The following is a 57,671-nucleotide window of genomic DNA, read 5'->3' on the forward strand; positions in this document are numbered from 1 at the left end:
GAATGTGAAACAATTTATCCTGCCAGAAAAGAGAAAACGGCCCAAAAAAAGGACCGTTCGAATCTCAAAAACCCAGTATCCCGTTCACTCAAAACATCTTAAGTGAACGGTGTTACGCTTGTCGCGGGTTTTATAAAGAGTGAAGCTGACCGATAAGTCAGGAAAAATCAACCATACGTCAGGCATCTGTGGCGTTTGTGTTGTCTTGTATCACAGACTGTATCCCACTTTGTATCACAACGATAGTCCTGAAATTTACTCGCTATCAGCCGTGTCGAAGCTTTTGCTGTACGGGCAATGTTTCGACTTCGTGATATAGGTAAACGTGTAAATGCTATTGCTATAAACACAGAGAGTCCGACCATTTTCCATCGTCGATTGATCTGGGTTACTCATCGTTATTCGACCCGCGCTGGCGTTAAACGGCAACAACAAACTGCAAAACATCAATACAGAATCTTTCATCCTTAACCTCTCAATGTTCGTTTTTCACCAATCACCACTACTTAGCAATCTTCAATCTCCTTAGACGATTATAGTAACCATATTAATCAATTTTACAGATCGATTTTATAACATCGATCGATTAAAGTAATTTAAGAACATCTATGTGTTTGCCTATGGTGCACAAAATTTACTCAACTAATGAGGCTATTATGAAAAAGATTGTTGCGGTATTTCTAGGAGTTAGCATGTCCAATTGCGTACTGGCGGGTGATGGATCGCCTGAACTGAAATCAGAAAGCCAGGCTGTTATTCGTAATGCCGGTTATCAATGTGACAAAGTGAATGGTGTCTTCCCTGCTGCTTTTGGTGGCTCAGTCACTGTGTTCTGCGATGATGTCTACCAGTATGTAATTAAGGACAAAGGCGGGCGGTATACCGTCGAAGTTAATGATTAAGGACTTGTATCATGACAATGAGGTCTTGCAGAGAGTGTGGTCAGAAGGTTTCTTCAGAAGCGAAAGTGTGTCCAGGATGCGGTGTTAAAAAACCATATCAGTCTCCCGTGAGAGGATTCATTTTTTTAGGTATCATCGCGATCGCGATTTATAAAGGATGTAGTGGCGGAGGTAGCGAGAATACGGGGAACTCCTATTACTCGAATGATGTAGCTAGCAACGATGCCCCAACAAGTCAGCCATTTGTTGCGCCTGAAGCTGTAAAGGTAAAGAAAGCTGCGTCGGTGAACCTTATGCCAGCATCAACTACACCATTCACTCAATCTCAAGTCTGTAAGGCAGCAATTGCAGGTATGTTTGGTAAGAATGTGGGTAAAACTCAAGTAGCCAAAACGAAAACGGCTGGGGTGTTTAATGTTTCATACATCCGCCCTTCGGATAACCAGCGTTTTTCATTCGACTGTAAATTATCTGATGACAACGTGATTTGGAAAGAGTCAGGTCAAAGTTCTAACCGTTGGCGGGGCACTGGTAATGTTGAATTTAATGTGGTGTTTATGGTTCGAGATGACGAACTCACAGTGAAAGAGTTACACGCGGACTCTGACGATGTAACGTACAAATTTTCAAAGAAAGATTTCCGGTGACGCATCTCAGGGGCTGCATCTAGCGGCCTCCTTTCGTAACGTCATGTTGAAAACAAAACAAGGTGCAAGATCAGCTAAACGAATCCATATTTATTGAATTAGTTATTCAGTCTCTTGACCAAATATCCTTTTAAAAACACTGATAACCAACTGATAATATGAAAGTTTAATCAGCGTAATCTGAAGAGGTTATTCTGCTAACCCAGTCAAACATGATCTGCATATGGTTGCCATTAGGTCTAATCATTCCAACCTGACAAGCATTAACGCCAGTTGTTTCCCCTATCAGAATGCGCCCATCTAGCATATGTACTTTTATACCCACCCCTTGTTTGAAACACTTATTGCAGATAGAGAAAAAGTCTTTCCTTGTTGGATCACATGGCTGAACATTAAAAACATCAGCAGCAATAAGTCTTGCGGTTAAATTTTCACCAACCGGCAATTCTTCGAGTGATGCGAGAAACTCAAGTTTTACCTCAATCCTATTGCTTCCCTTAGCTTCATCAGATGCCAAGATCATATTTTCTTTCTGATTAAACTTTGAAATATAACCAATTATGGATTGCCCATTGCCGCTTACCAACTTTACAGGATAATCATTGAAGCGTAGAAATTGTATCCTGCGAGCAAGCATAGAATATTCTCGGGGCCATTTTTCCGCTTCTCGACCATATGAGATGTCATTCATAACTGTTGTACCTAAGAACCAGTTTTAGCATATTAAATAAAAAAGCCCCGCAACCACGGGGCTTAGTACTAAAAACTATATTAACGCAGCAGAGACAGTACGTTCTGGGTCGTCTGGTTTGCTTGTGCCAGAACAGAAGTACCCGCCTGTTGCAGGATCTGTGCACGAGACATGTTAGACACTTCGGTTGCGTAGTCGGAATCTTCGATGCGGCTACGTGCAGAAGACAGGTTGTTGACGGTGTTGCCCAAGTTGGTAACAGCTGATTCGAAACGGTTCTGAATCGCCCCTAAAGAGCTGCGGAACTCATCAACTTTTGACAGTGCAGAGTCAATTTTGTCTAAAGCACCAGAAGTAGCACCTGTGGTCAGAGATTTCAAACTCAGACTCTTAGTATCAATGGTAAACGCTGCGGTATCAGTAGTAGTCTTAGCGCTCTGAGGATCTAAAGCGATATAAAATGCTTTACTATCACCGTCTGCAATATCAAAACCATTCGCTTTCAGATTGTTAGACTCGGCCGCATCGCCAGCCGTAATGGTCACTTTAGCAAACATATTACCTTTATCATCGGTATATACTTTAGTGCCATCAAAGGCAACGTTGGCTGTATCCACACCTAGACGTGTTGCTAAGTCATTAGGCGCTTTTTCTGCCACTGTAGCTTTTGTTACTTGTGTCGTTGCGCCATAAGCAGATTTGAAGGCTTCAGCACTAACAGAACCCGCCGTACCAGTACCAGCCTCTACTGGTGTACCTTTAGGACCGTTAACATTGAAGGTATCAAGTCCTAAAGTTTTTGAAGTAATTTCCTGGAGTTTAATATCAATGGTTTCACCATCATTAGCACCTACCTGGATTGACAATGTCTGGTTTTTGCTAAGAATTTTGGTGCCGTTGAACTGTGTTTGACCAGAAACACGGTCAATCTCATCCATACGCTGCTTAATTTCATCTTGGATTGAAGAAAGGTCGCTGTCAGAGTTAGAACCATTCGCCGCCTGGACAGACAGTTCGCGAATACGCTGCAAGTTGTTGTTAATTTCAGACAGAGAACCTTCTGTGGTCTGTGCAACAGAGATACCGTCGTTAGCGTTACGGGACGCCTGAGTTAGACCTTTGATGTTAGCAGTGAAACGGTTCGCGATCGCCTGACCAGCAGCATCGTCTTTTGCACTATTGATACGCAGACCAGAAGACAGACGTTCGATAGCAGAGCCCAGTGCAGACTGAGATTTGTTCAGGTTGTTTTGGGTCAACAGCGAAAGGCTGTTGGTATTGATAACTTGTGCCATAAAATTTTCCTTTTGGGTGTATAAGCCAGGCTTGCCTGTGTCATTCAAGTTATCGACCACTCTGACTTAAACTTTACCTTTTTTTTATTAACACTAATACATTGTTTTTATTAATTTTTATAACAAAAGATATAGCTATCTCTTACATCACCACAATGATGTGGATTTTTCATCTGGTCTTGCTCTATGTTACCTCTCCGCAAAAAATTGCTAAGCGATTGCAAGATCAGTCAAGCAGGTTCCACCAGCTTCCAAAGAGAACTCTCGATCTTTTACAAATATCATGCGGCTCAATGGCATTGACCTAGTTAGTATCAACAATCGAACGTTTTATGACACCAGTAAACTCTACCCTAAATTGGTGTCATTAAATTAGCGCATTGACATTATGATACCATTAGTTAATTATGATACCGTTTTTGATACCACCCAGGAGAGCGATTATGAGCCGTACATTTGCATATTGCCGTGTGTCCACCAGCGAACAGTCAACAGAAAACCAGATTATGGCGATTCGTCAGGCTGGGTATGCGGTGAAAGATAGCAGGGTAGTATCAGAAACCGTGTCAGGGGGAGTACAGGCAATGCAGCGCAAAGCCTTTGCCGAAATGGTGACTCATAAACTGGAGGCCGGAGATCAGCTTGTGGTATTGAAACTGGACCGCCTGGGAAGGGACAACATCGACGTTCAGCAAACCATTACGATGCTGGTGGATAAAGGGATTGATGTTGTTTCACTGGATCTGCCTGTGCGTAACCTTTCCAGCGCGGAAGGGAAGTTGATGCTGCAAATGTTTTCTGCGTTTGCGGAGTTCGAAAAATCCCGCATCATTGAACGCACAAAAGAGGGTTTAGTAAGAGCCAGGAAGGAAGGGAAGAAGTTAGGCCGTCCGGTTGCGGCAGATACCCTTCAGCGTGTACAGGAAGCCAGAGCTAAGGGGCTGAGTCAGTCCAAAGCGGCGTTAGCATTGAATTTAAGTCTCCCGACTATCAAACGAAATTGGAACATCAAAGAGGCGTAATATTTAACCTGCCTTCACTCAGATTCAGATGCTGCCCTGCCAACGTGTGAGGCTTAATTATGGCTATTTTCGGGTCAATTAATTCGAAATATTCCGGCGACAGTAAATCCAGCGGAGCCGCACACCAGCTTAAATCCACCTGGAAAAGATAGTGATGGAGTGCTATATTTAATAGTTGAGCCGTAGTATATGAGAGAAGGCATTGTTAAACGCAACGAGCGCTATCGTGAGCGTTTTTTGTAGTATGGGTAATGCGAAGGTACTGCCACGCTCTTTAAATGGCTCAGGAAGCGTTACACGAAGGATTTAGCGATTTCATTTTTTCACTCCTCAATTTTGATGTTGAGTGGACCCGATCCCCATCTCCGGTCTGATACTTTCCACGCTCTTTCGCCAGATACGATACCCACAGAAAAGGCCCTTCGAGCGTTTCCGGCTTATTTCTTTCGATAATGTAATGATTCGGATATCTTTCTGTTTTTTTTGGCAACTCCACCAGCGTTGCTTTACCGCCCGTCAGACCCATCCAGATTTCAACAATACTTCCGGCAATGCCACTTGTGGGTGTCCCAAGGCGTCTGACCTGTCGATGCGGAAGGGCAATCCAGCAATGGTAATGCACCTGTTTTGCTTTCTCTTTCTCCCGTACCCAGCCATAAGCAAAGTTGAGGATCGGTTCTGCCAATCCCTCTGGTCTGTTTAATTTAGACTTCAGACGTTCACGTAGTTTTTTAAACAGATCACTTACCCACCTGTTGCCTGTATCTATTGGGGTGTTCCCTGGTAAGCGTAAATCGAAGCGAGAGAAGTAAACCCGGCTGTAGATGGATAGTATTGCATCAAGCTGTTCTGCTATAGGGGTAAGGATATCAAGTCGAACACCAGACTGGTCGGTGGCGTTAATTGGGTAGGAGTAACCATGACGAATGAAAACATCACCTGTGATGATCCTGTAACGCCCGTGTTTATGAACAGTAGTTGTGTAAGGCGTAGCCTGTGTGAGTACTGAATGAGCAGATCCTTCTTCTGACACAACACCTCCATAAATTATTTATATAAACACCCTCGCCTACACGCATAAGTTATTACCATCTGACCACCGTAAAACGGAACGGTTACGGATAGCACAAACCCCATCAGGCAAAGCCTGACGGCAAAAAAAGATGAATAAAATTTTTCGAAGAAAGTTTACATGACGTATAAAAACCCAAAATAACAATAGCGCACAATTCTTGGCGGTGCAAATATTATTTTAATATGCGGTATTTTTCAGGTTGGCTCCTGCGCCTTTCTGCTTTTGCTTCAACTTGATTCAATGCTTCACAAGCGAAAAACCTTTTGCAACGAACCACCTAAAACACTGAATTATATATTGATATCACTAAAACCAATCAACACTATCAACAACTGGAAGTAAATCAGAAACTTTCATCTTGCCCGTGTAAACTTTGGTTTGCCCTTGGTTTGAATGTTCGTGACCGATCGTCTGCTGAACAAGCGTGAGGGTGTGGTTTTTCTGAATTTCAGTTACGAAGGTGTGACGTAAGCTGTGAACAATACGTCTTTTCTTATAGTCATCAATATAGTCAATATTCAATTGCTCGCGTATCGAATGGAACAACCGGGTTACCTGACTTCGATTAGTAATTTCGGGGAACAAGTTTTCATCTTGCTTTTTTCCATCCAAATACAGCAAAAAACCCATGTCAAGCAGACGCTTTGCTATAGGAACCTGCCGGATCCCTGCCTCAGTTTTACTATCCTCGATCATTATGTAATGTCTCTGACTGTCCTCGTCCAACCGCACATCAGAAACTTTCAGATTTGCGATTTCAGAACGACGAGCGCCAGTATACGCCAGTAGCAAAAAACCCCATTTATTCCAACCATCCAAAGTCGCGAAGTGGCATACCAATTTTCGCATTTCTGCTTGAGTGTAATAACCATAGCTGTGGCTTTTAGCTTGGTACGTGACGTTAAGAGTCGGTGATGATTCAAGAATATCCTCTTCTTTAGTCAGATAGGTTGAAAACAACCCCTGACACAGTTTCAGATAATCTTTGACCGTTTTGGATGAAACCAGATCTTCTTCTGGGACTTCATCCAAGTCCAAACATTGCTGGATAGTCATCCGGTTATAAGGCTTCTTATTCTGACGGGGTAAACCTTCAACTACCTCAAGCAGGTTTTTGATATCACGTCGAGTAATATCAGTAACTTGAGTATCTGCCCCCAAAACCGCTTCTATCACTTCATAGTATTTTTCATTGCCTTGCCTAATCTTCGGTGCCCAATCAGATTTAAAGCTGAGAAACCCCTGCCATGCCTCAGATAAAGTCAATTTAGAGGCCAATGGTTCTTCAGATTTATCGGCTACGGTGTGAGTGTAATCGTTGTCTGGACGCATAGAGTTAACAATCTGCCGATAATCAGAATGTCGCTGATCTATAAAGGCTATATGCGCATCACAGTAGTGCCTCCAGAGGAGATCATATTCTGAAGCTAGATAATCGATCTCATCCTCCATTCCTGTAAGATCAAATTGGCTACTAAGCTTTTCTATAACTGAATCTATCGACAATGGGTCAGAGTCTTGTTTGAAAGTAAAATCAAGCAGTTGCCCGAAATCAGACGCATTACGTTTTTCATCAACCAACGAACCTGACGCTCGCAAGGTGCTACGCACTTTTGAGGGGATTTTTTTTGCTGCTGCATAAAAAGCAGCCTGAATGCTGAGTAAATAGTTATCAATGTCTTTTTGTTCTAATTTCTTCATTTTCTGCACTATATCCAATAGTTGGGCTGGCTCCATCTTGGACGATTTTACAAGAGAAATGAACATAGAGAGGCGGGAAGATATAAACCTTGCTCTGCTGGCTGAATCGCAACCTAAAGATACACGAAAGAAACCACCCAAAGGTAGTCTGAAATGAAGGCAGTAGCGATTGCCACGCTTCAGGATATTCGGGATGGAACAGCCGTTGGTGTGCCTCGTTTGTATCACAGTCTGTGTCACATTTTTACCTATTAAGGCCCTGAGACACACCAACGTATTGTTTTAGAAGAAGTTGAAGCTGACCGATAAGCCGGGTTCTGTCGTGGACAGTCATTCATCTAGGCCAGCAATCGCTCACTGGCTCAAGCAGCCTACCCGGGTTCAGTACGGGCCGTACCTTGTGAACCCCTATTTGGCCTTGCTCCGGGTGGAGTTTACCGTGCCACGGACTGTTACCAGCCGCGCGGTGCGCTCTTACCGCACCCTTTCACCCTTACCTGATCCCACTTGCGTGGGCCATCGGCGGTTTGCTCTCTGTTGCACTGGTCGTGGGTTTCCCCCCCAGGCGTTACCTGGCACCCTGCCCTATGGAGCCCGGACTTTCCTCCCCTCCGCCCGTCTCCCCCGAAGAGGACGACGACGAAGCGGCGACTGTCTGGTCAGCTTCGGCGCGCAGTATAGAGGGTTTGCGGACCAATGTCACCCCGCACTGCGCATTCCTATCGCCAGCGTGGCGGCAATGTTCCTTGAAGCACGATAAATATTATCAAATGCCCCACGGAACGCCTCTTCCAGTGTGCTGATACTGGTCAATACGCTAAACACCGCATCGATACCATATTGATGCACCACCGCAACATCATGCGTCAGGCTGCCGCCAATACCAATCACTGGCTTGTGGTACTTCTTCGCGACATTCGCCACACCTACCGGCACTTTGCCGTGAATACTCTGGCTATCGATCCGCCCCTCGCCAGTCACCACCAGCGTGCAGTCATGAATATGTTCTTCCAGATTAAGCGCCTGGGTTACAATCTCGATACCACTGCGCAGGTCGGCGCCTAAAAAAGCCATTAACGCTGCGCCCATTCCACCAGCCGCACCGGCGCCGGGAACGTCCTTCACGTCGACCCGCAGCGATTTTTTAATAATCTCGGCATAGTGAGACAGATTACGGTCCAGTTCGAGAATGCGTTCTTCCGTTGCCCCTTTCTGCGGGCCAAAGATACGTGAAGCGCCAGAATCACCTGTAAGCGGATTGGTCACGTCACAAGCCACGCGAATTGAACAGGTTTTTAAACGTGGATCCAGGCCCGAGATATCAATGGTATTTAGACTCACCAGGCTCCCGCCGCCGTAGCCAATGTCAGTTCCATTGGCGTCACAGAGTTTCGCTCCCAGCGCCTGCGCCATACCCGCGCCGCCGTCGTTGGTCGCGCTACCGCCAATACCAATAATGATGCTCTGTGCGCCGCTGTTCAGCGCCTGCAAAATCAACTCTCCGGTACCACGCGACGTAGTGACTAACGGATTACGCTGTTCAGGAGGAACCAGCGCCAGACCACTGGCTGCCGCCATTTCGATAAACGCGGTTTTACCATCCCCGGACATGCCCCAGCAGGCATTCACTTTTTCGCCCAGCGGCCCCGTCACCCACGCGGAATGTTCACGCCCTTGCGTGGCAGCAATCATGGCTTCGACCGTTCCTTCGCCGCCATCGGCAACCGGAACAGATACATATTGCGCATCGGGGAAAATTTCCCGAAATCCTTTTTCTATTGCCTGAGCTACCTCGGTGGCAGAAAGGCTTTCTTTATAAGAGTCTGGGGCAATTACGATTTTCATAGTTATGTAGCCTGACAGTGCCGCGCAAGGCAAGAAATACAGGGCGCGCATCCGCGCCCTTCTTGTTAGCGAGTGACTTCCACTTTCGCCAGTTTTTCGTAGTAGCATGCGAGTGCGCTGTGATCGGCGGAGCCCAACCCATCTGCGCGAAGCGCCTGCATCATCTCCATGACTGCAGCCGTCAGCGGTAACTGAGCGCCAACACCATGCGAGGTATCCAGCGCATTGGCCAGATCTTTAATGTGCAGATCGATACGGAAGCCCGGCTTGAAGTTGCGGTCCATCACCATCGGCGCTTTCGCATCCAGTACGGTGCTGCCCGCCAGCCCGCCACGGATCGCCTGATACACCAGATCCGGGTTCACACCAGCTTTGGTTGCCAGCGTCAGCGCTTCAGACATCGCGGCAATGTTCAGCGCCACAATCACCTGATTCGCCAGCTTGGTGACGTTACCCGCGCCAATTTCACCTGTATGCACCACGGAACCCGCCATCGCTTTCAGCAGATCATAGTACTTGTCGAAAATCGCTTTATCACCGCCGACCATCACCGACAACGTGCCATCAATCGCTTTTGGTTCACCGCCGCTTACCGGCGCGTCCAGCATATCCACACCTTTCGCTTTCAGCGCCTCGCTGATTTCACGGCTGGCTAACGGGGCGATAGAGCTCATGTCGATCAACACAGTGCCCGGTTTCGCCCCTTCAATGATGCCGCCTTCACCCAGCGCCACCTCTTTCACATGCGGAGAGTTCGGCAGCATGGTGATGATCACATCACACTGCTCGGCAATGTCTTTCGCCGTGACGGCGGTTTCTGCGCCTGCGGCAATCACGTCCGCAATGGATTCCGGGTTACGGTCGGCAACCACCAGCGAGTAACCTGCCTTGAGGAGGTTTTTACTCATTGGTTTACCCATGATACCGAGGCCAATAAAACCAACTTTCATTGTCATGTCTTTATCTCTCTACTGTCGATGGTGGTTATTTCTTAAAAGAATCAGCCAGTTTCTGCGTGGCTGAACGGAACACGCCAAGGTCGCTGCCGACGGCAACAAACGTCGCGCCCCACTCCAGATAACGCCGCGCATCCGCCTCTACCGGGGCCAGAATGCCGCTTGGTTTGCCATGTGCTTTCGCACGGGCAAAAATGTGCTGGATAGCTTTCTGCACATCAGGATGGGACGCATTGCCGAGGTGGTCTAACGCCGCGGCCAGATCGCTGGGGCCGACGAAGATACCGTCAACGCCTTCAGTCGCCGCGATTGCATCAACGTTATCAACGCCCTGCTGGCTTTCGATCTGCACAATAATGGTGATGTTCTTATTCGACTGCGCAAAATAGTCCGGCACGGTGCCAAACATATTGGCGCGGTGGGATACGGACACGCCGCGAATCCCTTCCGGTGGATAGCGGGTTGACGCCACCGCGTTCACCGCCTCTTCTTCGGTCTCAACAAACGGGATCAGGAAGTTGTAAAACCCGATATCCAGCAGACGCTTAATGATCACCGGCTCGTTGGTCGGCACACGTACCACCGGCGCGCTGGTGCTGCCTTTCAGCGCCATCAATTGCGGGATAAACGTCGAGATATCGTTCGGCGCATGTTCGCCGTCCAGCACCAGCCAGTCGAAACCCGCCAGACCTAAAACTTCAGTGCTGATTGGACTGGCTAATGCAGACCAGCAGCCAATCTGAATCTGCTGCGCCGCGAGGGCCGCTTTAAACTTATTCGGGAAAATCGTGTTATTCATCGCCTATACCTTTGTTTATTTCTGCAATTCCATACGTTTAATGTCACCGACAATAAACAGGTAGCAAACCATAGCCATCAGCGCCGAGCATCCTACAAACATCAGCGCGGCATTAAATGAGTGCAACTCGCTCACCAGATACCCAATCACCAACGGAGTAACAATGGAGGCCACGTTGCCAAATACGTTAAAGACGCCACCACACAGACCGACAATCTCTTTCGGCGCAGTATCGGAAATCACCGGCCAACCCAACGCCCCGAAACCTTTGCCGAAGAATGCCAGCGCCATCAGCGCTACCACCAGAGCGGTGTTATCGGTGTAGTTACACAGAATAATGGTCGATGCGAGCAGCATGCCGAGCACAATCGGCAGCTTACGCGCCAGGGTGATGCTGGAGCCACGTTTAATCAGATAATCAGAGAACACCCCACCCAGTACGCCGCCAATGAATCCACATAGCGCCGGAATAGACGCCACCAGACCAACTTTGAGGATCGACATACCTTTTTCCTGTACCAGGTAAATCGGGAACCAGGTAAGGAAAAACCAGGTAATTGTGTTAATAAAATACTGTCCGAAGAACACGCCAAGCATCATACGGTTGGTCAGCAACTGCTTGATATAATGCAGTTTAGGACCACCTGACTTCACATCGCCCGGCTTTTTGTGGTCCATATCCACGACCGCGCCGTTTTCCGAGATAAACTTCAGCTCTTCTTGCGACATACGCGGATGATCGGTTGGGTTATGAATAAACTTCACCCACAGCCCGGTGAGCACAAAACCAATCACGCCCATTACGGTAAACACGTGCTCCCAGCCCCAGGCGAAGGTCAGCCAGCCCAGCAGCGGAGAAAACAGCGCCAGGGAAAAATACTGTGCGGAGTTAAAAATCGCGGATGCCGTACCGCGCTCTTTGGTCGGGAACCAGGCCGCCACGATACGGGCGTTGGCCGGGAAGGAAGGCGCTTCCGAGAAGCCCAGCATAAAGCGCATGATGAACATTGAAATACCCGCCCAGGCCAGCGGGAACATGTCCACAAAGCCCTGCAGGAAGGTAAATAGTGACCAGAAGAACAGGCTCCAGGTATAGACTTTCTTCGAGCCGAACTTATCGAGCAGCCAGCCGCCGGGGATTTGCATCAACAGATAAGCCCATCCGAAAGCGGAAAAAATATAACCCATTGAGATGGCGCTGAGGTGCAACTCTTTCGCCACTTCCGTGCCGGCAATTGACAGCGTCGCACGGTCCGCATAGTTAACGGCAGTAACAATAAAAATTATCAGTAATATTAAATAGCGGGTATGTGTAACTTTCTTTTTCTCGACAATTGCATCCAGAATCATTCTATTTACCTCGGGCACATAAAAATTTTTATTATTATTTGTTAGCTATCCCTGGTGATAAATTACCGATAATAAAAACACATAATAATTTATCAGACGTTATGAAACCGTGATTTAGTATAATCAGCAGAGCAACGTTAATCATTGTGCAGAAGCTCACTAATCACGCCTTATTAAAACAATATTTTGGGCATATGCACACACCCATGGGCGCTAATGCACACATTTACTGATTAGTCCCCTTGGTGGTACGGTCCTGCTGAGTTTAAGTGATCATGATCACATTCTTAATTTTAAACTCCTGACATTCTTATTTCACGATACCGAATATTTATTACTGATAATTAGATTCAAAATATAAATATCCACACTATTATCACCACCTTGCTGGAGAATACTGGACAATGGCCGACATCGAAATCAGACAACAATCGCCAACGGCGTTTTATATTAAAGTTCACGCAACAGATAATGTGGCGATTATTGTCAATGACAATGGTCTGAAAGCCGGAACGCGTTTTCCAGACGGACTCGAACTCATTGAACATATTCCCCAGGGTCATAAAGTGGCGCTATGCGATATTCCTGTTCACGGCGAAATAGTGCGTTATGGCGAAGTGATAGGCTATGCCGTTCGCGATATCCCGCGCGGTAGCTGGATTGATGAATCCATGGTTGAGCTGCCCAAGGCCCCGCCGCTGGAGACGCTGCCGCTGGCAACCAAAGTGCCAGAGCCACTGCCGCCTCTTGAAGGTTATACCTTCGAAGGCTATCGCAATACAGACGGCAGCGTCGGCACCAAGAATCTGCTCGGCATCTCCACCAGCGTACACTGCGTTGCGGGCGTGGTGGATTATGTGGTGAAAATCATTGAGCGCGATCTGCTCCCCAAATACCCGAACGTCGATGGCGTGGTAGGGCTTAATCACCTGTACGGCTGCGGGGTGGCGATTAACGCTCCGGCCGCCATTGTGCCGATTCGCACCATCCATAATATTGCGCTGAACCCCAACTTTGGCGGTGAAGTGATGGTTATTGGCCTCGGCTGCGAAAAACTGCAACCAGAGCGACTGCTGGAAGGAACTCATGATGTCCAAAGTATCCCGGTCGACAGCGCCAGCATCGTCAGCCTGCAGGATGAAAAGCACGTCGGCTTTCAATCGATGGTTGCCGATATTTTGCAGGTGGCTGAGCGCCATCTGGCAAAGCTCAACCAACGCCAACGTGAAACCTGCCCGGCATCAGAACTGGTGGTCGGAATGCAGTGCGGCGGCAGCGATGCCTTTTCCGGCGTGACGGCCAACCCAGCGGTGGGTTATGCCTCCGACCTGTTAGTACGCTGTGGCGCAACCGTGATGTTCTCGGAAGTGACCGAAGTGCGCGATGCCATCCACCTTCTGACCCCGCGCGCGATTAACGAAGAAGTAGGTAAACGCCTGCTCGAAGAGATGGCCTGGTACGATAACTACCTGGATATGGGCAAGACTGACCGCAGCGCCAACCCTTCACCGGGCAACAAGAAAGGCGGTCTGGCAAATGTGGTGGAAAAAGCGCTGGGCTCAATCGCCAAATCTGGCAAGAGCGCCATCGTCGAAGTATTGTCGCCGGGCCAGCGTCCAACCAAACGAGGACTGATTTACGCCGCGACCCCCGCCAGCGATTTTGTCTGCGGTACACAGCAGGTTGCTTCCGGGATCACCGTGCAGGTATTCACCACCGGTCGCGGTACGCCGTACGGCCTGATGGCGGTGCCGGTGATAAAAATGGCGACGCGTACTGAGCTGGCCAATCGTTGGTTTGACCTGATGGACATCAACGCAGGTACCATCGCTACCGGAGAAGAAACCATTGAAGACGTGGGTCTGAAATTGTTCGAGTTTATTCTCGAGGTCGCCAGCGGGCGTAAGAAAACCTTCTCGGATCAGTGGGGACTGCATAACCAACTGGCGGTGTTTAACCCGGCGCCAGTGACCTGATTGTCGCAATATTTTCTGCAAGGGCATGTCATCTGACATGCCTTTTTTTTCGCTATAACTTTCGCAACCCTCCCTTTTCTTTCGAAGCTTTCATTTTTCAGATCGAAATCACAAAAAAACATTACGAAACCCTATACTTTATTTCGAAGAAAGAAATCGAAAGACTTCGGAGGAAGTATGTTTATCATCTCAAGCAAAACAATGCTGAAGAAGGCGCAGCAAGAAGGTTATGCCGTACCAGCATTTAACATTCACAACCTGGAGACCTTACAGGTTGTTGTGGAAACAGCTGCCGAACTACGCTCTCCGTTGATCGTCGCCGGCACGCCTGGCACTTTTAGCTATGCCGGAGTTGGTAACATCGTTGCTATCGCTAGTGAACTGGCAAGAAGCTGGAATCACCCACTCGCCATCCATCTCGATCACCATGAAAGCGTCACTGATATTGAAGCGAAAGTCGCTACAGGTATTCGCTCCGTCATGATTGATGGTTCCCATCTGCCGTTTGCCTACAACATTGCGTTAGTTAAACAGGTGACGGATTACTGCCACCGCTATGACGTCAGCGTGGAAGCTGAACTGGGACGCCTGGGTGGGCAGGAAGATGACCTGATCGTAGACGGAAAAGACGCGCTTTATACCCACCCAGAACAGGCTCGCGAGTTCGTAAAAAAAACAGGTATCGACTCATTGGCGGTCGCAATTGGCACTGCTCATGGCCTATATAGCGCAGAACCAAAACTGGATTTTGAACGGCTTACAGAGATTCGTCAGTGCGTTGATATTCCGCTGGTTTTACATGGCGCATCTGGCCTACCTGCACATGATATTAAACGCGCTATCTCCTTAGGAATCTGTAAAGTCAACGTTGCTACCGAACTCAAAATCGCCTTTGCTGGCGCACTCAAAACCTACCTGAGTGCGCACGTTGATGCAAATGACCCACGCCATTACATGATGCCCGCAAAAGCCGCCATGAAAGAAGTTGTACGTAAAGTCATCGCTGACTGCGGCTGCGAAGGAAAGCTGTAATCGATTTGAATTGGACGGATTCTGACAAAGGACTGTTTTTAAAGCTGGATCACGAAAGATGCTTTTACCCTTTGCCTTAAATCCAAAAATATTATGAAGATAAACAAAAGATATCGGAGATAGAAGTGAAAGAAATAATCTCTCGTCATAAAGCAGGTGAACATTTAGGTATTTGTTCAGTTTGTTCAGCACATCCGCTGGTTATTGAATCCGCATTACGTTTTGATCTCGACACGGATAGTAAAGTTCTGATCGAAGCGACCTCCAATCAGGTTAATCAGTTTGGCGGCTATACAGGGATGAAACCCGCCGATTTCCGTGATTTTGTCTATAGCATCGCACAGGCGGTTGGTTTTCCTCGCGAAAGACTTATTCTGGGAGGCGATCACCTCGGCCCTAACTGCTGGCAAAATGAACCGGCGGCAGACGCGATGGAGAAATCCGTAGCCTTGATTAAAGCCTACGTTGCCGCAGGATTCAGCAAAATCCACCTCGATGCTTCAATGTCCTGTGCTGACGATCCCACGCCGCTGGACCCAATGGTTGTTGCTCAGCGAGCAGCGGTACTTTGCAAGGCCGCAGAGGCAACGGCAACCGAAGAACAGAAATGCCAACTGACTTATGTGATTGGTACAGAGGTTCCAGTTCCCGGTGGCGAAGCCAGTACCATCGGCACCGTTCATGTCACCCGCGAAGAAGATGCCGCCCGGACGCTGGAAACCCATCAAATTGCCTTTAGAGCATTAGGACTTGAAGAAGCGCTGACTCGCGTGATCGCTATTGTGGTCCAGCCCGGCGTCGAATTCGATCACACTCAGATCATTCATTATCAGCCGCAGGCTGCAGAAGCGCTTTCAGCATGGATTAAAGCCACACCAATGGTTTATGAAGCACATTCTACCGATTATCAAACCCGCCAGGCCTACCGCGCCCTGGTACGCGATCACTATGCAATTTTAAAAGTGGGTCCAGCGCTGACCTTCGCACTGCGTGAAGCCATTTTTGCTCTGGCGCAAATGGAAAATGAACTGGTTTCTCCGGAGCAGCGGAGCCGGGTAATGGAAGTCATTGACGAAGTTATGCTAAATGAACCGGACTACTGGAAAAAATACTATCGTCCAACCTGGAGCCAGGCAATGGTCGATATTCACTTCAGCCTCTCCGACCGTATTCGTTACTACTGGCCGCATCCCCGCATTCGTCAAAGTGTAGAGAAATTAATAACCAACCTTAATGACGTCGCTTTACCGCTGGGACTCATTAGCCAGTTTATGCCCGTGCAATTTGAGCGCCTGACTGAAGGGACGTTAACCGCCACACCACATAATCTGATTATCGACAAAATCCAGGACGTTCTGCGCGCCTATCGCTTTGGTTGTGCACCAGTAATCGCCTGAAATCTGGAGAATATATGAGCCAACTCTTTGTCCGAACAGGAATTAACTTTAACTCGTGTCAGCATGCGCTGACACATATTGGGGAGGAGATGCTGGCCAAAGGGGTCGTGCATGAAAGCTACCCGCAGGCTCTGATTGAGCGTGAAGCAACCTTTCCTACCGGAATAGCGCTGGAACGTCATGCCGTCGCGATTCCGCATTGTGAAGCTGTTCATGCTAAATCGCCTGCAATCTATCTGATTCGCCCGGATACACCGGTCAACTTTCAACAAGCGGATGATGACGAAGAGATAGCCGTCTCTTTAATTATCGCCCTGATTGTTGAGAACCCGACGGCGCAACTGAAGCTCCTGCGTCGTCTGTTTAGTGAGCTACAAAACCCGAACACCATTGAAGCATTGTTGAATGCGCCCGATGCAGAACTAGCAATGCTATTTCGGGAAACAATCCTTGAGTCTGAGCCTTGCGCACAGGCTTGATAACAGACTGATAATAAAAGGAATACCCTATGAAACGTAAAGTAATTGTGGCTTGTGGCGGTGCTGTAGCAACTTCAACAATGGCAGCAGAAGAAATTAAAGAACTCTGTGAAGCCAACAATATCCAACTCGACCTGGTACAGTGCCGGGTAACAGAAATCGAAACCTATATGGATGGCGCGGATCTTATTTGTACCACTGCCCGCGTTGACCGTACGTTTGGCGATATCCCGGTCGTTCACGGCATGCCTTTTGTCTCAGGTGTGGGTATCGAAGCGTTGCAGCAAAAAATACTGACTATCCTCGTGGGGTAACGCCATGTTTAGCGAAATAATGCGTTATATCCTCGACTTAGGTCCAACGGTTATGCTGCCGTTAGTGATCATCATCTTCTCCAAATTATTGGGAATGAAGCTCGGGGATTGTTTTAAATCCGGCCTACATATTGGTATTGGCTTTGTCGGTATCGGACTGGTCATTGGCCTGATGCTTGACTCTATCGGCCCTGCCGCAAAAGCGATGGCGGAACAGTTTCAAATCAACCTGCATGTGATCGACGTTGGCTGGCCGGGTTCATCACCAATGACCTGGGCTTCACAAATTGCATTAATTGCGATTCCTGTCGCCATTGGGGTGAATATCCTGATGCTGGTCACCCGCATGACCCGCGTAGTAAACGTCGATATCTGGAACATTTGGCATATGACGTTTACCGGCGCGATGTTACATCTGGCGACCGGTTCATACTGGTTGGGCATTCTGGGCGTGGTTGTTCATGCCGCCTTCGTCTACAAACTGGGCGACTGGTTTGCAAAGGACACGCGTGACTTTTTTGGCCTTGAAGGTATTGCCATTCCACACGGTTCATCAGCGTACCTCGGTCCAATTGCCGTCCTGGTTGATACTATTATTGAAAAAATCCCCGGCCTGAATCGTATTCATTTCAGCGCGGATGATGTGCAGAAACGCTTTGGCCCTTTCGGCGAACCCGTGACCGTCGGTTTCGTGATGGGTTTAGTGATCGGCATGCTGGCAGGATATGACGTCAAAGCCGTTCTACAACTGGCGGTGAAAACGGCTGCCGTTATGCTGCTGATGCCACGCGTTATTAAACCTATTATGGATGGCTTAACCCCCATTGCGAAACACGCCCGTAAACGCCTGCAGGCGAAATTTGGCGGACAGGAATTCTTAATTGGTCTGGATCCTGCGCTGCTGCTCGGCCATACATCGGTGGTTTCCGCCAGCCTGATCTTTATTCCGCTGACTATTCTGATTGCCGTCCTCGTACCAGGTAATCAGGTACTGCCATTCGGCGATCTCGCAACCATTGGTTTCTTTGTTGCCATGGCGGTAGCCGTTCATCAGGGGAACTTGTTCCGTACGTTGATCTCCGGCGTCATCATCATGGGTATCACCTTGTGGATAGCCACGCAAACTATTGGTCTACATACCCAGCTTGCTGCCAATGCAGGCGCACTGAAAGCCGGTGGCATGGTTGCATCGATGGATCAGGGCGGTTCCCCAATCACCTGGCTGTTGATTCAACTCTTCACCTGGCAGAACGTTGTGGGCTTCATCATCATCGCTGCGATTTACCTATTGGGTGTACTACTGACATGGCGTCGGGCACGTAATTTCGTGGCGGCTGAAAAAGCAGCAGCCATAACGGAAAGCCAGACCGCATCTTAATTTCTGGGGAGCATTTGCTCCCCTTCACATTTCTGGAGACATTTATGAAATCAGTGGTGATTCACGCTGAGGGCGACGTACGCATTGAAGAACGTCCTATTCCGCAACTGCAGGCTGATGAAGATGTACTGGTCAAGGTGGTTAGCTCAGGGCTTTGCGGCTCAGACATTCCCCGTATCTTTAATCATGGTGCTCACTATTATCCGATAACGCTGGGGCATGAGTTCAGCGGCTATGTTGAGTCCTACGGTGCAGCCGTTACCGACTTACAACCCGGCGATGCCGTTGCCTGCGTACCACTACTTCCCTGCTTCCATTGCCCTCAGTGCGAGCGTGGATATTTCTCATTGTGTAAGCAATATCAGTTTGTTGGTTCACGCAGCGAAGGTGGTAACGCAGAATATGTAGTGGTAAAACGCGCTAACTTATTCCGCCTGCCTTCAGATATGCCGATTGATGATGGCGCATTCATCGAACCCATTACCGTCGGCCTGCATGCATTTCACCTGGCGCAGGGATGCGAAGGCAAAAACGTCATTATCGTTGGGGCGGGTACGATCGGTTTACTGGCAATGCAATGCGCCCGTGAACTCGGCGCAAATAGTATTACAGCGATTGATATCAACCCGCAAAAGCTGGCATTAGCAAAAGAACTGGGGGCAACCCATGTGTTTAATAGTCGGGAGATGAGTGCAGCTGAGATCCACTCAGGTCTGAAGGATATTCAATTTGACCAACTCATACTGGAAACCGCGGGAACCCCACAAACCGTGGCTCTGTCGATTGAGATTGCAGGGCCTCGTGCTCAACTGGCGTTAGTCGGTACGTTGCATCACGATCTTGCGCTTTCTGCAGGTGTATTTGGACAAATATTGCGTAAAGAGTTAACCATTCTTGGCAGTTGGATGAATTATTCCAGCCCATGGCCTGGAGAAGAGTGGGAAACCGCTGCGCGCTTGCTAACGGAAAAACGCTTGCAGTTGGGGCCATTAATTGCCCACAGTGGCGATGCCGAAAGCTTTGCCAGCGCCGTCAAGTCACTCCATGGCGCACCGATGCAGGGAAAAATTCTACTTAAACTCTCCTGAATCCACAAGCCAGCAACCTGCGCTGGCTCACATTTACTTTCGAAATTTAGCGTTCACCTTTCGCAATCCTTCGATTAAACTAGTGATAGTCAAATTATCAGGCAAATCAATATGAACTCATTTGAGAGAAGGAATAAAATTGTCGACCTGATTAATACGCAAGGCAGCGTATTGGTAATGGATCTTTCGAATACCTTTGGTATATCTGAAGTCACCATTCGCGCCGACCTGCGGTTATTAGAAGAGAAAGGTCTGGTCACCCGTTTTCACGGCGGTGCGGCTAAACCAGGAAGCCATCTGGCTGAAGGCGACAATCAGGAAGTGGTATTAGAAGATCGGTATCAGCTTGCCAGCGATCCTAAAAAACGGATCGCCCAGGCTGCAACGGCAATGGTCGAGGAAGGAATGACCGTGATTCTGGATAGCGGAAGCACTACCTTACTGATCGCTGAGGCGCTAAACCGAAAAAGTAATATCACCGTTATTACCAACAGCCTGCCCGCTGCGTTTACATTATCGGAAAACAAAGACATTACGCTGGTCGTCTGTGGCGGTACAGTGCGCCACAAAACGCATTCGATGCATGGCACTATCGCTGAACGCTCTCTGCAAGGGATTAGCGCTGATCTGATGTTTGTGGGTGCTGACGGAATTGATGCTACGAATGGTATTACGACATTCAACGAGGGCTATTCGATTAGCAGCGTAATGGCAGCTGCGGCACACAAGGTCATTGCCGTATTGGATGCGACAAAGTTCAACCGACGAGGTTTTAATCAGGTACTGCCGATGGAGAAGATTAACTGCGTAATAACCGACGACAGCATCAGCAAACAAGATAAATCTGCGCTGACCAAAACAGGCGTCGAACTGCTGGTTGTTTAAACTACCCTCCACATCCCCCCTTTTGTCGCGCCAACGCGTTGCAGTTTGCCTTTTAGCTGCAACGCTTTCAGATAGCGCTCTACGGTGCGGGCTGAAATTTCACACTCATCAGCGATACTTTTGGCAGATCTGCCCGGCTGATTCGACAAGATTTGTAGAATACGTTTTTCTATATCCAGTAAATCAGACGACATTTCTTCCGACATTTCTTCCGACATTTCTTCCGACAGGGGTGATGGTTTCCCCAATCCCTCCTGCAAAGCAGAGATGATGTTTTCCAGGATAAACTCTATAAATGGCGTGCAGCTACTTTGCCGATCGCACTGCCCTAACACCTGGTAATAGCGGTCCTGTTGGTAGTGGATCAGTGTCTCTACGGGTAACCACGCCAATTCCGATCGCCACTCACGCAGGATTAATGTCTGCCACAGCCGCCCCATCCGTCCATTACCGTCGGCAAAAGGATGAATAAATTCAAATTCATAATGAAAAACAGCGCCAGCAATCAGCGGGTGAAGCTCTGTCGTTTTTAACCAGCCCAGTAAATCATTCATCAAACGTAAAACTTGTGAGGCTGGCGGAGCCATGTGAATAAGCTGCTTTTCCCTGTAAACACCAACATTTCCGGCACGTAACTGGCCCGGATTATCGACCAGACCGAGCATAAGGACTCGATGTGCTTGTAAAAGGTCGGATAATTGTTCGCTTTTCCATTCCGACATCTTTTCATAGGCCAGAATCGCATTTCTCACTTCCTGTATGTCTTTAGCAGGAGCCAGAATGCGTTTTCCTTCCATCAGTGCGGTGACTTGTTCCGTAGTCAATGAATTATGTTCAATCGCTAAAGAGGCCTGAATAGTGCGAATACGATTCTCTTTGCGCAAAAGAGGAGATGCCCTACCAGCCATCGCTGCCCAATGCCCCATCAACTCACCAATTTCAATGACTTGATTGAGTATCAATGGAGTGACGACGAAAGGTGGTTGGTAGGTGCTCACTCTTACTCCCCCTGCTGGTCCAGCGCGTACTTATACAGCGCATTCTTTTTCACGCCGTGAATTTCCGCCGCCAGCGCCGCCGCTTTCTTCAGCGGCAGCTCTTTTTGTAACAACGCCAACGTACGTAGCGCATCAGCCGGGAGGTCATCTTCCTGCGCTTTATGCCCTTCGACAATCAGCACCATTTCGCCCTTACGACGGTTTTCATCTTCCTTGACCCACGCCAGCAGTTCGCCGACCGGCGCGCCGTGAATGGTTTCCCAGGTTTTGGTCAGTTCGCGTGCCAGCACCACATAACGGGATTCTCCCCAGACGGCGACCATATCTTCCAGGCTATCCAGTAAACGGTGGGTGGATTCATAAAAAATAAGCGTACGCGGTTCTGCTTCAATGGCTTTCATCGCATCGCGGCGGCCTTTTGATTTCGCAGGCAGGAAGCCTTCGTAACAAAAACGGTCAGATGGCAGACCAGCAGCACTCAGCGCGGCAATCGCCGCGCACGGGCCAGGCAGCGGTACCACGCGGATGCCTGCTTCGCGACAGGTGCGCACCAGATGGTAGCCCGGGTCGTTAATCAGCGGCGTTCCGGCATCGGAAACCAACGCGATGTTTTGCCCCTCTTTAAGCTTTGCCACCAGCGTCTCGGCTTTTTGTTGCTCATTGTGATCGTGTAAGGCAAACAAACGGGCGTTAATCGCGAAGTGTTGTAACAATAATCCGGTATGACGGGTGTCTTCAGCGGCAATTAAATCAACGGCTTGTAAAACTTCGAGCGCTCGTTGGGTAATATCAGCCAAATTTCCGATAGGAGTAGGTACAATAAAGAGTTGGCCTTGAGAATTATCCGCCGATTCGTGTTGTTTCATTGTGTCGTCCGTATTGCCGATTTAATATTGAGCATTGCGTAAAAAAATATCACTGGATACAGTATGGTACCCTCAACATTTTCTCGTTTGAAAGCCGCGCGCGCGCTACCAGTTATTCTGGCAGCATTGATTTTCGCAGGCTGTGGCACCCAGGCGCCAGACCAGAGTGCAGCCCATATGCAGGGCACTGCGCAGGCTGATTCCGGCTTTTATCTGCAACAGATGCAGCAAAGCTCAGATGATAGCAAGACCAACTGGCAATTACTCGCCATTCGTGCACTGCTGAAAGAAGGCAAGAGCCAGCAGGCTATCGAATTGTTCAACCAGTTACCGCAGAAGCTAAACGATGCCCAGCGTCGTGAGCAGTCACTGCTGGCCGTCGAGATCAAACTCGCGCAGAAAGATGTCGCGGGAGCACATGCCCTGCTGGATAAACTCACGCCCGCCGATTTCGACCAAAACCAGCAGGCGCGTTACTGGCAGGCGCAAATCGACGTCAACCAGGGTCGCCCGTCACTGACTCTGCTGCGCGCTCTGATCGCACAGGAACCACTGCTGGCCGCGAACGCTAAGCAGAAAAACATAGATGCAACCTGGCAGGCGCTGTCGTCCATGACCCAGGAACAAGCGCAGACGCTGGTCATCAATGCTGATGAAAACGTACTGCAAGGCTGGCTGGACCTCCAGCGCGTCTGGTTCGATAACCGTAACGACCCGGACATGATGAAAGCCGGTATTGCCGACTGGCAAAAACGTTACCCACAAAACCCGGGGGCAAAACTGCTGCCAACGCAGTTGGTTAACGTGCAGAGCTTTAAGCCAGCTTCCACCAGCAAAATTGCCCTGCTGCTGCCGCTGAACGGTCAGGCCGCTGTATTTGGTCGTACTATTCAGCAGGGCTTTGAAGCCGCGAAAAACATGGGCACTCAACCGGTAGCAGCTCCTGTTGCCGCCGCGCCTGCTGCGGATGCCTCTGCTGCTGGGACTACGGAACAACCGCAAACGACAGACGGTGTTGCCAGCCCTTCTCAGGCGTCAGTAAGCGATCTGACCAATGAGGAGCCTGCACAGCCAGAAACGACAGCCCCACAGCCAACAGCGCCTGCACAACCAACAACCGCCAGCGCGCCGGCAAATCCGTCCGCTGAGCTGAAAATCTACGACACCTCGTCGCAGCCGCTGAATCAGATCCTGACCCAGGTACAGCAGGATGGCGCCAGCATCGTGGTTGGCCCGCTGTTGAAGAATAATGTTGAAGAGCTGATGAAAAGCAACACGCCATTGAACGTCCTGGCGCTTAACCAGCCAGAGGCGGTGAAAAACCTGCCGAACGTTTGCTACTTTGCCCTGTCGCCAGAAGATGAAGCGCGCGATGCCGCACGCCACATCCGTGATCAAGGCAAACAAACGCCGCTGCTGTTGCTCCCACGCAGTTCGTTAGGCGATCGCGTGGCTAATGCTTTTGCACAGGAATGGCAAAAACTGGGCGGCGGCGTAGTGCTGCAGCAGAAGTTCGGCTCCACGGCTGAGCTGAAAATGGGTGTCAACGGCGGCTCTGGCATTTCCCTGACGGGCAGCCCGGTAGCCTCTTCTGTACCTGCGCAGCCTGGCGTGACGATTGGCGGTCTGACGATTCCGGCAGCGCCTACAGATGCACAAATCACCGGCGGCAGTGGTCGTGTTGACGCCGTGTATATTCTGGCGACGCCGGAAGAAATCGCCTTTATTAAACCGATGATCGCCATGCGTAACGGCAGCCAGAGCGGAGCAACGCTGTATGCCAGCTCCCGTAGCGCGCAGGGAACCGCTGGCCCGGACTTCCGTCTGGAAATGGAAGGCTTGCAGTATAGCGAAATCCCAATGCTGGCAGGTGCTAACATGCCTCTCATGCAGCAGGCGCTTGGCGCGGTGCGTAACGACTACTCGCTGGCGCGTATGTACGCGATGGGTGTCGATGCCTGGTCGCTTGCCAACCACTTTTCGCAAATGCGTCAGGTGCAGGGCTTCGAAATTAACGGCAACACTGGCGCATTAACCGCAAATCAGGATTGTGTGATTAACAGGAAGTTATCATGGCTCAAATACCAGCAAGGACAGGTCGTCCCCGCCAGTTAACGAGTAAACAGACCGGTGACGCGTGGGAAGCTGTTGCGCGTGACTGGCTGCACAGCAAGGGACTGCATTTCATCGCCGCCAACGTGCGTGAACGTGGCGGCGAAATCGACCTGATAATGCGTGAAGGCAACACCACCGTATTTGTTGAAGTTCGCTATCGGCGTTCAGCCCAGTTTGGCGGTGCGGCGGTGAGTGTGACCCGGAGCAAACAACACAAATTATTACAGACCGCCCGCTTGTGGCTTGCGCGCCACAATGGGAGTTTTGATACTGTGGATTGCCGGTTCGATGTGTTAGCCTTCACCGGAAATGATGTTGAGTGGTTTAAAGACGCGTTCAACGACCGCTCATAGTTGAAGATTCAGAGCCTGGTTCTTAAGGATTAGCGTGTTAGATAGAATTAAAGTCTGCTTTACAGAAAGCATTCAAACTCAGATAGCTGCGGCTGAAGCGCTCCCGGATGCGATCTCCCGTGCAGCCATGACGCTGGTTCAGTCCCTGCTCAATGGCAACAAAATTCTCTGTTGTGGTAATGGGACGTCCGCTGCCAACGCACAGCATTTTGCTGCCAGCATGATCAATCGTTTTGAAACGGAACGACCAAGTTTACCTGCTATTGCACTAAATACTGATAATGTGGTCTTAACTGCGATTGCCAACGATCGCCTGCACGACGAAGTTTATGCAAAACAAGTCCGTGCGCTGGGACATGCAGGTGATGTTCTGCTGGCAATCTCTACGCGTGGTAATAGCCGCGATATCGTAAAAGCTGTTGAAGCCGCAGTGACACGCGACATGACAATCGTCGCGCTGACCGGGTATGACGGAGGGGAGCTGGCCGGATTGCTGGGGCCGCAGGATGTTGAAATCCGCATTCCCTCACACCACAGTGCCCGCGTTCAGGAAATGCATATGCTGACGGTCAACTGCCTTTGCGATCTCATCGATAACACGCTTTTTCCTCACCAGGATGATTAAGGAGTACACATGAAGGCATTTTCGCCGCTTGCTGTGATTATCGCTGCACTGCTGCTGCAAGGCTGTGTAGCTGCCGCCGTGGTCGGAACCGCAGCCGTCGGGACTAAAGCCGCGACGGATCCGCGTAGTGTCGGCACTCAGGTAGATGACGGAACCCTGGAATTACGCGTCAATACGGCGTTGTCGAAAGATGCCCAGATCAAGAAAGAAGCGCGTATCAACGTTAGCGCCTATCAGGGCAAGGTTCTGCTGGTCGGTCAGTCACCGAATAGCGAACTGTCTGCGCGGGCAAAACAGATTGCAATGGGCGTAGAAGGTACCACTGAGGTCTTTAATGAGATCCGTCAGGGCCAGCCAATCGGTCTGGGCGATGCGTCCAACGATACCTGGATCACCACCAAAGTACGTTCCCAGTTGTTGACCAGCGATCAGGTGAAATCCTCTAACGTGAAAGTCACCACCGAGAACGGGGAAGTGTTCCTGCTGGGTCTGGTTACTGAACGTGAAGCGAAGGCGGCGGCAGATATCGCCAGCCGGGTAAGCGGCGTGAAACGCGTCACTACGGCCTTTACGTTTATTAAGTAATACCGATGCCGGATAGCGACGCATAAGCGTCTTATCCGGCCTACAGGACGTCATCGTTTGTAGGTCGGATAAGCGTCCACGCCACCCGGCATTTTATTTTGCCCTTTCGCGTAGCTCGGAAGAGGTCAGGATCGTAACGCCCTCATGTCCTGGCGCCAGCGCTTCTGCCAACATTGCCCGTGCAACATCACGCGCTTCAATCGACTTCCAGTTACCCGGTAGCAGCCTGAACAACGGCGCTAAAAACCGCTCATTCGTCCGCTGTTTATCCCGTTCCCCCAGTAGCATCGAAGGTCGGACAATCGTCAGACGCGGCCATTTCTGCGCGATTAACGCCTGCTCCATTTCCCCTTTCACCCGGTTATAAAAAAACGGTGAATTCGCATTCGCGCCCATCGAACTCACCACCAGCATATGCTGAGCACCTAACCGGCGTCCCGTCAGGGCGGTGTCCACCACCAGCGTATAGTCAGCGTGGATAAACGCCTCTTTCGAGCCGGCTTCACGTCGGGTGGTTCCCAGACAACAAAAAACGATATCGACCGGATCGGTGACTTGTGCCAGAGCATCGGTTAGCTGCGGATCATGGGGATTATAAACGCCAACCGTATCAGCCAGCGGTCGACGCGTCGGCGCCGTAATGGCGTTGACCCGGGGTTCATTAAGCAACATACGCAGCAAATTTCCGCCTACCAGCCCCGTTGCGCCTGTTATTAACACCTGACTCATCCTCGCTCCTTTACAGAATTGTCCGTCTTGCACTCTCAGCCTTAGCGACCAGACTTAATAGTCCGTGAGGTAATTATCCGTCAACATGGAAATTCTGCCTTATTCGCAACCAACTCAACGGAGGAAACATGAGCAAGAAGATTGCCGTTTTAATCACTGATGAGTTTGAAGATTCAGAATTTACATCACCAGCAGCAGAATTCCGCCAGGCCGGGCATGAAGTCATCACCATTGAAAAACAGGCAGGAAAAACGGTGAAGGGGAAAAAAGGTGAAGCCAGCGTCACCATCGACAAAGCAATCGAGGATGTGCGCCCTGCCGATTTTGACGCCCTGCTACTGCCAGGCGGTCACTCGCCGGACTACCTGCGCGGGGACGATCGTTTCGTGACCTTTACCCGGGATTTTGTTAACAGCGGCAAGCCGGTGTTTGCTATTTGCCATGGCCCACAGTTGCTGATCAGCGCGGATGTCATTCGTGGCCGTAAACTTACCGCCGTGAAACCTATCATCATTGACGTAAAAAACGCGGGCGCCGAATTTTACGATCAGGAAATGGTGAATGATAACGATCAGCTGATAACCAGCCGAACACCGGACGATCTGCCGGCGTTTAACCGTGAGGCATTACGTATTCTCGGGGCGTGAATCACGTAGCCAGAGCATCTTTTTACCAAAGCCCAGCGTGTTGTCGGTGAACTTGATTTCATCCAGACGAATCTCCCACACGGGTGCAGGCAACATTCTGGCCACGGGGAAGCGGCGATTATACGCTTTACGCGCAACGTCGCTCTCCTCTCCCTCAAGACGGCGGATTTCCCCTTTAAACTGTACCCCACGAATCAGGGCGACCGTTTTGGGCTGGCCGTTTACCGTGCCGGCAACGGGCGCGCGCGGGCCGGACATCTGAGCATGGCGCGTTTTCTCTTCGGTCAGCACATAGAATGCCATCTTCTGAGCATCAAACAGGTAAAACGCATTCGCGCACCACAATTCACCCTCATGGTGTACACACCAGGTCACGACATGCTGCTTCGCCAGCCAGCGGGTCACCGCAGTCAGTGTTTCCATTTCTGTTCTCTTTTATACTGTAGGCCTGAAAATTATCACGTCGATGGTGACAATGACACCCTGGTATCTGTACCTGATCCGTACCGCGGACAACGCCTTATACACCGGAATTACCACCGATGTAGAGCGCCGATATAAGCAACATCAGAGCGGGAAAGGCGCGAAGGCGCTGCGTGGAAAGGGGGAACTCTCCCTGGTATTTGCGGCGCAGGTCGGCGACCGTTCGCTGGCTCTGCGCATCGAGTATCGCGTCAAACAGCTCACAAAGCGTCAGAAAGAGCGCCTTGTAGAAGGCGAAGGGCTTGAGGCTCTACTGAGCAGCCTGCAAGCCCCGGGTGTTAAAAACGATTGAAGTGGTCGTGGTATTCCACCAGGCCCGTCACGCCCTCCAGCGCATCGTCCGCCAGGCGATGAACCTGGAACGCGCTTTCGGTGCCCGGCCAGCGGCAGCGCAGATCATGATGCGCTGCCAGCTCAAAGCCAAAGCGGCTGTACAGTGCCGGATCGCCCAGCGTAACCACTGCGGCGTAGCCAAACTCGTTCAGGGAATCGAGTCCTTCATAGACCAGCTGACGCGCCAGCCCCTGCCCCCGGTAGTTTTCATCCACCGCGAGCGGCGCCATGCCGACCCATTGCAGATCTTCGCCCTGAACATCGACAGGACTAAACGCGACGTAACCCACTACCTGACCTTCGTCATCGGTCGCAACCAGACCCAGCGTTAAGAAACCATCTTCACGCAGGTCGTGCACTAATTTCGCTTCCGCATCGCTCTCAAATGAACGACGTAACAGCGCATCAATACCAGGGGCATCAATGGGAATCTCAACTCGAATCAGCATGGCTCACCTACCGAGGTCTGTTTGGTGTCTGGCGTTGTTTTCATTCCCGCCTCAACAAAGTCCGCCAACTGCATCAGCATGACGCGCAGCGCTTTAGGCATCTGATCCAGCTCGATGGCGTCCATCAGATTTTTTACATACAGCCCTAATTCTGTATCACCTTCAATTACCAGGCGACGCTGGAAGAAAAGCGTATCCGGATCCTGCTTACGTGCCGCAATCATCAGTAAGTCACTGGCGTCAGCGCTAAAACTCACATCCGCATCGGCATTTTGGCTGACGATAAGTTTATCGTTCTCAACAGAGGTATACCATTTGAGACCAATGTCACGTACATGGATGCTTAACCAGCGGCCTTCGAGAAACTCCAGCTCTCCATCAGCCAGCGCCTGGCTAAACTGCCAGCTCAGAACCTGCTCCAGGACCTGGCGCTTCAGCGCAAAGGGCGTCAGTTTAACCGGTACACTCATCAGAGAAGGACCAAAATGTACTAAGCGTGAACGCAGTTTATCCAACACGAGCTTTACTCCCTGTTTCAATAGTCCTGCTATTTTGCCATATCAAATAAACGACATAGCGGCATAAATCAACAATTCGATGCGAAATTGTTACCTCTTTATTGCTGTCACCAATACGACTTTAACTGCCTCAAATCAAAAATTGTCTCAGCAAGGTTAACTAAAATCCCTCTTCGTTAACATTTCTGCGCCTTTCACGGCGCAACGTTCAGGATAAATTATGGAGCTGCTCTGCCCTGCCGGAAATCTCCCGGCGCTTAAGGCGGCCATCGAGAACGGCGCTGATGCTGTCTACATCGGGCTGAAAGATGATACCAACGCCCGTCATTTCGCCGGCCTTAATTTTACCGAGAAAAAATTGCAGGAAGCGGTGAGTTTTGTCCATCAACACCGCCGTAAGCTGCACATCGCGATTAACACCTTTGCGCATCCGGATGGTTATGCGCGCTGGCAGCGTGCCGTAGATATGGCGGCGCAACTGGGTGCGGATGCGCTGATCCTTGCCGATCTTGCCATGCTTGAGTATGCCGCAGAGCGCTATCCGCATATTGAGCGCCATGTCTCTGTTCAGGCATCTGCTACCAACGAAGAGGCGATTAATTTTTATCATCGCAACTTTGATGTCGCCCGCGTGGTGCTGCCGCGCGTGTTGTCTATTCATCAGGTGAAACAGCTCGCTCGCGTCACGCCTGTTCCACTCGAAGTGTTCGCCTTTGGTAGTTTGTGCATTATGGCGGAAGGCCGGTGTTATCTTTCATCCTACCTGACGGGCGAATCGCCTAACACGGTTGGCGCCTGCTCTCCCGCGCGTTTTGTTCGCTGGCAGCAGACCCAACAGGGCCTGGAATCCCGCCTTAATGAAGTGCTGATCGACCGCTATCAGGACGGAGAAAACGCCGGTTATCCGACGTTGTGTAAAGGCCGCTATCTGGTTGACGGCGAGCGCTATCATGCGCTGGAAGAACCCACCAGCCTGAACACACTGGAGCTGCTGCCGGAGCTGCTGGCGGCCAATATTGCCTCGGTAAAAATCGAGGGACGCCAGCGTAGCCCGGCCTACGTCAGCCAGGTGGCGAAAGTGTGGCGTCAGGCGATCGATCGCTGTATAGCCGACCCGCAAAACTACGCACCACAGGCGGCATGGATGGAAACGCTCGGTTCCATGTCCGAAGGCACGCAGACCACGCTTGGCGCGTATCACCGTAAATGGCAGTGAGAGAAGCAATGAAATATTCCTTAGGGCCGGTGCTGTGGTACTGGCCAAAAGAAACGCTGGAAGATTTTTATCAGCAGGCCGCCGCCAGCCAGGCCGATATTATCTATCTTGGCGAAGCGGTATGCAGTAAACGCCGTGCCACCAAAGTGGGCGACTGGATCGATATGGCGAAGTCGCTCGCTGGCAGCGGTAAACAGGTGGTGCTGTCAACACTGGCGCTGGTGCAAGCCTCGTCTGAGCTGGGCGAATTAAAGCGCTACGTCGAAAACGGCGACTTCCTACTGGAAGCCAGCGATCTCGGCGTGGTAAACATGTGCGCCGAGCGTAAGCTGCCGTTTGTCGCCGGACACGCGCTCAACTGCTACAACGCGGTGACGCTGCGTTTACTGCTCAAACAAGGGATGGTGCGCTGGTGTATGCCGGTAGAATTATCTCGCGACTGGCTGATCAATCTGCTCAACCAGTGTGAAGAGTTGGCTATCCGCGATAAGTTTGAAGTAGAGGTATTGAGCTACGGCCATCTGCCGCTGGCGTACTCTGCCCGCTGCTTTACGGCGCGCTCCGAAGACCGACCAAAAGACGAATGTGAAACCTGCTGCATCAAATACCCGAACGGGCGAGATGTGCTGTCGCAGGAGAATCAGCAGGTCTTTGTTCTCAACGGGATCCAGACCATGAGCGGCTATGTTTATAACCTCGGCAACGAGCTGACATCCATGCAGGGTCTGGTGGATATTGTGCGCCTGTCACCTTCTGGCACGGAAACATTCGATATGCTTGATGCCTTCCGCGCCAATGAAAATGGCACTGCCCCATTACCGCTCGCCGCTCATAGCGACTGCAACGGTTACTGGAAACGTCTGGCCGGGCTGGAACTGCAATCCTGATAAAACCTCGCCGGATGGCGGCATAAATGCCTTATCCGGCCTACAAATAGCGATCCCGTAGGCCCGATAAGCGCAGCGCCATCGGGCATTTTTTTTGCCGTCAGTCTCATAAAGCTCACTTTGTTAACAACGTTAATCAAATTTTAATGCAGTATTAAATGATTAACCGATAACAAAGTGAGCCGTTATGACTGACAAAACTATTCAGTTCTCGGTGCTGGATCTGGCACCGATCCCTGAAGGATCTTCGGCAAAAGAAGCCTTTACGCACTCGCTTGATCTCGCTCGGCTGGCTGAAAAGCGCGGCTATCACCGCTACTGGCTGGCAGAACATCACAACATGACTGGCATCGCCAGCGCCGCAACCTCAGTTCTGATTGGTTATCTGGCTGCCAATACCACCACGCTGCATCTGGGTTCTGGCGGCGTGATGCTGCCCAACCATTCGCCGCTGGTGATCGCCGAGCAGTTCGGTACCCTAAATACACTGTATCCGGGACGCATCGATCTCGGGCTTGGCCGCGCGCCGGGGAGCGATCAGCCAACGATGCGCGCGCTGCGCCGCCATATGAGTGGAGATATCGATAACTTCCCACGCGATGTAGCAGAACTGGTGGACTGGTTCGACGCCCGCGACCCGAACCCCCATGTACGCCCGGTGCCTGGATACGGCGAGCAGATCCCGGTCTGGTTATTAGGTTCCAGCTTGTATAGTGCACAGTTGGCGGCACAGCTTGGCCTGCCGTTTGCCTTCGCCTCGCACTTTGCTCCGGATATGCTGCATCAGGCGCTGCATCTGTATCGTAGCCAGTTCAAACCTTCGGCGCGGCTGGCAAAGCCGTATGCAATGGTATGCATCAACATCATTGCCGCCGACAGCAATCGCGATGCCGAATTTCTTTTCACCTCGATGCAGCAGGCGTTTATGAAACTGCGTCGTGGCGAAACCGGCCAGCTACCGCCGCCGGTAGAGAATATGCATCAACTGTGGTCCGCTTCTGAACAGTATGGCGTGCAGCAGGCGCTAAGCATGTCGCTGGTCGGAGATAAGGCGAAAGTGCGACACGGGCTGGAGGCTATCTTGCGTGAAACCCAGGCTGATGAAATTATGGTTAACGGCCAGATTTTTGATCACCAGGCGCGGCTACACTCATTTGATTTGGCGATGGATGTGAAGCAGGAATTGTTGGGGTAGTACAATTTGTGCCGGATGGTGGCTGCGCCTTATCCGGCCTACTCAATCTCTGTAGGCCCGGTAAGGTAGCGCCACCGGGCAATTGTTCTACTGGTACACTGGCAGCAGGTTAACGCTCGACAGGATATGGATAACCGCGTTGCCGACACCGAAGACCAGAATCAGGGCAATCATCGGTTTACCGCCCCAAACACGGAATTTCGGGCTGCCGAAACGTTCGCGGGATTTACGTGCCAACAGCGCTGGCACAATGGCAGCCCAGATAGTTGCAGCTAAACCTGCATAACCAATGGCGTACAGAAAACCGTTCGGCCACAGCAGGCCACCGACAATTGGCGGGACAAACGTCAGCAGTGCCGTTTTGAAACGACCCATTGCCGAGTCATCAAAACCAAACAGATCCGCCAGATAGTCGAACAGACCGAGCGTCACACCGAGGAATGAACTCGCCACCGCAAAGTTGGAGAACACCACCAGCAGCAGATCCAGACTACGGCTGTTCAGCACACCGCTCAGCGCCTGGACCAGCACGTCAATATTCCCGCCCTGCTGCGCAATACCAATAAATTCCGGACGCGGAATATTCCCCATCGTACCCAGCAACCATACGGTATACAGCACCAGCGCCAGCAGCGTGCCGTATACCAGGCACTTAACGATGGTCTTGGGATCCTTGCCGTAATACTTCATCAGGCTCGGGACGTTGCCGTGATAACCAAACGACGCCAGACAGAACGGCAGCGTCATCAGCAGGTACGGCGTATATGAAGCATTGCTCTGCGCCACGTTAAACAGCGTGGCAGGCTGAACGTGTCCCAGCAGGCTGCCGAAGGTTAGGAAAAAGGTAATGACCTTTGCCCCCAGCACAATGGCCGTCATACGGCTAACCGCTTTGGTACTTAACCACACCACAAACGCGACCAGCAGCGCAAAGCCAAGACCTGCCGCGCGCGCCGGAACGTTCAGCGACATCTCGGCAAAGGTGTGGTGCAGAATCGAACCGCTCGCCGAAATATAGGCATAGGTCAGAATGTAGAGCACAAAGGCAATAGAGATGCCGTTAACAACGTTCCAGCCTTTGCCCAGCAGATCTTTCGTGATGGTGTCGAAGCTCGAACCAATGCGGTAATTGAGGTTGGCTTCGAGGATCATCAACCCGGAGTGCAGCATGCAGAACCAGGTGAAAATCAGCGCCGCCATTGACCAGAAAAACCACGCCCCGGACATGACCACCGGCAGAGAGAACATCCCCGCGCCAATAATGGTGCCGCCGATGATCACCACGCCGCCAAGCAGCGAAGGTGACGTTTGGGTGGTGGTAAGTGTTGCCATTTAGCCATCTCTCCAGTCATTTATCTTGTGACTACATCTCAATGTGCTGCACTGTACCAGTACACGAGTACAATTGAAATAAAAAAAGCCCCGATTGTTGAGATCGAGGCTGTATATATTACTTTACGCTGTTAAACCGTGAGGCTTATGCGTCACCGCCGAAACGACGACGACCGGCTGAATCATCACGACGCGGAGCTGAAGAATCGTCACGGCGCGGGCCACGACCACCTTCACGACGTTCGCCGCTGAAACGACGACCATCACCACGACCGCCTTCACGACGCTCACCGCCAAAACCACGGCCTTCACCGCGACCGCCTTCACGACGCTCGCCGCTGAAGCGACCACCGCCACGACGCTCACCACCGGTGTGCGGTACGGCATCGCCAACCAGCTGCATGTTCATCGGCTTGTTCAGGATGCGGGTACGGGTAAAGTGCTGCAGCACGTCGCCCGGCATACCTTTCGGCAGTTCGATGGTGGAGTGGGAAGCAAACAGCTTGATGTTACCGATGTAACGGCTGCTGATATCACCTTCGTTAGCAATCGCGCCAACGATATGACGGACTTCAACACCGTCATCACGACCCACTTCAATGCGGTACAGCTGCATATCACCAACGTCACGACGCTCACGACGCGGACGGTCTTCACGGTCGCCACGCGGGCCACGATCGTTGCGGTCACGCGGACCACGATCGTCACGGTCGCGGAATTCGCGTTTCGGACGCATCGGCGCATCTGGCGGCAGGATCAGCGGACGTTCGCCCTGAGCCATTTTCAGCAGTGCGGCTGCCAGCGTTTCGATATCCAGCTCTTCTTCCGGCTGCATTTTCGCCAGCAGAGCACGGTACTGATCCAGATCGCTGCTTTCCAGCTGCTGCTGTACTTTCGCGGCAAATTTTTCCAGACGGCGTTTGCCCAGCAGCTCTGCATTCGGCAGTTCTACTTCTGGAATGGTCAGCTTCATGGTGCGTTCGATGTTACGCAGCAGACGACGCTCACGGTTCTCAACGAACAGCAGCGCACGACCCGCACGACCCGCACGACCGGTACGGCCGATACGGTGAACGTAAGACTCGGAATCCATCGGGATGTCGTAGTTAACAACCAGGCTGATACGCTCAACGTCCAGGCCACGGGCCGCAACGTCGGTTGCAATCAGAATATCCAGACGGCCATCTTTCAGACGCTCCAGAGTCTGCTCACGCAGAGACTGGTTCATGTCGCCGTTCAGTGCAGCGCTGCTATAACCGCTACGCTCCAGCGCTTCTGCCACTTCCAGGGTCGCATTTTTGGTACGGACGAAGATAATCACCGCATCAAAATCTTCTGCTTCCAGGAAACGCACCAGCGCTTCATTTTTACGCATGCCCCATACAGTCCAGTAGCTCTGGCTGATGTCAGGACGGGTAGTGACGCTGGACTGAATACGTACTTCCTGCGGCTCTTTCATAAAGCGGCGGGTAATACGACGAATCGCTTCCGGCATGGTGGCAGAGAACAGCGCGGTCTGATGACCTTCCGGGATCTGCGCCATGATGGTTTCAACGTCTTCGATGAAGCCCATACGCAGCATTTCATCAGCTTCGTCCAGTACCAGACCGCTCAGTTTGGAGAGGTCCAGAGTACCGCGCTTCAGGTGATCCAGCAGGCGGCCCGGCGTACCGACGACGATCTGTGGTCCCTGACGCAGGGCACGTAATTGCACGTCATAACGCTGGCCGCCGTACAGGGCTACCACGTTCACGCCGCGCATGTGTTTAGAGAAATCCGTCATGGCTTCTGCAACCTGAACCGCCAGTTCGCGGGTCGGTGCCAGCACCAGAATCTGAGGTGCCTTCAGCTCAGGATCAAGATTGTTGAGCAGCGGTAAAGAGAACGCTGCCGTTTTGCCGCTACCGGTCTGGGCCATACCCAGAACATCGCGACCGCCCAGCAGATGCGGAATGCACTCTGCCTGGATTGGAGATGGTTTTTCGTAACCCAGATCGTTAAGGGCTTCAAGGATAGGAGCCTTCAGGCCCAGATCTGCAAAAGTGGTTTCGAATTCAGCCATGTAGTACGTGTGCCTCAAAATTAATGGCGGCCAGTCTACATAACTCATCATGAAATTGATCTGCAATTTTCATTGAAAAGTGTGAACCGGCTCAAAGTAGGTGTATTAACGAACAACAACGCCCTCACCCGTGAAGGTGATGGCAATCAAAAAAGATTACGGGCTGATGTGTACGTCAGCTATTGCTGGTCCGATTCTGCCAGGTCATCTTGGTCCTGGCCCAGGAGCGATAATTCCAACAATGCGTATCGGTGCTCAACAAAGTTATGAACGTTGTTAGCCACCGCCAGTTTGAACAATGCCGTAGCGTTGTCCAAATCCCCCAGACTTAGGTAGTACTTACCTAAATAGAAGTTGGTTTCACTGAGATGCTCAGCGAGCGAGGTGTTATCCGTTGCGTCCGCCTTCAGGCGTTCCATCAGCGTTGCTTCGCTAATGTTGCCCAGGTAGAACTCGACAATGTTCCATCCCCATTGCTCTTTATCCGATTTTTCGAAGCGTTGTTTTAACGCTTCTTTAGCCTGCTTCTCATCGAGCTTCTGCTCGGCAAGATAAAGCCACAGACTGCGGAAAGGATCATTGGGATCGTCTTGATAAAACGCCAGCAGATCATCTTGCGCTAACTTGTCGCGACCGCCGTAATACAATGCGATACCGCGATTTAAGTGCGCGTAGTTGTAAGTTGGATCAAGCTCAAGTACAGAATCAAACGCTTCATAGGCAGCATCAAAATTGCCTGCCTGCGTTAAATATATACCTAAGTAATTGAATACTTCAGGCATATCTGGTCGGATTGCCAGCGCTTGTGAAAAATCATTTCGCGCAAGTGCCCTCAGACCGAGACTATCATACAACACTCCGCGCTCATATAAAAGCTGTGCGCGTTCGTCATCGGTTAAAGCCCGACTGGCAAGAATTTGTTCCATACGTGCCAGAATCACTTCCTGCTGCAAAGTCGGTTGCAATGGTACTGCGAGGACTTCACTCTTACGCCAGGCGGAATTACTGCATCCAGCCAGCGTGAGTGCTGTCGCAACGAAACACCAGCGCAAAAAAGGCTTCATTTCCCACTCCCGAAGACAACGATTGAATGAACGTCCAGGTTCCCCGGTTGCTAACAAGGCGTCCTGCCGGGTTAAAGGCCCTCCGCTCACACGGAGGGCAATGGCAACCTTACTCGCCCTGTTGGCTTACCGGAGCTTCCGGTTCGCCTGCAGGCTGAGACTGCTCAGTTGCTTCTTTAATGCTCAGACGTACACGGCCCTGGCGATCAACTTCCAGAACTTTAACCGGTACTTCCTGGCCCATCTGCAGGTAATCGGTCACTTTCTCAACGCGCTTATCAGCGATCTGAGAAATGTGTACCAGACCTTCTTTACCGCCACCGATGGCAACGAATGCGCCAAAGTCAACGATACGGGTCACTTTACCATTGTAGATACGACCTACTTCGATCTCTGCAGTGATCTCTTCGATACGACGGATAGCATATTTCGCTTTCTCGCCGTCGGTCGCTGCGATCTTCACAGTACCGTCATCTTCGATTTCGATAGTAGTGCCAGTCTCTTCGGTCAGGGCACGGATAACAGAACCGCCTTTACCGATAACGTCTTTAATCTTGTCCGGGCTGATCTTGATGGTGTGGATACGTGGAGCGAATTCAGAGATATCGCCACGCGGCGCGTTAATCGCCTGTTCCATCACACTCAGGATGTGCAGACGCGCACCTTTAGCCTGGTTCAGAGCAACCTGCATGATCTCTTTGGTGATACCTTCAATTTTGATATCCATCTGCAGTGCAGAGATACCGTCGCGGGAACCCGCCACTTTGAAGTCCATATCGCCCAGGTGGTCTTCGTCGCCCAGGATGTCAGACAGAACAACATAGTTGTCGCCTTCTTTCACCAGACCCATCGCGATACCCGCAACGGCGGCTTTGATCGGCACGCCTGCGTCCATCAGCGCCAGGGAAGCGCCGCATACGGAAGCCATGGAAGAAGAACCGTTAGATTCGGTGATTTCAGAAACCACACGCACGGTGTACGGGAATTTATCCAGTTCCGGCATCACTGCCAGCACGCCACGTTTCGCCAGGCGACCGTGACCAATCTCACGACGCTTCGGAGAACCGACCATACCGGTTTCGCCTACGCAGTACGGAGGGAAGTTGTAGTGGAACAGGAAGTTGTCAGTACGCTCGCCCATCAGTTCGTCGAGGTTCTGCGCATCACGGGTGGTGCCCAGGGTCGCGGTAACCAGCGCCTGAGTTTCGCCACGGGTGAACAGCGCGGAACCGTGGGTACGCGGCAGAACGCCAGTACGCACGTCCAGACCACGGATCATGTCTTTTTCACGGCCATCGATACGCGGCTCGCCTGCCAGTACGCGGCTACGAACAACGTTTTTCTCGATGGCGTGCAGGATTTCACCCAGTTCGTTAGCGTCCAGGGTTTCATCTTCAGCCACCAGAGTCGCGATGGTTTCAGATTTGATCACGTCAACCTGAGCGTAACGCTCTTGTTTGTCGGTGATACGGTAAGCATCGCTCAGACGAGCTTCTGCCAGTGCGGCAACGCGCGCGTTCAGCGCTTCGTTGACGGCTTCTGGCTGCCAGTCCCAACGCGGTTTGCCGGCTTCTTTCGCCAGCTCGTTGATAGCCTGAATAACAACCTGCTGCTGTTCGTGACCGAATACTACAGCGCCCAGCATCTGGTCTTCGCTCAGCAGTTCAGCTTCGGATTCAACCATCAGTACGGCAGCTTCGGTACCGGCAACAACCAGGTCCAGCTTGCTTTCTTTCAGTTCATCCTGAGTCGGGTTCAGTACGTACTGGTCATTGATATAACCAACACGTGCAGCACCGATCGGGCCGTTGAATGGGATGCCAGACAGCGTCAGCGCAGCGGATGCGCCGATCATTGCCACGATATCCGGGTTAACCTGTGGGTTAACAGAAACAACGGTCGCGATAACCTGAACTTCGTTAACGAACCCTTCCGGGAACAGCGGGCGAACCGGGCGGTCAATCAGACGCGCGATCAGGGTTTCGCCTTCGCTCGGACGGCCTTCACGACGGAAGAAGCTACCCGGGATACGGCCAGCAGCGTAGGTACGCTCCTGGTAGTTAACGGTCAGCGGGAAAAAGTCCTGGCCTGGTTTCGCTTTTTTCTGGCCAACAACGGTAACGAATACCGCAGTGTCATCCATGCTAACCATAACAGCGGCAGTCGCCTGACGCGCCATCATGCCGGTTTCCAGCGTAACGGTATGCTGACCGTACTGGAATTTACGAACGATCGGATTAAGCAAAATAATATCCTTTCTCTATTTTTTGACGGCACATTTTTGCGCCATCGTTAATACCCGATCTTCTGCGCATCCTCGCGACTAATGACAACCCTAACCCATACGCATGAGTAAAGCCTCTCATTAGCCGCGCGAACCTCTGCAACGGAAGATCATTCATAGCAACAATACATTAGTTTCCAGCGAATTGCTGCCATCTGCTGGAAAAAAGGGGCCATGAAGGCCCCCTCTTTCTGAAACTCGAAAGAATTAGCGACGCAGACCCAGACGCTCGATCAGCGCGGTGTAGCGTGCAACATCTTTACGTTTCAGGTAGTCGAGCAGTTTACGACGCTGAGAAACCATGCGCAGCAGACCACGACGGCTGTGGTGATCTTTTTTGTGCTCTGCAAAGTGGCCCTGCAGGTGGTTAATCTGTGCAGTCAACAGAGCAACCTGAACATCGGTAGAACCGGTGTCGTTTGCATCACGACCAAACTCAGAAACGATTTTAGCGGTAGCTTCAGTACTTAGAGACATTTTAAAACTCCAAAGTGTTAAGAATGAAAGGATGCCGATCTCTAATTCAGCTATCCCAGTGTACGCCACGCAGATTGTTAAACAATTTACGCGCCGTTAAGCGGCAGTATTCTACTCGCAGCGCCCTTTTATCGCAAGACAGAGAGCGTTATGCCGGATATTCAACCACCAGGCGACGAGGGGCGACACGACCTTCATCGTCGATCTCCCCCATGCCGATAAATTTGCCGTCATCGCCTTCCGTCACACGCACCAGGCCTTCCAGCGGGACACCTGTCGTACGTACCGGGTTACCATTTTTAAAGTAAACCGACGATGTTAAAGGCAAATTAACAACAGGATAGTCCGATGCTGGACTGTCCATTGGCATCAGCAAGGGATCAAGCAACTGAGCGGCCGGAATGTTCTGCTGCTCAGCCTGTTCAACCAGCTCGCGCAAGTGTTCCAGCGTCACCATACGATCCACCGGATACTTGCTGACCGTCAGACGACGCAGGTACGTTACGTGCGCACCACAGCCGAGCTTCTCGCCCAGATCGTCGATAATAGTGCGAATATAGGTACCTTTGGAGCAGTGAACTTCCAGCTCCAGCTCGTTACCTTCATGGCGAATAAACAGCAGCTCATAGACGGTAATCGGGCGCGCTTCACGCGGCACTTCAATACCCTGACGCGCATATTCGTACAGCTTTTTACCCTGATACTTCAGCGCCGAATACATTGACGGAATCTGCTCGATATCGCCGCGGAAAGTCTCCAGCGCGCTCGCAAGTTGCTCTGCGCTGAAGGTTACGGGACGTTCCTGCACGATTTGCCCATCGGCATCGGAGGTGTCAGTACGTTGCCCCAGGCGGGCTACTACGCGATAGCGTTTGTCAGAATCCAGCAAATACTGCGAAAACTTCGTCGCTTCACCGAGGCAGATGGGCAGCATGCCCGTCGCCAGCGGATCCAGCGCGCCGGTATGACCCGCACGGTTGGCATTGTAGATGCGCTTTACTTTTTGCAGTACGTCATTGCTGGACATGCCCTGCGGCTTATCCAGCAGCAGGACACCGTGAATGTCGCGACCACGACGACGAGGACGACTCATCAGTCCTCCTTGCTGTCGTCCGCTGGGTTCACACGACGTTCATCGTCATGTTTTACCACGCTGGTCACCAGGTTAGACATACGCATCCCTTCAACCAACGAGTTGTCGTAGAAGAAGGTCAGTTCAGGCACGATACGCAGACGCATCGCTTTCCCCAGCAGGGAGCGGATAAAACCAGAGGCTTCCTGCAGGGCCTTAATGCCGTTTTTCACAGCCGCTTCGTCCTGGTCGTTAAGGAAAGTCACGAATACTTTGGCATACGCCAGGTCACGGGACATCTCAACACCCGATACGGTGGTCATCATGCCAACACGCGGGTCTTTGATTTCGCGTTGCAGGATGAGTGCGATCTCTTTCTGCATCTCTTGCGCGACACGCTGCGGGCGACCAAATTCTTTCGCCATAATAAATTCTCCAGAATAAAGACAAAAAAGGGGCCATAAGCCCCTTTTTAAATTTCTTGCCGGGTGGCGCTTTAAAGCCTGATGGCGCTACGCTTATCAGGCCTACAACCCGGCTAACAATCCTAACGTAGGCCCGGTAAACGAAGTACCACCGGGCATTACGAAGATTATGCGATAGTACGTTTGATCTCGATGATCTCGAACACTTCGATCATATCGCCAACGCGAACGTCGTTGTAGTTCTTAACGCCGATACCACATTCCATACCGTTACGGACTTCGTTAACGTCATCTTTGAAGCGGCGCAGGGATTCCAGCTCGCCTTCATAGATAACCACGTTGTCGCGCAGGACGCGGATTGGGTTGTGACGCTTGATAGTACCTTCGGTAACCATACAGCCCGCGATCGCACCAAATTTCGGTGATTTAAACACATCGCGCACTTCAGCCAGACCGATGATCTGCTGTTTCAGTTCCGGAGACAGCATACCGCTCATCGCCGCTTTCACTTCGTCGATCAGATGATAGATGACGGAGTAGTAACGCAGATCCAGACTTTCAGATTCGATCACTTTACGCGCAGAAGCATCAGCACGGACGTTGAAGCCAACCAGAATCGCGTTGGACGCCGCAGCCAGGGTCGCGTCGGTTTCAGTGATACCACCTACGCCGGAACCGATGATCTTCACTTTCACTTCGTCGGTAGACAGTTTCAGTAAGGAGTCGGAGATCGCTTCTACAGAACCCTGTACGTCAGCTTTCAGTACGACGTTCACTTCGTGAACTTCGCCATCGGTCATGTTGGCGAACATGTTCTCAAGTTTAGATTTCTGCTGACGAGCCAGTTTAACTTCACGGAATTTGCCCTGACGATACAGTGCAACTTCACGGGCTTTCTTCTCGTCACGCACCACGGTCACTTCGTCACCGGCAGCCGGAACGCCGGACAGACCGAGGATTTCCACCGGAATGGACGGACCTGCTTCCAGAACTTCCTGACCCAGTTCGTTACGCATCGCACGCACGCGGCCGTATTCGAAGCCACACAGTACGATGTCGCCTTTATGCAGCGTACCTTCACGCACCAGGACGGTAGCAACCGGACCACGACCTTTATCCAGGAAGGATTCGATTACCGCGCCGCTCGCCATACCTTTACGAACAGCTTTCAGCTCCAGAACTTCGGCCTGCAGCAGGATCGCATCCAGCAGTTCGTCGATACCGGTACCGGCTTTAGCAGAAACGTGGACGAACTGGCTTTCGCCGCCCCACTCTTCCGGCATGATGCCGTACTGGGACAGTTCGTTTTTAACGCGATCCGGATCCGCTTCTGGTTTATCGATTTTGTTGACTGCAACCACCACCGGCACACCTGCCGCTTTCGCGTGCTGGATAGCTTCGATGGTCTGCGGCATCACGCCGTCGTCTGCTGCAACAACCAGAACCACGATATCCGTTGCCTGAGCACCACGAGCACGCATAGAGGTAAACGCGGCGTGACCCGGAGTATCCAGGAAGGTGATCATACCGTTGTCAGTTTCAACGTGGTACGCACCGATGTGCTGAGTAATGCCGCCCGCTTCGCCAGAAGCCACTTTCGTAGAACGAATGTAGTCCAGCAGGGAAGTTTTACCGTGGTCAACGTGACCCATGATGGTTACAACCGGTGCGCGCGGTTCAGCCGCAGCGCCGGTGTCACGGTCGCTCATTACTGCTTCTTCCAGCTCGTTTTCACGACGCAGGATAACTTTGTGGCCCATCTCTTCGGCAACCAGTTGTGCGGTTTCCTGGTCGATGACCTGGTTGATGGTCGCCATTGCGCCCAGTTTCATCATCGCTTTGATGACCTGAGAGCCTTTAACCGCCATCTTGTTAGCCAGTTCGCCAACGGTGATGGTTTCGCCGATCACAACGTCACGGTTAACGGCCTGAGCTGGCTTCTGGAAGCCCTGCTGCAGAGCGGAACCTTTACGCTGTTTACCGCCTTTACCACCACGAACTGCGGCGCGCGCTTCTTCACGGTCGGCTTTCGATTCAGCGTGTTTGTTGCCTTTCTTCGCCGGGCGCGCGGCTTTCGCGCTGCGAGTACGACCACGGCCGCCTTCAACTTCACGATCGTTTTCGTCTTCTGCCTGGCGAGCGTGCTGAGAAGTCGTGACGTGATAATCGCTGGTATCTTCAACAGGTTCAGCGTTATCCACACCATTTTTCTCGTTTTCTTCCGCCATACGGCGAGCTTCTTCCGCTACGCGGCGAGCTTCTTCTTCAAGCTTGCGACGTGCTTCTTCTTCCGCTTTACGTTTCAGTTCTGCGGCTTCATTTTCACGGCGGGCTTTTTCGGCCTGGGCGGTTTTAGTCATATCGTCGGTCTGTTGATTGCTCACTTTGTCTTTTTCCGCAGCTTCACGTTTCGCTTTATCAGCGGCTTCACGCTTAGCTTGTTCTGCGGCCTCACGTTCGGCTTTTTGTTGCGCCTCGCGTTTGGCAGCTTCTTCTGCCTCACGACGGGCTTGCTCTTCCGCTTCACGCTGCGCCTGCTCTTCCGCGGCCAGGCGTTCAGCCTCTTGCGGATCGCGTTTCACAAAGGTGCGTGTCTTGCGGACTTCGATTTGTACCGATTTGCTTTTCCCACCGGTACCTGGAATATTGAGAGTACTGCGCGTTTTACGCTGCAATGTCAACTTATCCGGCGCTGAGCCGTTCTCACGGTTCAGATGCGCCAGTAAGGTTTGTTTCTCTTGTGCGGACACAGAGTCATCAGCAGACTTCCGGATACCTGCATCAGCAAATTGCTGTACCAGGCGATCCACGGAGGTCTGTATCTCTGCAGCCAGCGTTTTTACGGTTACATCTGTCATACTGTTCCTTCCTGCTACAGTTTATTACGCTTCGTCACCGAACCAGCAAATATTACGGGCAGCCATAATCAGCTCACCGGCTTTTTCGTCGGTCAACCCTTCGATATCAGCCAGATCATCAATGCCCTGTTCGGCGAGATCTTCCAGCGTACAAACACCACGGGCAGCCAGTTTGAAGGCCATATCGCGATCCAATCCTTCCAGATTCAGCAGATCGTCAGCCGGTTTGTTATCACCGAGGCTTTCTTCCTGGGCCAGTGCCAGAGTGGTCAGTGCGTTTTTAGCACGCTCGCGCAGCGCTTCAACGGTCGGTTCATCAAGGCCGTCAATTTCCAGCAGTTCTTTCATTGGCACGTAGGCCAGTTCTTCCAGCGTCGCAAAACCTTCTTCCACCAGAACTGTCGCGAAATCTTCATCGATATCGAGATATTTGGTGAAGGTATCGATGGCTGCATGTGCTTCAGCCTGATGCTTCGCTTGCAGGTCATCAACGGTCATTACGTTGAGTTCCCAACCGCTCAGTTGTGAAGCCAGGCGGACGTTCTGACCGTTACGTCCAATCGCCTGAGCCAGGTTACCGGCTTCAACCGCGATATCCATGGTGTGTTTGTCTTCATCCACCACGATAGAAGCGACATCTGCTGGCGCCATTGCGTTAATCACGAACTGCGCCGGGTTATCATCCCACAGGACGATATCGATACGCTCGCCGCCCAGTTCGGTAGAGACCGCCTGTACGCGCGCACCGCGCATACCGACGCAAGCACCGACCGGGTCGATACGCTTGTCGTTGGTCTTAACGGCGATTTTCGCACGAGAGCCAGGATCGCGAGCAGCCGCTTTAATTTCAATCACTTCTTCGCCAATTTCTGGCACTTCAATGCGGAACAGCTCAACCAGCATTTCCGGTTTGGAACGGGTGACGAACAGTTGCGCACCACGCGCTTCCGGGCGCACAGAGTACAGAACGCCACGAATACGGTCGCCAGGGCGGAAGTTTTCGCGCGGCAGCATGTCTTCACGCAGGATCACGGCTTCAGCATTGCTGCCCAGATCCAGGGAAATGTTGTCACGGTTAACTTTTTTCACCACACCCGTAACGATTTCACCTTCGTGTTCGCGGAACTGATCAACAACCATTGCGCGTTCAGCTTCACGTACTTTCTGTACGATAACCTGTTTCGCGGTCTGGGTGGTGATACGGTCAAAGGTGACAGATTCAATCTGATCTTCAACATAGTCGCCCACGTTCAGGCTTTCGTCTTCGAAGCGTGCCGCTTCCAGGGTAATTTCTTTGGTCGGCTGAGTAACTTCTTCTACGATTACCCAACGACGGAAGGTATCGAAATCACCGCTTTTACGATCGATTTCTACGCGGACGTCGATCTCTTGCTCATATTTTTTCTTTGTTGCTGTAGCCAGCGCACTTTCCAGCGCTTCAAAAATTTTCTCGCGTGGCAGCGCTTTTTCGTTGGATACGGCTTCAACAACAGCCAAAATTTCTTTGTTCATCGCGGGCTTTTCACCTCAATCCAGACTGTTAAAAGTGGGGAACCAGGTTCGCCTTCTGGATATTACTCAGCGCGAACACTTCATCTTTACCTTCGACTGTGACCGTGATCATCTCACCGTCCACCGCTTTGATAACGCCCAGCCATTTACGACGGTTTTGTACCGCCATACGAAGAACCAGCGTGACTTCTTCCCCCAGGAAACGCACGTAGTGTTCAGCAGTGAACAGAGGACGGTCGAGACCCGGCGAGGAAACTTCCAGGTTATAGGCAACGGTGATTGGGTCTTCGACATCCATCACGGCGCTTACCTGATGGCTCACATCAGCACAATCATCAACATTGATGCCATCTTCACTATCAATATAGATGCGCAGTGTGGATGTGCGACCGCGAATAAATTCGATGCCGACCAGTTCGTAGCCCAGGGCTTCAACCGGTGCTGTAATCATCTCTGTTAATTTTTGCTCTAATGTGGACAAGCCCACCCCCAAGACATAAAAAAAGGGCCTAAAGCCCAGTTATTCTGTAGTCAGATAACAAAAAACCCCGATAAATCGGGGCTTTAGATAACTGAACCCTATAACCGCACCTGCGGTTCGGAGAACCTTCCGAAAGAATTTTTTTCAAATCCAGCTACGAAGGCCTAAGTCTTCACAGTATATTTGAAAAAGAACTCTAAGGGAAAGTGGTTGCGGGGGCCGGATTTGAACCGACGACCTTCGGGTTATGAGCCCGACGAGCTACCAGGCTGCTCCACCCCGCGCCTGAAACGTGGCAAATTTTACTCGTTTTGGGTAAAAAATGCAAATACTGCTGGGATTTGGTACCGAGGACGGGACGTAAAATCTGCGCACAGTATATTGATTCACTATGCGTTATGTCAACCTTGTTACGACTATGCAAATCAATGAATGCCTACCAGCGCATCTCCAGTAAGATAAATATGCCATCCGCGCCGCTATTTAACGAAATTGTCACTAAACTCTTCCTGTCATCCAGAAAAGATGATTAAATGAAAACTCATTTATTTTGCATAAAAATGCATTTAGTATAATAAGCCGACCTCTTCACCAGTCTATCAAGCAGGGTTTTATTTTATGACGACGATTCTCAAGCATCTCCCGGTAGGTCAACGTATTGGTATCGCTTTTTCCGGCGGCCTGGACACCAGTGCAGCACTGCTGTGGATGCGACAAAAAGGGGCTGTCCCATATGCATATACTGCAAATTTGGGCCAGCCGGATGAGGATGACTATGACGCCATTCCTCGCCGTGCAATGGAATATGGTGCTGAGAATGCTCGCCTGGTAGATTGCCGCAAGCAGCTGGTTGCCGAAGGGATCGCTGCCATTCAGTGCGGCGCCTTTCACAACACCACCGGTGGCCTGACCTATTTCAACACCACTCCGCTGGGCCGCGCCGTTACCGGCACCATGCTGGTTGCCGCCATGAAAGAAGATGGCGTAAATATCTGGGGTGACGGTAGCACCTATAAAGGTAACGATATTGAACGTTTCTATCGTTACGGCCTGCTGACCAACGCCGAACTGCAGATTTATAAACCATGGCTGGATACCGATTTTATCGATGAACTCGGCGGTCGCCATGAGATGTCCGAATTTATGATTGCCTGTGGTTTCGACTACAAAATGTCCGTTGAGAAAGCGTACTCCACTGACTCCAACATGCTCGGCGCGACCCACGAAGCAAAAGATCTGGAATTCCTGAACTCCAGCGTCAAAATCGTCAACCCGATTATGGGCGTGAAGTTCTGGGATGAGAGCGTGAAGATCCCGGCAGAAGAAGTGACCGTGCGTTTTGAACAGGGTCATCCGGTTGCGCTGAACGGTAAAACCTTTAGCGACGACGTGGAACTGATGCTGGAAGCCAACCGTATCGGCGGCCGTCACGGTCTGGGTATGAGCGATCAGATTGAAAACCGTATCATTGAAGCGAAGAGCCGTGGCATCTACGAAGCCCCGGGGATGGCATTGCTGCATATCGCCTACGAGCGTCTGCTGACCGGTATTCATAACGAAGATACCATCGAGCAGTATCACGCGCACGGTCGCCAGCTTGGTCGTCTGCTGTATCAGGGACGCTGGTTCGACTCGCAGGCATTGATGCTGCGTGACGGTCTGCAGCGTTGGGTCGCCAGCCAGATCACCGGCGAAGTGACGCTGGAGCTGCGCCGCGGCAACGACTACTCGATCCTCAATACCGTGTCCGACAACCTGACCTATAAGGCTGAGCGTCTGACCATGGAGAAAGGCGAGTCAGTATTCTCACCTGACGATCGTATCGGCCAGCTGACCATGCGTAATCTGGACATTACCGATACCCGCGAGAAGCTGTTCGGCTACGCGAAAGCCGGTCTGTTGACCGCCTCTTCAACGACCGGCCTGCCGCAGGTTGAGAATCTGGAAAACAAAGCGAAGTAAACATTCATCATTTTAAGGCCGCGAAAGCGGCCTTTTTTATGCGCGGAATATAAGGTGTCTGTAGGACTGATAAGCGTAGCGCCATCAGGCGTTGTAATAATGTCGGATGGCGGCGTTAACGCCTTATCCGACCTACAGGATAGCCACAAATAACAGACGAAAAAAAAGACGCTTTGCAGCGTCTTTTTTTTGGAATTTGGTACCGAGGATGGGACTCGAACCCACAAGCCCGTTAGGGCACTACCACCTCAAGGTAGCGTGTCTACCAATTCCACCACCTCGGTACAGAATACTTAGCGTGGGATATCGCTGGTCGGCTGAGCCGGAGCAGCTGGCTGAGTTTGCTCGGTTTTCGCCGGTGCGCTCAGATTTTCCCACTCACTTCCTTTATTGGTCTTATTGCTGTTCATGTTACCCAGCACCAGACTGATGATGAAGAACAAGGTTCCCAATACAGCCGTCATACGGGTCATGAAGTTACCAGAACCACTTGAACCAAACAGAGTACCAGAAGCGCCTGCGCCAAAAGAGGCTCCCATATCAGCGCCTTTACCTTGCTGCAGCATGATCAAGCCTACCAGGCCAATTGCCACAATAAGGAAAACTACTAAAAGAGCTTCGTGCATAATCAACCTGTTCCTTGCGGAGTTGCCGCGTACAATGCTTCGACCATTAAAGCGGGAATGTTTACTGTTTCCCACTGAAGCGGGTGTGAATACTAACCAAAGCGAATAACCTTCGCAAGGGCAATTTGTTAGCATTGTATCAACTGCGGAAAAAATCGCCATATCAATCAAAAACGCAGCAATTTCTCCCAGCATCTCTGCATGACTGCGCGTTGATCGTCAAGGTTAGCCCATACCACAACGGGGATTTCACAAATCAGATCGCCATTTTCTGGCCAACAGTGAATAACTTGCTGATTCACCAACTCTTCCGCCACCATTGATTCGGGTAACCATGCCATTCCCATATGGCGCAGTACCATTTCGCGTATCGTTTCACTTAAACCGCTCTCAAAGACTTTTTTCAGGCGCGGACGGACGCGTTGTTCTGCCGGCTCAATAATGCGTCTGACAAAGGTATAGTCGCTGTAGCAGAGCCACGGAATAGACACCTGCGGATCGTCAAGCGTATCCGCCAGCTGTGCAGAAATAACCGGAATAAATCGTTCATATCGCCATAGCGAACGTTTTAATCCGCCGGCGATCTCCAGCCCAGGCTGCGCTGACGGTAAGTCGTATGTCACCAGCAAATCAATCTGCCGGTCAATCAGCGCATTAAAGTGGTTGTCTATCCCCTGAATACTGGCATTTACCGTGAAATTGAGCTGTGGTTCACTCTGGCGTAAATAGTTGATCATATCCGGCAGGATATTGACCGACAGCGTATGCAGACTGACCATGACCAGCGTGTTATCCGTTGCGGGCGACATCGCCGATAGCTCGTGGCGCGCCTCTGTTAACGTACTGAGGACGTGTCGGGCATAGGGCTCAAAACGTTCACCATAGCGCGTCAGCGTGACGGGAGTTGTGGTCCGATCAAACAATGGCACGCCCAGCACCTCTTCCAGAGCTTTAATACGCCGACTGAGTGCAGGTTGAGTAATATGCCGCTGCGCAGCGGCTTGAGAGTAATTTCCATGCTGACTCAACGCCAGAAAATCTTCCAGCCACTTACAATCCACGTTTAACTCTCCACCATGCCATAACCGCATCCTCCAATAACAAATCGGTAATAGTCATAGATATAGTAATGGCTTTATGGTGAGCGTCATAACAACAATATTCCGTTTCACCTGCCGACTCTCACCCTCGACGTTTGACAGGACCGATATGTTTACTTTACTGACCAATGCCCGTGTTTTTTCCCCTGAGGATTTAGGCCTCTGCTCCCTGCTCATTCATGCCGACCGAATTGTGGCGGTAGAAAAAGATATTTCGCTCTTTGATGGCGTCAAAGAGGTCATCGATTGTCGGGGTAAATGGGTTATCCCTGGTATCATCGATCAGCATGTCCATCTTACCGGTGGCGGCGGGGAAGCCGGGTTTGCCAGTCGGACGCCAGCCGTCAAGCTGCGCGATCTGATTCAGGCGGGCATTACCACGGTCGTCGGCGTGTTGGGTACCGACGCTATTTCTCGCTCACCGAAAGATCTCTACGCCAAAATGCAGTCCCTTAATCTCGAAGGACTGCGTGCGTTTATGCACACGGGAGCCTACGCGGTACCCAGCCCGACCATTACGCGATCCATCCGCGATGACATGGCATTTATTCCGGCGATTCTTGGCGTAAAAATCGCGCTCGCCGATCACCGCGGTTCGTATCCCTCTTTCCAGGAATTGCTGAGAATAGTCAGCGATATCCGCGTCTCTTCCTTACTGGCCGGGAAAAAAGGGCTGTTGCATGTCCACCTGGGGAATCTACCGGAAGGGATGTCGCAACTGCTTGAGCTGTGTGATGCAGGCATTCCGATTCACCACATTTCGCCGACGCATGTGGCGAGAACAGAACCCTTGTTCGAACAGGCGATTGCTTTCGCCCATCGCGGCGGCCATATCGACGTTACGTCTGGCGGCAGCCGCTTTACACCTCAGGAGCAGGCGATCCTCCACGCCCTGGAAGCACAGGTTCCGGCCGAGCGCATCACGATCAGTTCTGATGGCAATGGCAGCGTACCGCGCTTTAACGCTCAGGGTATCGTGGAGGGTTTAAGCGCGGCGCCGGTCGCAGGTAACCTTAACCTGCTTCCCCGCCTGATTGATGTGGGAATTCCGGTGTCTCAGGCGATCGCCATGTTGACGGCAAACGTCGCACGCTCGCTGGGTATTTCCGGCGGCGTGCTCTGCGCCGGGGAACGTGCCGATATCTGCGTACTTAATGATGACCTCTCGCTGGCCCATCTGTTTGCTGCGGGTAAACCGTTGCTGCGCGATGGCGAGTGCCTGGTCACCGGCAACTTTGAGTGAGGAGGCGAGAATGTCATTATTACTGGCGCTAATCGCCATTATCTTTGCCGGACGTCTGATTCTCAAAAAGTATCATCCCCAGTCAGTACTGCTGTTGACCGGGATTATACTCCTGCTGATCGCGCATTTTAGTGGCATGACGACACTCAGTAGCCTGGTGAAAAAAAGCACCGGCTTTGGCCCCTTCGACGCCTTTGAATTTATTCGCGATACCCTGAGCGTGCGCCTCGGCGGTCTTGGGCTGCAAATTATGTTGATTGGTGGCTTCGCTACCTATATGTCGGCCATTGGCGCAAGCCAGGTGCTGGTTCGGGTGACGTCTCGTCCGTTGCAGCGTCTGAACTCGCCTTACCTGCTGTTGGGACTGGCGCTGCTGCTGGGCCAATTCCTGTCGCTGTTTATCAGCAGCGCTACCGGACTGGGCCTGTTGTTAATGGCGACGCTTTACCCACTGCTGACCCGACTGGGCTGCAGTCGCGCCGCCGTTGCCGCCGTTATCGCCAGTACCTGTGCGGTTGAGTTTGGCCCCGGTTCCGGCAACTCAGTTCTCGCCGCCAAAACCGCAGGTATCGAGGTCGTGAACTATTTCGTGCAGGATCAGTTGCCGATCGTTGTCCCCGTTATCCTTTTCATCGCGCTGCTGCATATTGTTGTGCAACGCTTTTTCGATCGTCGGGAAAGCGGTGACAATACGGCTCAGCAGATGCAGACATTAACGTCGACCGAAGAAGCCGACGCCCCGATCGGCTGGCTGTTTTTGCCCATGCTGCCGCTGGTGTTGATGCTGGTGTGCAGCGATTTAGTGTTCAGCTCGCTCAAAATTACGCTGGATACCGCCGTACTGATAAGTCTGGCCATTACGCTGGTTTGTGAGTACGGACGCCATCGTAAAGCCCGGGAAGTCATGGCTGGCGTACAAAAGGTATTCGACAGCATGGGCAGCGTTTTTGCCACCGTGGTGACGCTGATTATCGCCGGTGAAGTTTTTTCTGCCGGGCTGAAAGCCATTGGCGCCGTCGACGCACTGCTGTCGCTTTCCGGTGAATTTGGTCTCAGCGCCGCCTCAATTATCCTGTTGATGACACTTATCACCTTTGCGATTTCAGCGCTGATGGGTTCCGGAAATGCGGCATTTTTCTCCTTCGCCCCAATGGTGCCGGACATCAGCCGCCATATCGGCAGCGATATCGCAGTGATGATGCTACCTATCCAGATATCGGCGGGTATTGGTCGTACGTTATCTCCCATTGCTGGCGTCATCATTGCCATCGCGGGCATTGCCGGCGTATCGCCAGTAGATATTGTCAAGCGCACCGCGATCCCGATGCTCGGGGGTTGGCTACTAATGATTGCGCTGACCTTTGCCCGGTCAGGGCATTTACTGGCGGTTCTGCCGTGGCTGGCAGTCCTTGTACTACTGATGCTCGGGGGGTATTTCTGGCAACGCCGACGTAAACAGCCGCTGGCGGTATAGTAAAAAAAAAGCCGGAGTCTCAGACTCCGGCTCTCACTGTCTTCAGTGTTTACGCCGCTTTCACTGCATCTGCAATACGGTGGGCGAATTCAGTTACCTGCGCCTCGTCTTCACCTTCAACCATCACACGAATTAATGGTTCAGTGCCAGACTTACGCAACAGGACGCGTCCACGATTACCCAGCGCCGCTTCAACGTCTGCCATCACCGCTTTCACATTTTCATTTTCCAGCGGATCGCCGCTACCTGCGGTGTAACGAACATTAACCAGCAGCTGCGGGAACATTTTCATGCCGCTGCACAGGTCGTGCAAACTCATATGATTGCGCACCATTGCAGTCAGCACCTGCAGACCTGCCACGATACCGTCACCGGTGGTGGTTTTATCCAGCAGGATCACATGGCCTGAGTTTTCCGCACCGATACTCCAGCCTTTTTCCTGCATTTTTTCCAGGACATAGCGGTCACCGACTTTCGCACGGGCAAACGGAATACCCAACTGTTTCAACGCCAGCTCAAGGCCCATGTTGCTCATCAGCGTGCCTACCGCGCCACCGCGGAGCTGTCCCTGACGCAGCGCTTCACGGGCGATGATATACATGATTTGGTCACCGTCGACCTTATTGCCTTCGTGGTCGACCATGATCACGCGATCTCCGTCGCCGTCCAGCGCGATACCCAGATCGGCTTTTTCTGCGATCACCCGCGCTTGCAGGGCACGGACGTCGGTAGCGCCGACCTCTTCATTGATGTTAACGCCGTTTGGCTCACAACCAATGGCAATAACATTGGCGCCCAACTCACGCAGTACATTTGGCGCAATGTGATACGTCGCACCGTTAGCGCAATCCACCACAATTTTAAGCTCACTCAGGCTCAGTTCATTCGGGAAGGTGCCTTTGCAAAACTCGATATAGCGACCGGCGGCATCGACGATACGGGTGGCTTTACCCAGCTCAGCCGAATCCACGCAGGTGATCGCTTTTTCCATCTCGGCTTCTATAGCTTCTTCAACCGCATCCGGCAGTTTGGTGCCGTCGATAGAGAAAAATTTGATCCCGTTGTCATAGTACGGGTTGTGCGAAGCGGAGATAACGATCCCGGCTTCCGCACGGAAAGCACGCGTCAGATAAGCAACGGCAGGTGTTGGCATTGGGCCAGTGAAAGAGGCAGAAAGACCTGCGGCAGCCAGGCCCGCTTCCAGCGCAGATTCCAGCATATAGCCAGAAATACGCGTATCTTTACCGATGATAATTTTTCGTGAACCATGACGTGCCAGCACTTTTCCTGCCGCCCACCCCAGTTTGAGCACAAAGTCAGGGGTAATTGGGGTGTCGCCTACGCGACCACGGATCCCATCAGTGCCAAAATATTTACGATTACTCATAGCGTTTGTTTTCCTTTGCAGACAATGTGGCTTCCACCACACGCATCGCTTCTACGGTTTCTTTGACGTCATGGACACGAACGATCTGCGCCCCCTGCATTGCGGCAATCACCGCGCACGCAAGACTCCCGCTCAGGCGTTCGGATGGCCCCACATTCAGCAGTTGACCAACCATTGATTTTCGTGACATTCCAACCAGCAGCGGCAGATCAAAATGATGAAACTCAGCCAGGCGCGCCAGTAATGTGTAGTTGTGGGTGAGATTTTTACCGAATCCGAATCCCGGGTCGAGCAACAATTTATCTTTTGTGATTCCGGCTCGTTCACAACGTGCTATTTGCTCAACAAAGTAACGATTTACCTCAGCGAACACATCCTCGTACTTTGGCGCTTCCTGCATGGTTTTCGGCTGCCCCTGCATATGCATCAAACAAACCGGCAGTCCGGTTTCCGCGGCGGCTTCCAGCGCCCCGGGTTCCGAGAGTGAACGAATGTCATTAATGATATGTGCGCCGACCCGCGCGCATTCGCGAATCACTTCGGGTTTTGAGGTATCGACGGAAATCCACACTTCAAAGCGCTGAGCAATCGCCTCCACCACGGGGATCACTCGCTGCAGCTCTTCTTCCACGCTCACATCGGCCGCGCCCGGACGCGTGGACTCCCCCCCCACATCAATGATAGTCGCCCCGGCGTTAATCATCAGATTTGCGTGTTTTACCGCCTCAACCAGAGAGTTGTGCGCCCCGCCATCGGAAAAAGAATCTGGCGTAACGTTTAAAATCCCCATGACGTGAGGATGGCTGAGATCCAGTGAAGAACCCTGAGCAAAGAGTTTCATAGTTTTATCCCTGGTAAAAATCTTGAGTATGCAGATAAGAAAAACCCCGGAGCAAGCCCCAGGGTTTTCAATTAAAACACGGTCATCATCAACGATAACTTATTTGTCGCCCAGTTGCTCTGACATGGTGCCAGAGTCCGGCGCACGCGGTTCATCAACCGGACGCGGCGCGCTCGGCTTGCCGGTGCTGCCAGAGTTGTTGTTAGAAGAACCCGGTTCTTCCCAACCCGCTGGCGGACGCACGTCGCGGCGAGCCATCAGATCATCAATCTGCGGCGCATCGATGGTCTCATATTTCATGAGCGCATCTTTCATCGAGTGCAGAATGTCCATGTTTTCGTTCAGCAGACGACGCGCACGGTCATAGTTACGCTCAATCAACAGCTTAACTTCCTGATCGATGATGCGAGCCGTTTCATCGGACATATGTTTAGCTTTCGCTACAGAACGTCCCAGGAACACTTCGCCTTCTTCTTCAGCGTACAGCAGCGGACCGAGTTTGTCGGAGAAGCCCCACTGGGTCACCATGTTACGCGCCAGGTTAGTCGCGACTTTGATGTCGTTCGACGCACCGGTAGAAACATGTTCAGCACCGTAGATGATCTCTTCCGCCAGACGACCGCCATACAGCGTGGAGATCTGGCTTTCCAGCTTCTGACGGCTGGCGCTGATTGCGTCGCCTTCAGGCAGGAAGAAGGTCACACCCAGCGCACGACCGCGTGGGATAATCGTTACTTTGTGTACCGGATCGTGTTCCGGCACCAGGCGACCGATAATCGCGTGGCCTGCTTCGTGATACGCGGTAGATTCTTTCTGCGCTTCCGTCATCACCATGGAGCGACGTTCCGCACCCATCATGATTTTGTCTTTCGCTTTTTCGAACTCAACCATCGACACCACGCGCTTGTTGCCACGAGCAGCAAACAGCGCCGCTTCGTTCACCAGGTTCGCGAGGTCCGCACCGGAGAAGCCAGGGGTACCACGGGCAATGATTGCCGCATCGATATCCGGAGACAGCGGTACGCGACGCATATGCACTTTCAGGATCTGTTCACGACCACGAACGTCTGGCAGACCAACCACAACCTGACGGTCGAAGCGGCCTGGACGCAGCAGCGCAGGGTCAAGAACGTCCGGACGGTTAGTTGCCGCGATAACGATAATACCTTCGTTACCTTCGAAGCCGTCCATCTCAACCAGCATCTGGTTCAGCGTCTGCTCACGTTCATCGTGACCACCGCCCAGGCCAGCACCACGCTGGCGGCCTACGGCGTCGATTTCATCGATGAAGATGATGCACGGTGCCGCTTTCTTGGCCTGTTCGAACATGTCACGCACACGAGATGCACCAACACCCACGAACATTTCCACAAAATCAGAACCGGAAATTGTAAAGAATGGAACCTTCGCTTCACCGGCGATAGCTTTCGCCAACAAGGTTTTACCGGTACCCGGAGGACCGACCATCAGGACGCCTTTCGGGATTTTACCGCCCAACTTCTGGAAACGGCTCGGTTCGCGCAGGTATTCAACCAGCTCAGCAACCTCTTCCTTCGCTTCGTCACAACCTGCAACGTCAGCAAACGTGGTTTTGATCTGATCTTCCGTCAGCATGCGCGCTTTGCTCTTACCGAACGACATGGCGCCTTTGCCACCACCGCCCTGCATTTGACGCATGAAGAAGATCCAGACACCAATCAGCAGCAGCATTGGGAACCAGGAAATGAAGATAGAAGCCAGCAGGCTCGGCTCTTCAGGCGGTTCACCGACAACCTTGACGTTTTTGGTCAGCAGGTTATCAAGCAGCTTCGGATCGTTAACCGGAATGTAGGTCGTGTAACGGTTACTATCTTTCTTGGTAACGTTAATCTCACGTCCGTTGATCTTCGCTTCACGAACCTGGTCCTGATTGACCTCTTGCAGGAAGGTAGAGTAATCAACCTTACGGCCATTAGACTCGCTGGGCCCAAAGCTCTGGAATACTGACATCAGCACAACGGCAATGACCAGCCAGAGAATTAGGTTTTTCGCCATGTCACTCAAGGGATTAACCTCATATTACAACTGTGTTAAAAACAGCGTCAGGATACTCTATATCCAGTTTCTTTCAAACTTTCGTTTGAAATCTACCGGTTATGGTTTACGCCCGGTCGCTACAATATACACTTCACGCGAACGGGCGCGAGAAGAGTCCGGCTTACGAACTTTGACCTTCGTAAACAGGGAGCGAATCTCTCTTAGATACTCATCGAAGCCTTCGCCCTGGAACACCTTCACTACAAAACTACCACCTGGCGCTAAAACATCTCGAGCCATTCCAAGCGCCAGCTCTACCAGATACATGGCCCGGGGAATATCCACCGCCGGTGTTCCACACATATTTGGCGCCATATCAGACATGACAACTTGTACTTTACTGTCACCTACGCGTTCAAGTAACGCTTGCAGGACTAATTCATCACGAAAGTCGCCCTGAAGGAAGTCCACACCAACGATTGGATCCATAGGTAAAAGATCGCAAGCGATAATGCGGCCGCTGTTGCCGATCTGCGTAACCGCATATTGCGACCAGCCACCCGGTGCAGCGCCGAGATCAACAATCGTCATCCCCGGTTTAAAAATTTTGTCACTTTGCTGTAT

The 57,671-nt window shown here is 51.6% G+C and carries 55 protein-coding genes, 2 tRNA genes and 1 other RNA gene (1 of these 58 running past the window's edge); 23 read left to right on the forward strand and 35 right to left on the reverse strand.

The genetic code is table 11. The features are described 5' to 3' along the window. Positions 1-255: 255 nt before the first annotated feature. Complete coding sequence (locus tag FHD02_RS24430) at positions 256-465, reverse strand: hypothetical protein (RefSeq protein ID WP_029139668.1); 210 nt, start codon at positions 463-465, stop codon at positions 256-258. A gap of 191 nt (positions 466-656) precedes the next feature. Here FHD02_RS24430 and FHD02_RS15615 point away from each other — a divergent pair, with 191 nt between their 5' ends. Then, positions 657-902 (forward strand): hypothetical protein, encoded by a 246-nt coding sequence (locus tag FHD02_RS15615; protein WP_029139669.1) that lies wholly within the window; start codon positions 657-659, stop codon positions 900-902. Positions 903-913: 11 nt separating this feature from the next. Then, the gene (locus FHD02_RS24435; RefSeq protein ID WP_237703342.1) at positions 914-1,549 is read left to right on the forward strand and encodes a hypothetical protein; all 636 of its coding nucleotides are present in this window, start codon (positions 914-916) and stop codon (positions 1,547-1,549) included. A 166-nt stretch (positions 1,550-1,715) separates the two neighbouring features. Here the strand turns inward: FHD02_RS24435 and FHD02_RS15625 are convergent, their stop codons facing one another. Both FHD02_RS15625 and FHD02_RS15630 read right to left on the reverse strand, forming a co-directional pair. Beyond that, positions 1,716-2,240, reverse strand: coding sequence for a phase-1 flagellin repressor protein (locus tag FHD02_RS15625; protein ID WP_029139670.1), 525 nt, complete (start codon positions 2,238-2,240; stop codon positions 1,716-1,718). Positions 2,241-2,320: 80 nt separating this feature from the next. Beyond that, the gene (locus tag FHD02_RS15630; RefSeq protein WP_019077763.1) at positions 2,321-3,535 is read right to left on the reverse strand and encodes a FliC/FljB family flagellin; all 1,215 of its coding nucleotides are present in this window, start codon (positions 3,533-3,535) and stop codon (positions 2,321-2,323) included. 443 nt (positions 3,536-3,978) lie between these two features. Here FHD02_RS15630 and FHD02_RS15635 point away from each other — a divergent pair, with 443 nt between their 5' ends. Beyond that, on the forward strand, positions 3,979-4,557 hold the full coding sequence (locus FHD02_RS15635; RefSeq protein ID WP_200022067.1) for a recombinase family protein: 579 nt from the start codon (positions 3,979-3,981) through the stop codon (positions 4,555-4,557). A gap of 283 nt (positions 4,558-4,840) precedes the next feature. On the opposite strand, the gene FHD02_RS15640 is transcribed toward FHD02_RS15635, so the two are convergent. The 7 genes from FHD02_RS15640 to FHD02_RS15670 all read right to left on the reverse strand — a co-directional run bounded on the left by FHD02_RS15640 (position 4,841) and on the right by FHD02_RS15670 (position 12,283). Continuing rightward, positions 4,841-5,590 carry an inovirus-type Gp2 protein gene (locus FHD02_RS15640; RefSeq protein ID WP_149330331.1) on the reverse strand — a complete coding sequence of 250 codons (750 nt, stop codon included), beginning with the start codon at positions 5,588-5,590 and terminating at the stop codon, positions 4,841-4,843. 348 nt (positions 5,591-5,938) lie between these two features. Beyond that, positions 5,939-7,399 carry a tyrosine-type recombinase/integrase gene (locus FHD02_RS15645; protein ID WP_019077765.1) on the reverse strand — a complete coding sequence of 487 codons (1,461 nt, stop codon included), beginning with the start codon at positions 7,397-7,399 and terminating at the stop codon, positions 5,939-5,941. A gap of 224 nt (positions 7,400-7,623) precedes the next feature. Next, positions 7,624-8,000: RNase P RNA component class A (gene rnpB, locus FHD02_RS15650), an RNA gene on the reverse strand. A 32-nt stretch (positions 8,001-8,032) separates the two neighbouring features. Continuing rightward, the gene (gene garK / locus FHD02_RS15655; RefSeq protein WP_137360110.1) at positions 8,033-9,178 is read right to left on the reverse strand and encodes a glycerate 2-kinase; all 1,146 of its coding nucleotides are present in this window, start codon (positions 9,176-9,178) and stop codon (positions 8,033-8,035) included. Between the two features lie 65 nt (positions 9,179-9,243). Then, positions 9,244-10,134, reverse strand: a complete 891-nt coding sequence (gene garR, locus FHD02_RS15660; protein ID WP_137360111.1) for a 2-hydroxy-3-oxopropionate reductase — start codon at positions 10,132-10,134, stop codon at positions 9,244-9,246. 28 nt (positions 10,135-10,162) lie between these two features. Beyond that, a complete protein-coding gene (gene garL / locus FHD02_RS15665; protein WP_220394073.1) occupies positions 10,163-10,933 on the reverse strand; it encodes a 2-dehydro-3-deoxyglucarate aldolase in 771 nt (256 codons plus the stop codon). A 15-nt stretch (positions 10,934-10,948) separates the two neighbouring features. Continuing rightward, on the reverse strand, positions 10,949-12,283 hold the full coding sequence (locus FHD02_RS15670) for an MFS transporter (protein WP_220394074.1): 1,335 nt from the start codon (positions 12,281-12,283) through the stop codon (positions 10,949-10,951). A gap of 404 nt (positions 12,284-12,687) precedes the next feature. On the opposite strand from FHD02_RS15670, the gene garD reads away from it, so the two are divergent. From garD to FHD02_RS15710, 8 genes are all read left to right on the forward strand, one after another. Further along, positions 12,688-14,259, forward strand: coding sequence for a galactarate dehydratase (gene garD, locus FHD02_RS15675; protein ID WP_220394075.1), 1,572 nt, complete (start codon positions 12,688-12,690; stop codon positions 14,257-14,259). Between the two features lie 177 nt (positions 14,260-14,436). Continuing rightward, positions 14,437-15,291 carry a tagatose bisphosphate family class II aldolase gene (locus tag FHD02_RS15680; protein ID WP_137360115.1) on the forward strand — a complete coding sequence of 285 codons (855 nt, stop codon included), beginning with the start codon at positions 14,437-14,439 and terminating at the stop codon, positions 15,289-15,291. A 125-nt stretch (positions 15,292-15,416) separates the two neighbouring features. Next, positions 15,417-16,688, forward strand: a complete 1,272-nt coding sequence (gene gatZ / locus FHD02_RS15685) for a tagatose-bisphosphate aldolase subunit GatZ (protein WP_220394076.1) — start codon at positions 15,417-15,419, stop codon at positions 16,686-16,688. Between the two features lie 14 nt (positions 16,689-16,702). Beyond that, a complete protein-coding gene (gene gatA, locus FHD02_RS15690) occupies positions 16,703-17,167 on the forward strand; it encodes a PTS galactitol transporter subunit IIA (protein ID WP_047026360.1) in 465 nt (154 codons plus the stop codon). A gap of 29 nt (positions 17,168-17,196) precedes the next feature. Further along, entirely contained in the window at positions 17,197-17,481 is a 285-nt protein-coding gene (gatB, locus tag FHD02_RS15695) for a PTS galactitol transporter subunit IIB (RefSeq protein WP_003828616.1), read from the forward strand. A 4-nt stretch (positions 17,482-17,485) separates the two neighbouring features. Further along, positions 17,486-18,859, forward strand: a complete 1,374-nt coding sequence (locus FHD02_RS15700) for a galactitol-specific PTS transporter subunit IIC (protein WP_003828618.1) — start codon at positions 17,486-17,488, stop codon at positions 18,857-18,859. Positions 18,860-18,903: 44 nt separating this feature from the next. Beyond that, positions 18,904-19,947, forward strand: a complete 1,044-nt coding sequence (gene gatD / locus FHD02_RS15705) for a galactitol-1-phosphate 5-dehydrogenase (protein WP_137360117.1) — start codon at positions 18,904-18,906, stop codon at positions 19,945-19,947. Between the two features lie 111 nt (positions 19,948-20,058). Then, a complete protein-coding gene (locus FHD02_RS15710) occupies positions 20,059-20,832 on the forward strand; it encodes a DeoR/GlpR family DNA-binding transcription regulator (protein WP_128317287.1) in 774 nt (257 codons plus the stop codon). Here FHD02_RS15710 and FHD02_RS15715 read toward each other — a convergent pair. Both FHD02_RS15715 and rsmI read right to left on the reverse strand, forming a co-directional pair. Next, entirely contained in the window at positions 20,829-21,830 is a 1,002-nt protein-coding gene (locus FHD02_RS15715) for a Fic family protein (RefSeq protein WP_137360118.1), read from the reverse strand. The two genes, FHD02_RS15710 and FHD02_RS15715, sit on opposite strands and share 4 nt — an antisense overlap. A 2-nt stretch (positions 21,831-21,832) precedes the next feature. Further along, on the reverse strand, positions 21,833-22,696 hold the full coding sequence (rsmI, locus tag FHD02_RS15720; RefSeq protein ID WP_038634156.1) for a 16S rRNA (cytidine(1402)-2'-O)-methyltransferase: 864 nt from the start codon (positions 22,694-22,696) through the stop codon (positions 21,833-21,835). 63 nt (positions 22,697-22,759) lie between these two features. Here rsmI and FHD02_RS15725 point away from each other — a divergent pair, with 63 nt between their 5' ends. Genes FHD02_RS15725 through dolP form a run of 4 tightly spaced genes read left to right on the forward strand, consistent with a single transcriptional unit; the run spans position 22,760 to position 26,374 of the window. Next, positions 22,760-24,811: a penicillin-binding protein activator gene (locus FHD02_RS15725; RefSeq protein WP_220394077.1), complete on the forward strand. Its 2,052-nt coding sequence runs from the start codon at positions 22,760-22,762 to the stop codon at positions 24,809-24,811. Continuing rightward, positions 24,769-25,164: a YraN family protein gene (locus FHD02_RS15730; protein ID WP_061382510.1), complete on the forward strand. Its 396-nt coding sequence runs from the start codon at positions 24,769-24,771 to the stop codon at positions 25,162-25,164. Before FHD02_RS15725 ends, FHD02_RS15730 begins: the two co-directional genes overlap by 43 nt. 34 nt (positions 25,165-25,198) lie before the next feature. Continuing rightward, positions 25,199-25,789 carry a DnaA initiator-associating protein DiaA gene (gene diaA, locus FHD02_RS15735; RefSeq protein WP_003024948.1) on the forward strand — a complete coding sequence of 197 codons (591 nt, stop codon included), beginning with the start codon at positions 25,199-25,201 and terminating at the stop codon, positions 25,787-25,789. Positions 25,790-25,798: 9 nt separating this feature from the next. Next, positions 25,799-26,374, forward strand: coding sequence for a division/outer membrane stress-associated lipid-binding lipoprotein (dolP, locus tag FHD02_RS15740; RefSeq protein ID WP_003024954.1), 576 nt, complete (start codon positions 25,799-25,801; stop codon positions 26,372-26,374). Between the two features lie 93 nt (positions 26,375-26,467). Here the strand turns inward: dolP and FHD02_RS15745 are convergent, their stop codons facing one another. Next, the gene (locus FHD02_RS15745; RefSeq protein WP_137370332.1) at positions 26,468-27,103 is read right to left on the reverse strand and encodes an NAD(P)H-binding protein; all 636 of its coding nucleotides are present in this window, start codon (positions 27,101-27,103) and stop codon (positions 26,468-26,470) included. A gap of 128 nt (positions 27,104-27,231) precedes the next feature. On the opposite strand from FHD02_RS15745, the gene FHD02_RS15750 reads away from it, so the two are divergent. Then, positions 27,232-27,750, forward strand: coding sequence for a type 1 glutamine amidotransferase domain-containing protein (locus FHD02_RS15750; protein WP_038634164.1), 519 nt, complete (start codon positions 27,232-27,234; stop codon positions 27,748-27,750). Here FHD02_RS15750 and FHD02_RS15755 read toward each other — a convergent pair. Then, positions 27,730-28,173, reverse strand: a complete 444-nt coding sequence (locus tag FHD02_RS15755) for a YhbP family protein (RefSeq protein WP_079225936.1) — start codon at positions 28,171-28,173, stop codon at positions 27,730-27,732. The two genes, FHD02_RS15750 and FHD02_RS15755, sit on opposite strands and share 21 nt — an antisense overlap. Positions 28,174-28,225: 52 nt before the next feature. Between FHD02_RS15755 and FHD02_RS15760 the strand changes: the two genes are divergently transcribed. Beyond that, the gene (locus FHD02_RS15760; protein ID WP_137360125.1) at positions 28,226-28,525 is read left to right on the forward strand and encodes a GIY-YIG nuclease family protein; all 300 of its coding nucleotides are present in this window, start codon (positions 28,226-28,228) and stop codon (positions 28,523-28,525) included. Here FHD02_RS15760 and FHD02_RS15765 read toward each other — a convergent pair. Together FHD02_RS15765 and FHD02_RS15770 are read right to left on the reverse strand one after the other, a co-directional pair. Next, complete coding sequence (locus FHD02_RS15765) at positions 28,512-29,015, reverse strand: GNAT family N-acetyltransferase (RefSeq protein ID WP_003024966.1); 504 nt, start codon at positions 29,013-29,015, stop codon at positions 28,512-28,514. The genes FHD02_RS15760 and FHD02_RS15765 overlap by 14 nt on opposite strands. Then, positions 29,009-29,533: an SCP2 domain-containing protein gene (locus FHD02_RS15770; RefSeq protein WP_042311251.1), complete on the reverse strand. Its 525-nt coding sequence runs from the start codon at positions 29,531-29,533 to the stop codon at positions 29,009-29,011. Before FHD02_RS15770 ends, FHD02_RS15765 begins: the two co-directional genes overlap by 7 nt. A gap of 220 nt (positions 29,534-29,753) precedes the next feature. Here FHD02_RS15770 and FHD02_RS15775 point away from each other — a divergent pair, with 220 nt between their 5' ends. From FHD02_RS15775 to FHD02_RS15785, 3 genes are all read left to right on the forward strand, one after another. Further along, on the forward strand, positions 29,754-30,749 hold the full coding sequence (locus FHD02_RS15775) for a peptidase U32 family protein (RefSeq protein ID WP_006687898.1): 996 nt from the start codon (positions 29,754-29,756) through the stop codon (positions 30,747-30,749). Next, entirely contained in the window at positions 30,740-31,636 is an 897-nt protein-coding gene (locus tag FHD02_RS15780; protein WP_137349703.1) for a U32 family peptidase, read from the forward strand. Before FHD02_RS15775 ends, FHD02_RS15780 begins: the two co-directional genes overlap by 10 nt. Before the next feature lie 187 nt (positions 31,637-31,823). Further along, positions 31,824-32,831: a luciferase-like monooxygenase gene (locus tag FHD02_RS15785; protein WP_220394078.1), complete on the forward strand. Its 1,008-nt coding sequence runs from the start codon at positions 31,824-31,826 to the stop codon at positions 32,829-32,831. An 87-nt stretch (positions 32,832-32,918) separates the two neighbouring features. On the opposite strand, the gene mtr is transcribed toward FHD02_RS15785, so the two are convergent. The 12 genes from mtr to FHD02_RS15845 form a co-directional block, all read right to left on the reverse strand. Beyond that, on the reverse strand, positions 32,919-34,163 hold the full coding sequence (gene mtr / locus FHD02_RS15790; RefSeq protein WP_061382515.1) for a tryptophan permease: 1,245 nt from the start codon (positions 34,161-34,163) through the stop codon (positions 32,919-32,921). Positions 34,164-34,308: 145 nt separating this feature from the next. Continuing rightward, positions 34,309-36,225 carry an ATP-dependent RNA helicase DeaD gene (gene deaD / locus FHD02_RS15795; protein ID WP_220394079.1) on the reverse strand — a complete coding sequence of 639 codons (1,917 nt, stop codon included), beginning with the start codon at positions 36,223-36,225 and terminating at the stop codon, positions 34,309-34,311. After that, the gene (gene yrbN / locus FHD02_RS15800; RefSeq protein ID WP_010723222.1) at positions 36,218-36,298 is read right to left on the reverse strand and encodes a protein YrbN; all 81 of its coding nucleotides are present in this window, start codon (positions 36,296-36,298) and stop codon (positions 36,218-36,220) included. The genes deaD and yrbN overlap by 8 nt, the downstream gene beginning before the upstream one ends. A gap of 106 nt (positions 36,299-36,404) precedes the next feature. Then, positions 36,405-37,289 carry a lipoprotein NlpI gene (gene nlpI, locus FHD02_RS15805; RefSeq protein ID WP_003024982.1) on the reverse strand — a complete coding sequence of 295 codons (885 nt, stop codon included), beginning with the start codon at positions 37,287-37,289 and terminating at the stop codon, positions 36,405-36,407. 109 nt (positions 37,290-37,398) lie between these two features. Further along, on the reverse strand, positions 37,399-39,534 hold the full coding sequence (gene pnp, locus FHD02_RS15810) for a polyribonucleotide nucleotidyltransferase (protein WP_137360126.1): 2,136 nt from the start codon (positions 39,532-39,534) through the stop codon (positions 37,399-37,401). 246 nt (positions 39,535-39,780) lie between these two features. After that, positions 39,781-40,050, reverse strand: coding sequence for a 30S ribosomal protein S15 (rpsO, locus tag FHD02_RS15815; protein WP_000059465.1), 270 nt, complete (start codon positions 40,048-40,050; stop codon positions 39,781-39,783). Between the two features lie 148 nt (positions 40,051-40,198). Continuing rightward, complete coding sequence (gene truB / locus FHD02_RS15820) at positions 40,199-41,143, reverse strand: tRNA pseudouridine(55) synthase TruB (protein ID WP_042311264.1); 945 nt, start codon at positions 41,141-41,143, stop codon at positions 40,199-40,201. Then, positions 41,143-41,547: a 30S ribosome-binding factor RbfA gene (gene rbfA / locus FHD02_RS15825; RefSeq protein ID WP_003024988.1), complete on the reverse strand. Its 405-nt coding sequence runs from the start codon at positions 41,545-41,547 to the stop codon at positions 41,143-41,145. The genes truB and rbfA overlap by 1 nt, the downstream gene beginning before the upstream one ends. 167 nt (positions 41,548-41,714) lie before the next feature. Next, positions 41,715-44,405 (reverse strand): translation initiation factor IF-2, encoded by a 2,691-nt coding sequence (infB, locus tag FHD02_RS15830; protein ID WP_038634196.1) that lies wholly within the window; start codon positions 44,403-44,405, stop codon positions 41,715-41,717. A 24-nt stretch (positions 44,406-44,429) separates the two neighbouring features. Continuing rightward, on the reverse strand, positions 44,430-45,917 hold the full coding sequence (gene nusA, locus FHD02_RS15835) for a transcription termination factor NusA (RefSeq protein ID WP_038634199.1): 1,488 nt from the start codon (positions 45,915-45,917) through the stop codon (positions 44,430-44,432). Between the two features lie 28 nt (positions 45,918-45,945). Next, entirely contained in the window at positions 45,946-46,398 is a 453-nt protein-coding gene (gene rimP / locus FHD02_RS15840) for a ribosome maturation factor RimP (protein WP_042311367.1), read from the reverse strand. Positions 46,399-46,605: 207 nt separating this feature from the next. Further along, a tRNA-Met gene (locus tag FHD02_RS15845) sits at positions 46,606-46,682 on the reverse strand. Between the two features lie 334 nt (positions 46,683-47,016). On the opposite strand from FHD02_RS15845, the gene argG reads away from it, so the two are divergent. Further along, entirely contained in the window at positions 47,017-48,360 is a 1,344-nt protein-coding gene (gene argG / locus FHD02_RS15850) for an argininosuccinate synthase (RefSeq protein ID WP_220394080.1), read from the forward strand. A 197-nt stretch (positions 48,361-48,557) separates the two neighbouring features. On the opposite strand, the gene FHD02_RS15855 is transcribed toward argG, so the two are convergent. From FHD02_RS15855 to FHD02_RS15865, 3 genes are all read right to left on the reverse strand, one after another. Beyond that, a tRNA-Leu gene (locus FHD02_RS15855) sits at positions 48,558-48,644 on the reverse strand. Positions 48,645-48,653: 9 nt separating this feature from the next. Then, positions 48,654-48,986, reverse strand: coding sequence for a preprotein translocase subunit SecG (secG, locus tag FHD02_RS15860; RefSeq protein ID WP_003025000.1), 333 nt, complete (start codon positions 48,984-48,986; stop codon positions 48,654-48,656). Between the two features lie 167 nt (positions 48,987-49,153). Beyond that, positions 49,154-50,047, reverse strand: coding sequence for a LysR family transcriptional regulator (locus FHD02_RS15865; protein ID WP_042311273.1), 894 nt, complete (start codon positions 50,045-50,047; stop codon positions 49,154-49,156). 148 nt (positions 50,048-50,195) lie between these two features. Here FHD02_RS15865 and iadA point away from each other — a divergent pair, with 148 nt between their 5' ends. Both iadA and dcuC read left to right on the forward strand, forming a co-directional pair. Further along, the gene (gene iadA, locus FHD02_RS15870; RefSeq protein WP_137360128.1) at positions 50,196-51,329 is read left to right on the forward strand and encodes a beta-aspartyl-peptidase; all 1,134 of its coding nucleotides are present in this window, start codon (positions 50,196-50,198) and stop codon (positions 51,327-51,329) included. Between the two features lie 10 nt (positions 51,330-51,339). Beyond that, the gene (gene dcuC / locus FHD02_RS15875; protein ID WP_220394081.1) at positions 51,340-52,803 is read left to right on the forward strand and encodes a C4-dicarboxylate transporter DcuC; all 1,464 of its coding nucleotides are present in this window, start codon (positions 51,340-51,342) and stop codon (positions 52,801-52,803) included. 49 nt (positions 52,804-52,852) lie between these two features. Here the strand turns inward: dcuC and glmM are convergent, their stop codons facing one another. The 4 genes from glmM to rlmE all read right to left on the reverse strand — a co-directional run. Continuing rightward, positions 52,853-54,190, reverse strand: a complete 1,338-nt coding sequence (gene glmM, locus FHD02_RS15880; protein WP_220394082.1) for a phosphoglucosamine mutase — start codon at positions 54,188-54,190, stop codon at positions 52,853-52,855. After that, a complete protein-coding gene (gene folP, locus FHD02_RS15885) occupies positions 54,183-55,031 on the reverse strand; it encodes a dihydropteroate synthase (RefSeq protein WP_042311280.1) in 849 nt (282 codons plus the stop codon). The genes glmM and folP overlap by 8 nt, the downstream gene beginning before the upstream one ends. 99 nt (positions 55,032-55,130) lie before the next feature. Next, positions 55,131-57,065, reverse strand: coding sequence for an ATP-dependent zinc metalloprotease FtsH (gene ftsH / locus FHD02_RS15890; protein ID WP_003025013.1), 1,935 nt, complete (start codon positions 57,063-57,065; stop codon positions 55,131-55,133). Positions 57,066-57,164: 99 nt separating this feature from the next. Then, positions 57,165-57,671: the 3' portion of a 23S rRNA (uridine(2552)-2'-O)-methyltransferase RlmE gene (gene rlmE / locus FHD02_RS15895; protein ID WP_006687879.1), read on the reverse strand. Its footprint extends 123 nt past the window's final position; 507 of the gene's 630 nt are visible here — the last part of the coding sequence; the start codon falls outside the window, past its right edge; it ends in the stop codon at positions 57,165-57,167.

The organism is Citrobacter sp. EC_71 (genome assembly GCF_019584005.1).
Lineage (GTDB): Bacteria > Pseudomonadota > Gammaproteobacteria > Enterobacterales > Enterobacteriaceae > Citrobacter > Citrobacter werkmanii.

Excerpts from the sequence above, each read along its gene's own strand:
- FHD02_RS24430 (WP_029139668.1), bottom strand. The coding sequence starts at position 465 with ATGAAAGATTCTGTATTGATGTTTTGCAGTTTGTTGTTGCCGTTTAAC.
- FHD02_RS15615 (WP_029139669.1), top strand. The coding sequence starts at position 657 with ATGAAAAAGATTGTTGCGGTATTTCTAGGAGTTAGCATGTCCAATTGC.
- FHD02_RS24435 (WP_237703342.1), top strand. The coding sequence starts at position 914 with ATGACAATGAGGTCTTGCAGAGAGTGTGGTCAGAAGGTTTCTTCAGAA.
- FHD02_RS15625 (WP_029139670.1), bottom strand. The coding sequence starts at position 2,240 with ATGAATGACATCTCATATGGTCGAGAAGCGGAAAAATGGCCCCGAGAA.
- FHD02_RS15630 (WP_019077763.1), bottom strand. The coding sequence starts at position 3,535 with ATGGCACAAGTTATCAATACCAACAGCCTTTCGCTGTTGACCCAAAAC.
- FHD02_RS15635 (WP_200022067.1), top strand. The coding sequence starts at position 3,979 with ATGAGCCGTACATTTGCATATTGCCGTGTGTCCACCAGCGAACAGTCA.
- FHD02_RS15645 (WP_019077765.1), bottom strand. The coding sequence starts at position 7,399 with ATGTTCATTTCTCTTGTAAAATCGTCCAAGATGGAGCCAGCCCAACTA.
- garK (WP_137360110.1), bottom strand. The coding sequence starts at position 9,178 with ATGAAAATCGTAATTGCCCCAGACTCTTATAAAGAAAGCCTTTCTGCC.
- garR (WP_137360111.1), bottom strand. The coding sequence starts at position 10,134 with ATGACAATGAAAGTTGGTTTTATTGGCCTCGGTATCATGGGTAAACCA.
- garL (WP_220394073.1), bottom strand. The coding sequence starts at position 10,933 with ATGAATAACACGATTTTCCCGAATAAGTTTAAAGCGGCCCTCGCGGCG.
- FHD02_RS15670 (WP_220394074.1), bottom strand. The coding sequence starts at position 12,283 with ATGATTCTGGATGCAATTGTCGAGAAAAAGAAAGTTACACATACCCGC.
- garD (WP_220394075.1), top strand. The coding sequence starts at position 12,688 with ATGGCCGACATCGAAATCAGACAACAATCGCCAACGGCGTTTTATATT.
- FHD02_RS15680 (WP_137360115.1), top strand. The coding sequence starts at position 14,437 with ATGTTTATCATCTCAAGCAAAACAATGCTGAAGAAGGCGCAGCAAGAA.
- gatA (WP_047026360.1), top strand. The coding sequence starts at position 16,703 with ATGAGCCAACTCTTTGTCCGAACAGGAATTAACTTTAACTCGTGTCAG.
- gatB (WP_003828616.1), top strand. The coding sequence starts at position 17,197 with ATGAAACGTAAAGTAATTGTGGCTTGTGGCGGTGCTGTAGCAACTTCA.
- FHD02_RS15700 (WP_003828618.1), top strand. The coding sequence starts at position 17,486 with ATGTTTAGCGAAATAATGCGTTATATCCTCGACTTAGGTCCAACGGTT.
- gatD (WP_137360117.1), top strand. The coding sequence starts at position 18,904 with ATGAAATCAGTGGTGATTCACGCTGAGGGCGACGTACGCATTGAAGAA.
- FHD02_RS15710 (WP_128317287.1), top strand. The coding sequence starts at position 20,059 with ATGAACTCATTTGAGAGAAGGAATAAAATTGTCGACCTGATTAATACG.
- rsmI (WP_038634156.1), bottom strand. The coding sequence starts at position 22,696 with ATGAAACAACACGAATCGGCGGATAATTCTCAAGGCCAACTCTTTATT.
- FHD02_RS15725 (WP_220394077.1), top strand. The coding sequence starts at position 22,760 with ATGGTACCCTCAACATTTTCTCGTTTGAAAGCCGCGCGCGCGCTACCA.
- FHD02_RS15730 (WP_061382510.1), top strand. The coding sequence starts at position 24,769 with ATGGCTCAAATACCAGCAAGGACAGGTCGTCCCCGCCAGTTAACGAGT.
- dolP (WP_003024954.1), top strand. The coding sequence starts at position 25,799 with ATGAAGGCATTTTCGCCGCTTGCTGTGATTATCGCTGCACTGCTGCTG.
- FHD02_RS15745 (WP_137370332.1), bottom strand. The coding sequence starts at position 27,103 with ATGAGTCAGGTGTTAATAACAGGCGCAACGGGGCTGGTAGGCGGAAAT.
- FHD02_RS15750 (WP_038634164.1), top strand. The coding sequence starts at position 27,232 with ATGAGCAAGAAGATTGCCGTTTTAATCACTGATGAGTTTGAAGATTCA.
- FHD02_RS15755 (WP_079225936.1), bottom strand. The coding sequence starts at position 28,173 with ATGGAAACACTGACTGCGGTGACCCGCTGGCTGGCGAAGCAGCATGTC.
- FHD02_RS15760 (WP_137360125.1), top strand. The coding sequence starts at position 28,226 with ATGACACCCTGGTATCTGTACCTGATCCGTACCGCGGACAACGCCTTA.
- FHD02_RS15765 (WP_003024966.1), bottom strand. The coding sequence starts at position 29,015 with ATGCTGATTCGAGTTGAGATTCCCATTGATGCCCCTGGTATTGATGCG.
- FHD02_RS15775 (WP_006687898.1), top strand. The coding sequence starts at position 29,754 with ATGGAGCTGCTCTGCCCTGCCGGAAATCTCCCGGCGCTTAAGGCGGCC.
- FHD02_RS15780 (WP_137349703.1), top strand. The coding sequence starts at position 30,740 with ATGGCAGTGAGAGAAGCAATGAAATATTCCTTAGGGCCGGTGCTGTGG.
- FHD02_RS15785 (WP_220394078.1), top strand. The coding sequence starts at position 31,824 with ATGACTGACAAAACTATTCAGTTCTCGGTGCTGGATCTGGCACCGATC.
- mtr (WP_061382515.1), bottom strand. The coding sequence starts at position 34,163 with ATGGCAACACTTACCACCACCCAAACGTCACCTTCGCTGCTTGGCGGC.
- deaD (WP_220394079.1), bottom strand. The coding sequence starts at position 36,225 with ATGGCTGAATTCGAAACCACTTTTGCAGATCTGGGCCTGAAGGCTCCT.
- yrbN (WP_010723222.1), bottom strand. The coding sequence starts at position 36,298 with ATGAAAATTGCAGATCAATTTCATGATGAGTTATGTAGACTGGCCGCC.
- nlpI (WP_003024982.1), bottom strand. The coding sequence starts at position 37,289 with ATGAAGCCTTTTTTGCGCTGGTGTTTCGTTGCGACAGCACTCACGCTG.
- rpsO (WP_000059465.1), bottom strand. The coding sequence starts at position 40,050 with ATGTCTCTAAGTACTGAAGCTACCGCTAAAATCGTTTCTGAGTTTGGT.
- truB (WP_042311264.1), bottom strand. The coding sequence starts at position 41,143 with ATGAGTCGTCCTCGTCGTCGTGGTCGCGACATTCACGGTGTCCTGCTG.
- rbfA (WP_003024988.1), bottom strand. The coding sequence starts at position 41,547 with ATGGCGAAAGAATTTGGTCGCCCGCAGCGTGTCGCGCAAGAGATGCAG.
- infB (WP_038634196.1), bottom strand. The coding sequence starts at position 44,405 with ATGACAGATGTAACCGTAAAAACGCTGGCTGCAGAGATACAGACCTCC.
- nusA (WP_038634199.1), bottom strand. The coding sequence starts at position 45,917 with ATGAACAAAGAAATTTTGGCTGTTGTTGAAGCCGTATCCAACGAAAAA.
- argG (WP_220394080.1), top strand. The coding sequence starts at position 47,017 with ATGACGACGATTCTCAAGCATCTCCCGGTAGGTCAACGTATTGGTATC.
- secG (WP_003025000.1), bottom strand. The coding sequence starts at position 48,986 with ATGCACGAAGCTCTTTTAGTAGTTTTCCTTATTGTGGCAATTGGCCTG.
- iadA (WP_137360128.1), top strand. The coding sequence starts at position 50,196 with ATGTTTACTTTACTGACCAATGCCCGTGTTTTTTCCCCTGAGGATTTA.
- dcuC (WP_220394081.1), top strand. The coding sequence starts at position 51,340 with ATGTCATTATTACTGGCGCTAATCGCCATTATCTTTGCCGGACGTCTG.
- glmM (WP_220394082.1), bottom strand. The coding sequence starts at position 54,190 with ATGAGTAATCGTAAATATTTTGGCACTGATGGGATCCGTGGTCGCGTA.
- folP (WP_042311280.1), bottom strand. The coding sequence starts at position 55,031 with ATGAAACTCTTTGCTCAGGGTTCTTCACTGGATCTCAGCCATCCTCAC.
- ftsH (WP_003025013.1), bottom strand. The coding sequence starts at position 57,065 with ATGGCGAAAAACCTAATTCTCTGGCTGGTCATTGCCGTTGTGCTGATG.